The organism is Nitrospira sp. (genome assembly GCA_030653545.1).
Classification (GTDB): Bacteria; Nitrospirota; Nitrospiria; order Nitrospirales; family Nitrospiraceae; genus Nitrospira_D.
This window is the reverse complement of record JAURZE010000012.1, coordinates 1-56082: the sequence shown is the minus strand read 5'-3', so window position 1 is coordinate 56082 and position 56082 is coordinate 1. Positions and strand designations below refer to the sequence as shown.

Here is a 56082-nt window from a genome sequence, read left to right as displayed (position 1 = left end):
CTGTTTGAATACATAGGTGCAGGTGTTGTCGAACTGGTCATCCTCCGCTGATAGCGCGGGAGCCAGTGTTTAAGGAGTAGCCTTCATGAGAAGCACCCGATACGGTCGATATGTATTAGCCGCCGCACTGGCGTTCGCCTTCGCAGGAGCGACGGGGCTGCCGGAATCCTGGAGCATGGGGTCGCGGGTTCCGACGGTCGGCACGCCGGCCGATGAATTCCGTCTGACAGATCTCGACGGCAAGACGCATAGCCTCAGTCAGTACCGTGGCAAGGTTGTGTTGGTGAATTTCTGGGCGACCTGGTGCAAGCCATGCACGACGGAAATGCCGGCCATGCAAGCCAGCTTCGACAAGTTGCGGGACAAGGGGTTTGTCGTGCTCGCGATCAATGAACTCGAAGACGAAGGGAAAGTTCGCGAGCACATCAAGCAGTATGGCCATACCTTTCCTGTCTTGATGGATCGCGACAATAAAGTGGCGAACCAGTTCGGTGTGTTCGGTTTACCCGTGAGTGTGTTTATCGATCAGCAGGGCCGCGTGCAGGAATATATCAAGGGTGGCTTGCTGACCGAGCAGATGATCAACGACCTGGTCGCGAAGATTCAACAGCAAGAACCGGTTAAAGCGGCCTCGCTTCGATAGTTTCTTATGATGGTGAGATTGAAACAATCCTGGTTGGTCTGGTCGCTGCTGCTCTGTCTCGTGCTCGTGAACGGGCTCCTGGCAGTGCCGGCGGTCGCCCATGCCGATCACCATGCGAAGCATCAGGCCGGCACGCATTCCACCGGTCTGTGCGCCTGGGAATGTGCTGCCGGTCAGAGCATCGACACGGCGGCGGTGGTCTTTAGCTCATCTCTGCAGTTCGTCGAGCTGGCCGATACACAGCACAGTGATCGCGTAGCCACTACTTCATCCGTCTCCCGCTTCTTCCGCGGACCTCCCGCGCTCCTCAGCTAATTTCTTCGATTCACGACAATTGAAATACCCAGAGAGGCGGTGGAAGCCCGCGGCCTCTCCGGTGCCATCACCTCAACCATTGTGAGACCCATGATGTTCCTTTCCCGATCCTGTCGGCTCGTTCTTCTCTCTCTTGGCGCCCTCTTTCTGAGCGTGGGGGCTGTGCGTCCTGGCTCGGTTCAGGCCTCGTGCGGCTCCGTGAGTTGCTTCGTCGTGATCGGATCGCAACAGCAGGTCCCGATGGCCGGCTTACTGACTGTCAACGCGATTTATAACTACACGCCGATGGAGGCACCGTCGGGGCAGGGCGGGAGCATCCCGTTTTCCAATCAAGGCAACAAGACGCTGACACTGGCCAACTTGAATGCCAACCAGATCCGCACCCTCATGCGCACCGCCACCCTGGATATGAACTACGGGTTGACCGAGCGATTCGGCCTCCAAGTGACCGTGCCCTACAAACAAGTGAATTCCGATGCCCAGATCGGCGGCCTGACGCCGGTGCCCTATAGTGACAAAGGCATCGGCGATGTGCGCGTCAGCCTCAAATACAACGTCTTGCCGACACTCCGCAGCATGATTGTCGTGGGCATGGGCGTCGATTTGCCGACGGGCGACTACGGGCAGCGGGTGCAGGGCGGTTCATTGGCCGAGTCGACCTTGCAGATCGGCAAGGGGAATTTTGGATTTGTCCCGTCGATCTATCAGAGCTACGAACTCATCCCGCACCGGCTGAATCAGTTCGCGTTGGCGAGCTACCGGCACACACTCAAAAACAGCGACGGCTATAAATTCGGCGATGAGGTCAATCTCAGCGCCGGGTTCAACATCATTCCGGTCGAGCAGGCGCCCTGGTTCGTGCTGACGCAGCAGGTGAACTACCGCTGGATGCAAAACGATGCGATGGACGCTTCCTTGTTTCAGTTCAATCCGGGCGGTGCGGCGATTCTGCTCGATCCGACGGTGCGGTTCCGTGCTATTCCGACGACCGGCTCCACCTACATGGCCTATTCGCCCGGCATCATGCTGAACCTCTGGAACTATGCGTCGATGTATTTCATCGCGCAAATTCCGGTCATGCGGGATTTCAACGGCAACTTGGAGCAACAAGTCAGTTACGTGTTCGGGCTCACGAAATCATTTCAACTGTTGAGCGGCTCATAGGCGACGCAGGTCAATGGTGGCACGAGCGATAGAATATCGAAGAGTTGTCATGCCGGGAGCGATCGCGCGCACGTTGGCAGGGCTTTGCGCCCTCCTGTGGATTGCGGGCTCGGTGTCGGCGGCCTATGGCAGTCTGACACCCCAATGGACGACACCCCATTGTCCGCAAGGGACGTCACATCACGCACAGCATAGTCAGAGCCATTGTGTCTGGCACTGCGACGGCGTTGATGCGCAGGCCACCGGCGGCAGAGGGCCCGGTTCTCTGGCCGACCCCTCAAGCTATCTTCCATTCGCAGCCGGCCGGTCCCTCCAGACAGTGGTCCATCGATTGGGAGCCATCCCCCGCGGCCCGCCGGCCGTATGAATGATACGGCGGCTTTCTGAAATAACAGAAGACAACATGGGCATCAAGACAGGAATTGAGGAAGGAACAGATTATGAGATTCATCAGTGCGAGAAAGCAGTATTCAACCTATGCCAAGACCGGCCTACTCGGTCTGGCGTTAATCGGCCTTGCCAGTTGCAGCTCGGGCGATTCCTCTGCCCCGGTTGCGACCTCCGGCGGCAGCGCAGCGCTCCAGGGGCCGATTGCGTTCGTCAATAACCGTGACGACAAGACGCTCTCCGTGGTCGGCACTGACGCGCAGGGCAACTTGAAAATCGTCTCGACGATGGGGAGTGCGAACGAATTCGAGGGAAACGCGCTGGGAGACATGCAAGTTTCAAGTGGGGAATGGGTCTTCGTGAACCTCGGCGCCGGGAATAAGGTTGCGACTATCGATCCGCTTAGCGGCGCCACGCCGATCCATGAAGCCAATCTGGCTACCGGCACACGTCCCGTCCACATCTACCGGGACCCGACCGACGGAGAAGTCCTGTGGTCGATGAACGACGGCGATGCGACGAATGGCAGCGACCCTATCAACTGCGCGGCAGGTACATCGGTCACAGTTTTGCACAATTCCCACATCGGGCCAGGCGGAAATCCTCCAACCGTTGTGGGTACTACGTGCACCCTTGCTTCCGGTCATCAAGTTGCGGCGTTTTCCCAACCTACGACGACTGACGCGACCATTCCCAAGTACGCCGCCGTCACCCAGGAGAAGGGCGGGCAAATCGCGTTTCTCGATAACAATCAAGCATCACTTACGTACCGTTCTTTGGTTGCCCGTCTTGATCTCTGCACGGATGCGGGCCAGGCAGGTCTGACTCCGGCGGGAGCGGCCTGCGATAACGAGAATGCCACAGCTATCACCGTTCCGTTTACGGCGAACGGCTCAAACCCGCACGGCATCCGCTGGTCGAAGGCCGTCGGCAAGATTTATAGTATGCAGACTGCGTACAAAGAGATCATCGAGGTCGATCCGAAGCTCATTGTGAAGGGTGTTGGCGATAACAAGGCGGCGATTACCAGAAGGCTGAGTTTGACCGGCACGCCCTATACGTCATACGGGATCACGCCAGACGGGCGGTTCCTCTTCCTCCGTGGGAGAGATATTGCGACCAATACCACTAACATCATCGGGAAGCTCGCGGTGGTGGATCTTGCCGCTGCCGGCGCCCTGACGATAACTCCGTTGCCGGATCTTGCGGATGTTGTTCCTTCTACCTTCAAGTTCACACCGGACGGTCAGCGAATGTACCTGCTGGCGTCTGATACTGCGACGGGAAATCCAGCACAACAGGCGGCTCAGAAGAAGAATCGCTTGTTTGTGTACAACCCTTCGACCTTCCCGGCTGCGCCGCAATTGCTGGCGGAGATTGGTCTGGTGGCGGCAGCTGGACACAATTTCGATGTGCTGGTCCAAGGCGCCGGTCAGGCGAGCGCAGTCTTGGTCTCGAACGGAACGGCAGGATCGACGGGGTCCGTATCTCTTATCAACAGCAGTCATCAGCTAACCGGCAGCTTACTCATTGGGGGAAATCCCGGTGCAGTAATGTTCTATGCGGCCGGCACGGCGGCGGCCGGCAATCAGGCGATGTCCTCTTTAACCGGCGGATCGGCGGCTGCGCCAGCAGTGTTGGCGGAGCGGCTCGATGATCACGGAATGCCGGAGTAAGGCGAGAACGTCGGCTCTATCACCATGGATGTGGAAGGAAGCGGGACATCCCGCTTCCTTCCCGCAACCGGAAAGTGAGAGGATCATGAACAAATCACTGTTGCGTGTTGAAGAGGCGGCGGCGGCACTTGCCGTCAGCCGATGGACGATCTATCGCTGGGTGGAGCAGGGCCGGTTGGAAGGCACCAAGATCGGCCGCGGCAGTCTGCGGGTGTTTAGCCGGTCGATCGAGAACCTTGTTGAACAGAACCGGACGGATGACGTGTCTTCCGGCTTGTTCGTTCATAGCCGAGAACTGTCTCCTGTGGGCTCCGCTGTTCAATAAGCTCCGCAGTATGTGCGATGTTCGATACCGACGGATGCTTGTAGCATCCGTCGGTATTCAGCAGTAGACGAGCCAGGGATTCCGCCCGTACAAAGAGGGGCCGTGGTCGCTGGTTGAGTAGTCATGCAGGGGGCCTTCATAAGGTGATGCCGTGATGATCGCACAAGAGCAAGACCGGTTTCCTTTTTCAGCCTGGGGCGTGTCGTTCGCCGTACACGGACTGGCGCTCTGCGTCGCGTTTGTGTTGGCGACGCAGGTGCAGCCCATCATCAAGGAAGAACTCTTCCAGTGGGAGGTCGCGCTCGTACCGCCCTCACCGGACGTTCCTCACACCGAGACGCCGCAATCCACACCGACGGTTCAGGCGGCGAAGCCGACCCCGGTTCGGACCGTTCAGACCCCGCAGCCTGTTCAGCCGGTAGAACCGACGCCTGATATGGCCATGGACCGCGTGGCGACCCAGTCCAGTCCGGAGATCGTTCACCCGACGATTGCCCCGCCTAAGCCGGAGCCTGTGCCGGAAATCGTTCAGGCAAAGGTCCAGCCGGTTGCGCCGCAAGAAACGAAGAAAGAAGACAGCAAGAAGGAAGAAGTGAAGCCGGAGCCGGTCCTGCACGAGCCGCATCCGGCCCCTGTCGTCAAGGAAGTCGCGCCGCCGGTCGAAACGACTGTAGCAGCGCAGGCGTATGATCCTCCCGCGCCATCCCGCGCTCATCATGCGGAGTCTGCCCCTGTGATTCATCAAGAGAGCCCGTCTCCTGAAGAGATGGCGCCGGAATGGCGACCGCTCGTGGCGGTGAGGGACGGATCTGCAAAGAGGGCAACAGAGCCGGTGGCCGCCGCATCTGCTCCGGCTGTGGCTGAATCGGCCCCGGCCGCCGCTCCGGCCCAGGCACCGCCTCACCATGCCAATGCGCCTGTCGTTGCCAACGCGGCTTCCGTTCGCCCGGCGACGAAAGCCGACAATGCCTGGCTGGCGGAGTCGCTCGGCCGGCGCATCAAGGAGCTGACGCGCTATCCCAGCTCCGCTCGTCTGAACGGATCGGAAGGGAAAGTCGTGTTGCGCGTGGTCCTCCGCGCCGACGGTCATTTGGTCGATGTGGTAGTGCATCGGAGTTCGGGCCACGACGTGCTCGATCGCGCGGCGATGGAGACCGTTCGATTGGCTTGTCCCATCCATATGAAACAAGCCTTGAGCGCTCCGGAAGTCGCGGTGTATGTACCGATTGTCTATAGCCTTGCGGGGTAGGAACCATCCATGAGACGCATGACGCGAATATTAAAAGTGCTTCAGGACATCGAGTGGGTCAAGTATCCCTTGCGCCAGAGTTTCCCAGCGTCTTGTGGTCAAGCCGCTCTCCGCCCTCCCCTTTGTAAGGGGAGGCAAGGAGGGGTAGAGCCTCATGGGCGACGGTGCGGCTTACGAATCACCGCGCTGATGACGGCAGCCGGCGGACTCGACCTCCCCTTGCCCCTCCTTACGAAGGAGGGGAAGGCAAGAGAGGCTAGCATCATTCCGAATGGGTCTCTGCGTTCATCGGCTCACTCAGAATCCAGACGCGCCATATTAAAGAGCGCAATGTATGGGTGCATAGGAGTCGGCAGCAGCCTGATGCTCTGTGCCACGATCGCGTTGGCGGAGTCCCAGCCTGCGGTGATCTTCGGCCCCAAAGTGACGGCAGACCGCAAAGTACGGAGCGTCGTGGGGCCCTCCGTCCGGATCGATGACCAGGGGCACATCTCTCTTGCCTGGGTCGAGGAAGAGAAGGAGACTCGTACGGTGCTGTACTCACGCATCGAGAAGGCCGGGGCTTCCATCGGCGAACTTGTGCGTGTGAACGGCCCGGGTGAGGTGCCCTATAGCCGTCAGGAGGCGCCGGCGCTGGCCGTATCCGGGGATGAAGTGCTGATGACCTGGGCCGTGACCCATCCGAAGATGACGCCGGACAAGCCCTTCTCCAACGATCTCCGTCTCAGCCGATCGACCGATGGCGGGAAAACCTTCCAGCCGTCGGTGTTGGTGAACGACGATCAGCAAGTCATCGGCCATAGTTTCGATTCGATCCATGTGGCGCCCGACGGCGTCGTCCACATGGCCTGGATCGACGGGCGAGAGGGCAAGAAAGAATCCGGCACGTTTACCGCGCGTTCTACCGATCGTGGGCGCACAGCCGAAAAGAATCTCAAGGTCGATGAAAATACCTGTGTGTGTTGCCGGACATCCATGACCAGCAGTCCTGACGGGACGCTGTATGTCGCCTGGCGCAAAATTCTCCCGGGGGATCTCCGCGAGACCGTCGTGGCGCGCTCGACCGACGGAGGCCGGACATTTGCGGCTCCGGTGATCGTCGGCCATGATCGATGGGTATTCCCCGGTTGTCCGCATCGACCGGCGTCTGTGGGAACGGATCGTCAGGGACGTCTCTATGTGGTCTGGTACACGGAAGGGTCGGACGAAACACCGTCGATCTATCTGGCCTACTCAGATGACAAGGGCGAAACATTTTCGCCGAAACAGAAATTGAATCTCTCCAAGGGCACCTTCCCGGACCATCCCCAGATGGCGGTCGATCCCGCAGGCCGTCTGGTCATTGTCTGGGAAGAACAGTCGCCGGTCCGGCGTGAAGTCGTGATGAGTGTGTCGCTGGATCGCGGGGAGACCTTCAGTGCGCCGCAGAAATTGAACGAGAAGAAGGGGCAGACGCCCACACTGTCAATCAATGCGCAGGGGCTTGTCGCGCTGGCCTGGATGGAGCACGCGATGCCGGCGCATCGTATCGTGGTGCAAACGATCCAGATGCCGGCGACTCCGACCATTGCGAGGCAGGAGCCGTAGCGTGGACGTTGTGCGGAAAGGATTAGGAATTGCCGGACTGCTGGCTGCGCTCAGCCTGGCCGGGGTTTCAACTGTCTGCGCGCACGATCCCTTTATTGCGCTCAAGATGAGTCGGCTGCCGGCTGGAAGCATGGCCGTGCCCTTCGAGCTCACGTCGCTGGACGGCACGCGGGTGAAGTTGAGCGATCTGGCAGGCAAAGTCGTGCTGGTGAATTTTTGGGCCACCTGGTGCGGCCCCTGTAAAGAGGAAATGCCGTCGCTCGCGAGACTGCAGAAGCAGTTCGATCCCGCGCAATTTGTCCTGTTGACCGTGACGACCGACCTGCAGCGTCAAGGCATTGCCCAGTTTCTCTCGCATCTGGGCGTCACGCTGCCGGTGCTGTTCGATGAAGATCAGGAAGTCTCGCGATCCTTTATGGTGCGCGGATTGCCGACCACGATCGTGATTGGCCGCGACGGGACCTTGTCCGGTCGGGCGGTCGGGCCGCGTGTGTGGGACAGCCCTGAGGCGGTGGCGATGATTCGGCAGGCGATGGAACAGGCGAAATGAAGAAGTGGACCCTGCCACTGGCGCTCGCCACCGTCGTCGTCTATCTGACGCTGTCGGTCAGTGCCGCGGCCTGTCTGTTCACGCATCAGGCGCAGCCGCGCTCAACCCATCACCAGAGCAGCGGGGTGACCCATTCGCCCCTCTGTGCCTGGGCCTGCCAGGCCAATCAACCGGTTGACGGTCCATCCGCAGCGCCGGATTCGCAGCCGCTGGCTTTTGCGGCGCTATTCCTGTTACTCGGGGCCATCCGGCCCTCTCTGTGTTTTACGGCTCTTGCGCAGCCGCGCGCGCCGCCTCACTTCAAATAGGATGCTGAAAAAGGCCGCCAGCGGCGTTCTCGCATCGCATAGAGGCTCAACGTACCGCTGTGTACGCCTCGCCTCCATGCTCGCTGCGGCCTTGCTGGACAGCCTTTTTGAGCATCCTGCCCACTAAACACATCGTTTAATCGTCGTTCTCTGGTGCGGATGGTGCCGCCTCTGTGCGGTCTTCATCCGCGCCGGAGGACTGTGTTTCATCATCATTCATTGTCGGGAGAGGAGTACGGGCCATGGTGTCGTTGAAGTGCGTTAGTCAGATTGGAATCGTCATGACAGTCGTCGGAACGCTGGCGGCGGGGCAATCCCTTGCCCCCGCACAGGCGCAGGAGCCGAATCTAGCGGAGGCAACCGCGTCGCCGCGCGAACAGGAGTTGCGCGAACAGCTCAAGGGCATTCTTCAAGAATTGGAAGATCTCCAGAAAGGCCGTGAGGCCACGGTGCCTCCGGCGGAGCGGCCGAAGACGGTGACAGAAAAGGCGAAACCGGAACAGACCGAGGCGGTCGAGGCAGCCGGAGCCATGCCGGAATATGAATTGGCCGACACGAGCATCGTCAGCAAGCGATTCCAAAAGCGGCCGGAAGGGGTGTCGCTGTCGGCGACGATTCAGGCCGAGACAGATTCGCAGCCGACACGCACGATGAAGGAATCGATGGAGTCGCTGCCGGGTGTGATTCTTCGTCAGGCGAACGGACCTCGAGATTTCAGCATTGCGATTCGAGGATCCGGCGTAAAGACGTCCTTTGCCGTACGAGACATCAAGATGTACGAAGACGGGTTTATCCAAACCCAATCCGACGGATTGTCGCGCTTGGATATCCACGACCCCTGGTTCATGCGCAGCGTCGAAGTTCTGCGCGGCGCCTCGTCATCTATGTACGACAACTACGCGCTCGGCGGCATGGTGCACTTCCGCACCAGGCGGGGCAGCGACATCAATGGATTTGAAACGTTCTTGTCCGGCGGTTCCTACGGCTATCACAAGGAAGCCTTCGCCGTCGGCCAGGAAACCGAGCATCTCGATATCTCCATGTTTGCCAGCAACGTTCAGGAGGACGGGTATATTCGGAACAGCGGATACAAAACGCAAACGCTCAATTTCAATATGCGATTCAAGATCGACGACAAGCAGAATTTCTATTTCAAGGCCATTTCGAACTGGCTGGACTCCCGTGTGCCGACCAGACTCACGCAGGCGCAGTTTATCGCCGACGACCGGCAGGTCGGCGGCACCGGCGCGACGACCGCGGACCGGCTTCATCAACAGCGGGTCGACCGCCGGACGATCGTCGGCGGCATGTACGAGCGCCAGCTCAATGCCAACACCGTGCTCACCGTGGAAGCTGACTATGATGTGAAGGATATCAATCAGACCTTCAATCAGATCAGCGACAACATCAACCCCAACTACAAGCATTACACCGATTTGCGGCATGATGGCCGCCTCGGCGACATGCCGTTGAAGAGCTACATCGGATTCTTTGCGAACAGCATGGAGCAGGAAGGGCAGACGTTTGAAAATCTTGCCGATGGCCAGGGGACGCGAGGGTTGCTGTTACAAAACAACCGGGGGAACATTCGCAATATCGGAGCCCGGTTTCGCGAGGAACTGGAATTTGTCCCGAAGTGGACGTTGGCTGCCGGGTTGGGATTTGAACAGTCGCATATGAGCATCGAAACGATCAACTACACAGGTGGAGCCGTCTCGTCGAGGCCCAATGCCCACCGGGACTTCACCAATCTGGCGCCGGAAGCCTCGCTGACCTGGAAGCCGGCGGAGGGCTATCGTCATTGGGTGCGCGCATCCACGGGCTATGGTTTGCCGACGTTCGGTCAGCTCACGAGAGATCCGGTGACCGGACTGCCCGGATCGAACTTTGACTTGAAACCGCAGAAAAATCTCAATACGGAAATCGGGACGGAGTCGAGTCTCACGAAGGATCTCAAGATCCAACTCGTCGGCTTCTGGGTCTTCTTCAAGGATGAAATCATCACGCAGACGATCAGCGGGAGCAACACGACGGCCATCAATGCCTCCTCCTCTGAGTATCGCGGCATTGAAGCCGCGTACGATTGGCGGCCGGTATCGGGGTTGCGCCTGTCCGGCGCCTATACCCACACCGATGCGCGTTACGTGAACTTTTCCGACCGGACGGCCGCCGGATTTCTGGTGCGTGATGGGAAGAAAGTGGCCAACGTGCCCACAGACGTGCTGAACTCCAAAGTGGAATACGAGCATGCCGCCAGCGGCTGGGGAGGCTGGGTCGAGGGGAGCTATTACAACAGCTACTTCTTGAACAACAATAATACGTTCGGCATTCCTGCCTACATGATCGGCAATGTGAATATACACAAGAACGTCGAGCTCAAGAATTCCTGGTTCCGGTTCGCCAAGTTCTATCTGGAGCTGGACAACATCGGCGACAAGAAGTACGCGGCATCCGGCCAGGTTATTTCAGGTGAGACGCATGGGCAAGCCGCCGCATCGCAGGCCTTCTTTGCTGGTTACGGCCGAGCGATCTACGGCGGTGTGACGCTGGGATTGTTCTAGGAATAAGGTTGGGCGCTGTGTCGCGGATATGGGAGGGGAGCGCCGAGTATCGCGCTCCCTTCCACTCAATCGGGAGGGACCGGACGTGACGCGATTCGCGATGGTCTTATGCGTTGCGGTGGCGATGGTGTGGGAATGCCCGCCATACGCATTGGCGGCTGATCCCACTCCGGTGGAAGCGTTTGCCCGACTCCCGCGCGTCGGGTCCGTGAAGTTTTCTCCCTCGGGAAAATATCTGGCCGTGCTTAGAAATGAGGACGGCCAGACTCACCTCGTGACTCAATCCACCTCGGGCGCCGATCCCCATGCGGTCGTGACGTCTGACAACGATGACTATTTCATCCAGTGGTTTGAATGGGTCAATGACGGGCGTTTGCTCGTCAGCATTCGCTTTGCCCACACCCGAATGAGAGTGGGGATGGTCGAAACGCGGTTGATCGGCGTCAATCGCGATGGAACCGGAGCCAATCAGGAACTCATCAAGCCGAAGGGCCCGGATGCGATCTTTGGTTCCGAGCATTATTCCCAGATTCAGGATCAAGTGGTCGCATTTCTTCCTGACGATCCTAAGCATATTTTGATTGCGCTCGACGCCACGATTCCGAACTCCCCCAATGTCTACCGGCTCAACGTCGAAACCGGGGCTCGCAGTCTTGTGCAGGCGAATCCCGGCAACGCGGAGGGGTTTCGTCGTATTCATGCCTGGATGGCCGATCGAGCAGGGCGTGTTCGGTTGGGGATCGGCGGGCGAAATACGATGCAACGCATCATCGTGCGCGCGTCAGGATCGGATGAGTGGCGAGAGTTGGTTGAGTTTGATTTCACGAAAGAGGCCGGCATAACCCCGTTGGGATTCGACAGGGATCCCGATGTGCTCTATGTGCGGGCGCTCCATGACGGGCGGCAGGCAGTGTTCAAGCTGAGGATCGATCAGCCGGACGCGCCACGGGAATTGGTGGCGTCGGACCCCGAGTATGATATCGGTGGCCCGTTGATCTATTCCCACTGGCTACGCGCAGTCGTCGGAGTGTCGTATGCGGCGGAGGGGATTCGGACGGTGTATTGGGACAAGCGGGCTCAGGCGGTTCAAGCCAGGATCGATAGCGCGCTGCCGAACCGCCGGAATGTCATTGTGAGCAGCAGCCATGACGGGCGACGTCACGTGGTGGCGTCGGGAAATGCGGTCCAGCCGGCGCAATATTTTATTTTCGACCGGGAGCACGATCGGGTCGTGAGGTTTGCCGACTCCCGCCCCGATGTGGATGCCGGAAAGATGGCCGCTCCCAAGTCTGTCACGATTCAGGCGCGGGACGGACTCGCGTTGCACGGCTATCTCACCGCACCAGTGGGCCGTGATGAGCGCGCAATGCCGTTGGTGGTTTTCCCCCATGGCGGACCGTGGGCGCGCGACATGGCCCACTGGGACTCCTGGGCACAGTTGTTCGCCAGCCGTGGGTGGGCGGTGCTCCAGGTAAATTTTCGGGGATCGTCCGGGTATGGGGAGGAGTTCTTGCGGGCCGGATTCCAGCGCTGGGGGCTGGAGATGCAGGATGACCTCACGGATGCCGTGCAGTGGGCCATTCAGCAGGGCATCGCGAATGCCAATCGTATCTGCATTGTTGGGGCGAGCTACGGTGGCTATGCGGCACTCATGGGCGCGGTCAAAACGCCGGATCTCTACCGGTGTGCGATCAGCGTTGCCGGGCTCACAGACCTTCGACGCTATGTGGATGAGCGGCGGTTTTTCGTCAGGGGCGAAATCGCGGCCGATGCGCTAATCGGCCGGTGGTGGTCGGATCGGGATCGCTTGAAGGACACGTCTCCCGTCACTCATGCCAGGGAGATCCGTACGCCGCTGTTACTCATGCATGGCGTGTCGGACGTCGTCGTGCCTGTCGAGCATTCACGCGAGATGGCAGAGGCAATGAAGGCTGCCGGTGTTCAGAACTATCGCTATGTCGAACTGCCGCGAGGGGATCATTGGTTGAGCCGTGAACCGGACCGTCTGCAGGTCTTTCAGGAGATGGAAACGTTCTTGAAGGCACATTTGGATTGACCAAGGGGAGCGCGCTTAGAAAAGCGAGGGAGGGGGATGCCCGCTGCTGCCGTTGCCGTAAGCCGCCAATAAGGCGCGCAGGATTCTGTAGCACAAGTGAGCAGCCATCGGTAGACAGTCTCGGGGTATCGGCGTACATGAGTAGGCTGAAAGGGTAGAGAGCGTATGAGCGGTCGTTCGATCAGATCAGTCGGGACTGTCGTCGCCGGACTCACGGCGGTGATGTACGTCGCCCTGGTCTGTTTGGCCGCCACGTGCTCGCTGGCCCTGCCGGGGTCCGCCCCTGCCGGCGGGCATGAACAACACCACGACAGTCACGAGACGACACACTCCTCTCTCTGTGCCTGGGCCTGCCAGGCCACTCCGGAGAGTGGGTTAGTGGCATCGGCTCCTGCCGACGTTGTTGAGTCGGTCGTGCTGGTTCCGGTGGTTTCTCCCGTTCAACTGGTTTCAGTCTCTTCGGTGTCACTCCTCCGCTCTCGTGCTCCTCCAGTGCTCCCGCTCGGATAATTCAGGCGGGACGCGTTCGTTCCAATTCAATGTTTTCATGCTGCGGCCATAAGTCTCCCGAGGGAGTCTGGCCGGAGCTTCACTGAACGCCTTCCACCTGAGCGATCCGGGGTGCCCCGGTCTGTCTCGAAACATCTGTGTGGTCCGGGTATGGCGGCCTCCTTGCCCGGACCCACTGGGGCGCAGACTCTCTCCACTGAGTCTCCGCTCCGGCCATTGGGTAAATATCTGTGGATCAACCAAGAGGAGAGGGAGCTATGAAGCTTGGTCTCGTGGGGGTGGGATTGGCTGTGGGCCTGAGTGTGTGCCTGCCGGTTCAGGCGGAGGATTCGTCGCGGGCGGCGACCCCGCCGGAGCAGAAAGATGCCGCTGCCAGTCAGGTCATCGTCCAAATCGGGGGGCGGTTCTGTGAGTACCATCGCGAAGAGGTCGAAGGGGCGCTGCGGCGTTTCCCGGCGGTACAAGCCGTCGAGTTCTTGAACGATCACGGTACGGTGCTGGTGCGCTCTCAGCCGGACGGAGTGCCGCCGGTGCAATTGGCGGCGTCGGTTGAGCAGGCGCTGGCCTCAGGAATCGGCTGCAAGGCCTGGGTGGATCGTGGCGGTTCACGGGAAGCGAAATCATAAATCATTGAAACGGAGGCTGGAGATGAAACACGGAATCGCAATCATGATGGTGCTGCTCCTGTGGGGATGCAGTGAAATGGGGACGACTCCGACGGCGAAGGCGCCGGCGAAGCCGAAGGACGGCGAATTGGCGTATCCGTCGGACTATAAGACTTGGCCGAAGTTTCTCTCTGAGGTCCAGCGGCCGGATGCGAAACAGATACGCGAGCTCTTTGTGAATCAGGTCGGGGCGCGAACGAACCAGAGCCAGCAGTTTCCCAACGGGACTGTCATGGTCATGGAGTTACACAAGGCCAAGATGAACGGGGACGCACCGGAAACCGGCGCGGACGGCAAGCTCATCAAGGGCGATCTCGGGAAAGTGTTCGTGATGGCCAAGGGCGACGGGTGGGGGCAGGACGTGCCGGACAATCTGAAAAACGGGAACTGGGTCTTTTCCGCCTTCGGTCCGGACGGGAAGCCGTTGGCCGAAGATTTCACGAAGTGCCGCGCGTGCCATGCTCCGCTGGCAGCGAAAGATTTCGTGCATCGCTATGACGAGTATTTCGACAAGCGTATGGCGCGCTAGTCGAGGGATGAGGTGAGACGTTGGGATCTGCGGATGGGTTGACCTCCTGACGCAGGTCTCACCAGGGGGAGCGCGGGTTGGGCGCTCCCCCGCCATACGCGCCGTTCGAGAGGACAGGATGGAGCCACCGTTATTGCGAGTCCAAGAGGCGGCCGCGCTGCTCAGGGTCAGTAAGTGGACGATCTATCGGTGGATCGAGGAGGGCCGCTTGCGCGCGACGAAGATCGGCCGCGGGAGCCTGCGCATCTTTCGCGCATCGCTGAACGGACTCATCGAAGGCCAGTGTACCGATCAGGCGATCCGGGAATCGAATGGGCGCAGCAAGGTAGTGCGCGTGCGATCGAGTCTGCGCGCGAGCAAGCGGCGAACATGATGCGGAAACGGGTCTGGTAGTTGTGCACCCTTCTTCCAGGCCTGCCCGGGGAGTCGGAGGTGGCCTCCCTCCGAGTCCCCGGCCCTTCGGGGCTACACAAGAGATGGTGTGCTTGTAAGGTGTTCAGGGCGTCGGAGATGCCTTCCTCCCAAATTCCCGGCTCTTCGGGGAAAGGATAAGGTGATTCATGCTCGGTAGTCTCGAAATGACACGTGCGGCGTTCGTCAGCGCCGTGAAGAGGAAAGATCCTGGCGACTACACGCTCAACGTGGTGGTTGTCCGGCTTCTGGCGATCGCGCTGACGGTCTCCCGCTGGCGGACGAATCCAGCGCAGGTGCCGGGTGTGCCGGTGCCGAAGCACTATCGGACCTGGCCGCTGATCGAGTCCGATGTAGATGTGTCCGGAGCTGCTCGATATCTGAGATTTGCCGTTTGTCCGAAGGCGGCATCGGTGACCGACGAGGACACGTTTCCCGTCGGGACGGCGCTGGTTGTGGAAACCTTCTCGTCCGCCCCTGGGACCGGGGGACAATTGCGATCGGTCTTTGTGATGGAAAAGGTGTCGAGCCTGGATCGCCAGGGCTTGGGGCGCCGTTCGCGTGAGGGCTGGGCCTATGCGACTTACGATGCGATCGGCCGTGTGGTGGCGAGCGATGCCTTGGATTGCGGCGTCTGCCGATTGCCCGTGATGTGAAGAGACCCGAGGCGGATACGTGGTCGTGACGATGGACGGGATTCACAGGGGTTGGACTGCGCTGACCACGCAGAGAGTCCCGTATAGAGGGAGGCGCATGCCCATGCGCTTCCCTCTCCCTGCTTCCTGCCGTACCGTATCCCATTCAGCTTAGGGAGTGGTTGAGATGGCCAGCGAGCCCAGGCCTCCGGCGTGAGGTGGTGCGTTGCTACGGAGATCCGTGATGGATGAGTTGAAAGCGATCGTTGACTACGGGGTGATCGGACTGTTGGTGATGTTGGGCTTGGTGGCCTTTGCCGTCGCGATCGAGCGGTGGAGGTATTTTCAACGCATCAATCCCGCCGAGTTTCAGCATCGCGACACGTTGGAGATGGCGCTCACAAAGCATTTAGTCGTGATCGGGACCATTGCGGCGAACGCGCCCTATATCGGCCTGCTCGGCACGGTGCTCGGCATCATGCTTACTTTCCATACTATGGGCACGTCCGGAGCGCTGGCGGTTGCCACGATCATGATCGGGCTGAGCCTGGCGCTGAAGGCCACGGCGGTCGGACTCCTCGTCGCCATTCCTTGCGTGGTCATGAACAACGTGCTCCGCCGCCGCGTGAGTGAACTGCTCACCCTGCATCAGGCGCAACATGGATCGTGAACTCAACAACATCAACGTGATTCCATTGGTCGACGTGATGCTGGTGCTGCTCGTGATCGTATTGACCACGGCGACCTTTGTGACGACCGGGCAGGTGCCAGTCGAGTTAGCCAAAGCGGCGACGGCCGGCAACCGGCCGGACCAACCGCTTATCGTGACGGTGACGGCGGAGGGGGAGTTGTTCGTGGCGGATCGCCCGGTGGCCGAGGCGCTACTCGACGCCACGCTCCTCGCCTATCCGCGCGAGTCGCCGGTTCTGGTCCGGGCCGACAAAGTGACGCGGTTGGAGCGGTTTGTCTCGGTCGTCGATCGCATCCGCGCGCTGGGCTTCCGGCAGGTGAGCTTGGGAGTGACCCGCGCGTGAGTTGTAGGGTTCTACTTGGGGGCTCCTCACAGACTCCAGGGGAGAAGCCGGCCCCCCTCGGCGATGCTCGCCCGGTGGCGCAGGCGCGATAGGTTGACATGAGTCTCCAGTCCGGCATAACGTAGGCTCATCACTACATGAAGGGGGGCCGTATGCAAATGGGATTGCGCGAGGCGAATCAGAAATTTTCCCAATTGATGAAGGCCGTCAAGCAAGGCAAGGAAGTGTTGTTGACGGAACGCGGCAAACCTCTGGCTGTCGTGAAGTTGATCGGGCCCTCCGATGAAGCGGGTTCTGCCATTCGGAGACTGGAGTCTGCCGGGGTTTTGCGCGCGGCATCGAAACGGGGGGCGCTTCCAGCGTGGAGCCCTCGATCGGTGCATGGGGCGCCGTTGTCTCGCACGATTGTCATGGACCGAGAGGAAGCGTGACCTCGCGGCACTGGGCCTACTTCGATACCAGCGTGCTGGCGAAGCGGTATGTCAAGGAGGCAGGTTCGAGCGCGACGCGCCGGCTGCTTCAACGGTTTCGGTTTCTGTCCTCCGCCGTCACGCCGGTTGAGGTCATGTCGGCGCTCAGCCGGAGGCGAGCCGCCGGCGACCTCACGCCAAAAGATTTTCTTGCCATCCGCGCGAGGGTGCTCAAAGACCGAGCCTATTGGGAACTGGTGGAGGTAGGCGAGCACGTTCTCCGGCAAGCCGAGGAACTGGTCCAGAAAACGGATGTCAGAACGCTCGACGCCCTGCACATCGCGTCGGCCATGATGTTTCAAGCCGCCTCAGGATTGACGATTCCCTTCATCACGAGCGATGCCAAGCAGCGCGATGCGGCCCAAGCCATGGCCTTGACCGTCATCTGGGTGGAATAGAGAGCTGGATTCGCCGCCCGCATCTCCTGTCGATCCCCGTGACCTCGCCGATCGAGATCTAATAAATTTCTGTAGCATCCGTGAGCAGAGGCCGGTAGACGGACGGCCTGGCGGTTTTGTAGAGTTGCAGTCTTTTCGTGAGAAAGGTGGGGGCTGTGCCGAACGTGTTCCGCTTGATGCATGACAGTCGCCGGTCCGGGCAGATCTCTCGTCTGTTCGCCTTGCTGGCTTGTCTGCTCATCGGCATTCGTGTCGCGGCGGCGATGGTCTGCTCCACGTGCTTCACCGACTGGGAGAAGGAACAATCACGGGCGTTTTATCTCCATGCCGGGATAGATCGCGACCGGTGTCACCATGGCCTGGCCCCCGCCAGCCCCTGGATCGTCTGGGCCTGCTCTGTCAATGAAGACGAATCGGCCTTCGTGCTGCCCGAGATTCCCAGCCTGCCGGTCGTGGTATCCGTCTTCGTGCCCTTGGTTCTCGTCTGTGTGTCCTGGCACAGCCTTCCTCTGATTACGGCCCACGGCCGCGGTCCTCCTGCCCAAGTCTCCTGATTTCCATCGCTTAACGTCACTGAATATTCACAAGCCGGGCGCCTGCTGCGTCTGATGCGGCCTGCGTGATGTACGTCTCGCCTGAGACCGAAGGGGCCGGCCTTGAACGAGGCCGTGCGCTCTTCTGCTGCGCAGGGCATCGGCAAGGCATCGGATTGAGCTGCGGGTCCGGCTTTCAGACACGTTCGTGTACGCCATGAGGCCGGTGTGCGCAGGAGAGGGAGTTATGTCGTTATCATCATTGCAATTATATCGGTCAGTTCGGAACATCATACAGACAGAGGCAGGGTCCGCACGCATGGCAGCTGTCGGGCAAATGCTCGCGGTGCTTGGGTGCCTGACGGTTTTCACGGCTTGTATCGGGCCGATCAAGCCGGTGCCGTCGCAGCAGAGTCAGGAGGCGCCGCCTCTCTCAGCGGAAACCGCTGAAGCCAAGCAGCCCGCCGAGCCGGCTCCATCCGAGGCGCAGCCGCCTGTGGTGCCCCCCGTCCCGCTGCCTTTGCCGTCGTCGTCGCAGGCCGACATGCCAATTCCCACCGAGGGCGATGTGCCGGTGTTGGAAGCGAAGCCGGTCCACGTCATGGCTCAGCGGGAATCGTACAAGGTGGATCAGGCCACCACGGCCACGAAGACCGATACGCCGATCATGGAAACGCCTTTTTCCATTCAGGTGGTGCCGCAGCAGGTCTTGAAGGATCAACAGGCGGTGCGATTAGGAACGGCCTTACAAAATGTCAGCGGCGTCTCGCCATTCCCTTCCGCGATTGAAGGAGGGGATGGGTACATGATTCGCGGATTCGAGTCGACGGCGCACTATCGGAACGGGGTGTTGAGGCCGACGAATAATCTGGTCGAAGCGGCGAACATCGAGCAAGTCGAGGTGTTGAAGGGGCCTGCCTCGATTCTCTATGGCCGGGCAGACCCGGGGGGAATCATCAATGTGGTGACGAAGCAGCCGCAGGAGACTCCCGCGTATTCGCTGCAGCAACAATTCGGCTCGTATAACTTCTTCCGCACGACCGGCGATGCCACTGGTCCGTTGAACCAAGATAAAAGTGTGCTCTATCGTTTTAATTTCGCCTATGAAAACTCGGAGTCCTTCCGTGATTTCGTCGATCGCAAAACCATGTTCTTTGCCCCGGTGGTGCAGTGGAAGATCAGCCCGCGTACGCAAATCACCGCTGAGCTGGAGTATCAGAATATCAACACGAAATCGGATGGTCTCCTTCCGGCTCTTGGAAACCGGCCGGCTCCGGTTCCGGTCAGCCGCTATTTGGATGAGCCGAGTTTCAGCAAGAGCAAGAACGAGCGGTTCTTTACCGGCATTAACTGGTCGCATGAACTGAATTCGGATTGGAAGATTACCCACCGGATCTCCGGTGAGTTCATTCATGGCCTGGGCAGCAGAATGATCGTGCCGTTTAGTGCCGTACAGCCGGATGGCACCGTCGATCGCTTCATGGTTGATACCCCGCGCGGGAACCAGGAAAACCGCTATCAGAGTTCGCTGAATCTGACCGGCCATGTCGACACGGGAATACTCAAGCATACGCTGCTGTTCGGGTACGACTATCTGTATCAGACCGATAAGTATGTCGTAGCGAAATGTTGCGATATCGGGGGGCCGCCCTTTTTCCCTATCAATGTGTTCAATCCCGTGTATGGAGTGGGGATCCCAACCCCTGATCAGCTTGCGGATAACGGCCCGTTCGGCTCGTCGCGGTCCTGGCATGGTTTCTATCTGCAGGATCAGGTCAAGCTGCCGCTCAATCTGCATCTGCTGGCAGGGTTGCGGTATGACGACGCTGTGTCGAACGATACGGTGCTGAATGAACGAACAGGGAAAGACCATCGTCTCTCCCCGCGCGTCGGTCTGGTATGGCAGCCGATGCCATGGCTCTCGCTGTACGGCAGTTACACGGAGAACTTCGGCCTCCAGAACGCGTTCGATATCAGACGTCAGCCGCTGCCTCCGCAGACGGCGCAGCAATTTGAAGCGGGCGTCAAGACGGAGTTCTTCGACGGACGTCTGAGGACAACCGTGGCCTATTTCGATCTCACGAAACAGAACATAGCCGTTCCGGACCCTGAGCTGCCGATATTTTCCAAGGCGCTCGGAGAGGCGCAGACGCGCGGGATCGAGCTGGATGTGAGCGGCGAGATTCTGCCGGGTTGGAGCGTGATCGCATCCTATACCTACATGCCTTTTGCGAAGGTCACCAAGGACTTTGCCGACGATGGCGGGGGAGGGGTCACTCCCGGAAACACGGGCAACCGCTTGTTCAACGCCGCGAAGGACATGGGCAGCCTCTGGAGCACCTATGCGTTTCAGGATGAAGCCCTCCAGGGCATGAAGCTGCGCGGCCTGAAGGTCGGTGCAGGGCTCCAGGCGGCCGGCGAGCGGCAAGGCGATACGGCGAATACCTTCCAGCTTCCGGGGTATGTCATTGCCAACGCGATGGCCAGCTACGAATGGCGGATGGGGATGACCAAGATGACCGCCCAGCTCAATGTGAGCAATTTGTTCGATAGGACCTATTACTCCGGAACCATCGGAGGGCCGTACTTTATCCAGCCCGGCATGCCCCGGTTCTTCATGGGCTCGATCCGGATGGAGTTCTAAGTCCATGGCCCAGGACGCATCCATGCAGACAGCGAGTCCGGGCCTTGCCGATTCGGCAGGCCTGGCGGCGCCGCGTACGACTCGCATGCGAACGTGGCGCAGCCTGTGGGTGCAGGTGCATCTGTATCTGGGTTTGTTTATCGGGGCGCTGCTGGTCGTCTTTGGATTGACCGGCAGCATCCTGGTGTTCTGGCAGGAGATCGATGAGTGGTTGAATCCGCGCCTGCTCACGGTGACGGTTCCGCCAGGAGCTCAGGCAGGAGCCCCGGGATATCGTCCTATCGAGGAGCTGCTGGCGGCTGCCGTGCAGGCGGCGCCGCCGGGCAGTCGTGTGATACAGATCTATGGGCCTGGGAGCACGGAAGGTGTTTTCGCCGTCTATGCCGAGCAGCCGTCGAAAGCCTGGGCGCGGATCTTCGTCGATCCGTATCGCGCCAGGGTAACGGGGGTGCGCGCCTATGGCGCAGCCGAATGGGTGCCCTCCTCGTTCATGGATGTGGTCTTCGCCCTGCACTACACATTGTTCATGGGCGAGACCGGGGTGACGCTGGCCGGGATTGCCGCAGTGTTGTTGACGCTGTCCCTGCTCACCGGAATTCTCGTCTGGTGGCCGCGTGCGGGGCAGTGGCGGCAGGCCTTTGTCATCCGGCGGCCCACCAACCAGACTCGGCTGAATTTCGACCTGCACAAGACGGTCTCGCTCTACACGCTCGTCGTGCTGGGCGCGGTGCTGCTGTCGGGGGTCGATATGAATGTGAACGGGCCGTATGTGTGGATGGTGCAACTGTTTTCTCCCGCGACCCGTGGTCCGGCGCAAGCGCCAACGTCGGCGCCGGGGGCTGGTCTGGCAGCTATCGGCGCGGAACGCGCGGTCGCGATCGCCGCGGGGACGTATCCGGACGGGGTGTTGAGCAGTGTGGCGATGCCGGACGGTGAAACAGGAGTGTATGTCATCGGACGACGCCATGTGCCGGGGCTGAGTGCCTTCTGGTCGGAGCGGCAGGTGACGGTCGATCAATACAGCGGGGCGATCCTCGACGTGCGCGATCCGATGACCAGGCGCAGCGCCGGAGAAACATTTCTGGATTGGCAATGGCCGCTGCATTCAGGGCAGGCGTTCGGATGGACCGGGCGGGTGTTGGTATTTGTGAGTGGAGTAGCCTGTCCGGTTATCTACGCCACCGGCTTTCTCATGTGGTGGCGGAAAAGGAAGGCCAGAGCGGCTGGCAACTGATGACTTTGCGTTGGCGGCGGTGCCTTCGCCGCAGGTGTTTCTGTAGTCGGTATGAACATCTATGGTAAGCTTTGCGTCCCTATGACAACGGAGGCCTTGTGTCTGCTCAATTTACGCCGGAACGTCCGGACCCGCTGAAAGTCGGCATTCATGATGCGGACTTGGATGGCTTGACCATTCCACGCGAGGAGCATTTCGCGAAGCGGTCATCCGCACAGTCGGGATGGTGGGGCTGGCTGCTGCTGGTCCTGTTGCTGGCCGGAGGGGTGGGCGCGTGGAAAACGGGACTGATCGGTCAGGCTCCGTCGGTCGAAGTGGCGGCGGTAGTGCGCATGCCGGGAGGCGGCTCGTCGGGGTTAGCCGCAGCGGGCTATGTGGTGGCGCAGCGACAGGCGTCGATCGCGTCGAAAGGCACAGGCCGGATGGAATATCTCGGTGTCAAGGTCGGGGATCGGGTCAAAGAAGGCGACGTGATCGCGCGGCTGGAGCATACGGATATGGATGCGCTGCTCCAGCAGGCCCGGGCGAAGCTGGAGGTGGCCCGCGCGCAGCTGGTCACGGCCAGGCCGGAGCTGCAAGAGGCGACGCTTCATTTCGACCGGATGAAAACGCTCATCGAACAATCGTTCGCGACGCAGTCCGAATTCGACATGGCCGGCGCGCGGCTCCGGCGCGCCGCCGGGGCGGTGAAGTCAGCCGAGGCGGCGGTAGCGGCGGCGGAAGCGGAGCGCCAATCCGCCGAGGTGCAGGTTGAGAGCACCAACGTGCGCGCACCGTTCGATGGCACCGTGGTGAAGAAGTTTGCCGAGGTCGGCGAAGTGGTGGCGCCGATGGCCGCGTCGAATTTGTCGCGCGGGTCGGTCGTGGCCATCGCGGATATGAATTCCGTAATGGTGGATGCGGAGGTGTCGGAGTCGATGATTCATCGCGTGCAGGCCGGGCAGCCGGCCGAGATCCAATTGGACTCCGTGCCCGACCATCGCTATCGCGGCGAAGTCTCGCAAGTCATGCCGATTGCCGACCGGGCCAAAGCGACGATCCTCACCCGCGTGCGGTTTCTTGATCTCGATGAGCGGGTGCGGCCGGAACTCAGCGCGAAAGTGACGTTCGGTGTTCGTCCCGGCTCTGCCGACAGTACGGTGGAGGAATGGGGTGTGCCCTCTACGGCCGTCGTGATGCGTGCCGGTCGGCCGGTGGTGTTTCTGGTGAGGAATGGCGCGATCGTCGAAAAGGACGTTCAGCCAGGTTCCCCTGTGGGGGGCCTCACGCCGGTGCGCGGCGCGCTCTCGCAAACCGACGAGGTTGCGGCAGTGCCCTCCGACAGTCTCCGCCCCGGCATGTCCGTTACCGTGCTCCGGCGCCCGTCGTAAGGCCTGCTCACGTGTACGATCCGGTTGTCACGCTGCAGCGTATCTCGAAAGTCTATTCCCGGGCGGGCACGGAGGTGTCTGTGCTGCGGGACCTCTCCTTTTCAATTCCTGCCGGTACGTTCCTCGCGATTATGGGGCCCTCCGGGTCGGGCAAGAGCACCCTGCTCAACCTGATGGCCGGGATCGATCGTCCGACCAGCGGGGCGGTGGTCGTGGCCGGCACGCGACTCGACGGTCTTTCGGAAGGCGACATGGCGCGCTGGCGGGCGCGACACATCGGGTATGTGTTCCAATCGTACAATCTCATTCCGGTCCTGACCGCGGCTGAAAATGTGGAGTTGCCCCTTTTGCTCACGCATCTCTCGCGGACGGAGCGGACGGAGCATGTGAAGACCGCGCTGCGGCTAGTCGGTCTCGGCGACCGCATGGACCATTATCCGCGCCAGCTTTCGGGCGGACAGGAGCAACGCGTCGGGCTGGCCCGCGCCATCGTCAGCGACCCGACCATGATTCTTGCGGACGAGCCGACCGGCAATCTGGATCGTGAATCGGCCGAAGACATTCTGACGCTGTTCGGCCGGCTGAATCGCGAATTGGGGAAGACCATCGTGATGGTCACGCACGATCCTCGCGCCGCCGAGCGGGCGCAGCTGATCCGTCATCTGGAAAAAGGCGTCTTGGAGTCCCCGCCATGACGCTCGGGCGGCTCGTCCTTCGCAATACGCTGCGCCGTCCGGTCCGGCTGGCGTTGACGGTATGGGGGCTGGCCATGGTCGTGCTGGCGTTCGGTCTCATCCGTCTGACGCTGGATGAATGGCAGGGGGCGGCGAAAGTGGCCAGCAAGAACCGGCTGGTGATGGTCCATGCGATGTCGGGGGCCTTGCCGCTGCCGCTGGCTTACCGGGATCGTATCGCGGTGCTGCCGGGGGTGCAGTCCGTTCACTATGGCGTCGAGTTCGGCGGGATTTATCAGGATCCGAAGCAGCCACTGGCGTCCTTTGCCGAGCCAGCGGCGACGTTGCTCACGACTTATCCTGAAATTCTGCTCTCGGAGGGGGAGCGGCTGGCCTTCGCGCAGGATCGCCGTGGATGCCTCGTGGGCCTGTCCCTGGCGGAGCGGTACGGCTGGAAACTCGGCGATGTCATTCCGCTGACCGGCACCATCTATCCGGGGCAATGGGAAGTGACGGTGCGCGGGATCTATCGCAGCAGCAACGTCATGATTTGGTCGGATCAAGAGTTGTTTCTACATTGGGACTATCTCAATGAGCAGGTGAAGACGACGCAGCCCGACCGCGCCGATCAGGTCTCGTGGTACACCATCACTACGGACCAGACCAGCGATCCACGGGCGGTGGCTCTGGCGATCGATGCCCTGTTTGCGAACTCGTTCGCCGAGACACGCACGGAACTGGAACAGGCGTTCATTGCCGGGTGGATCGAGCGGTCGCGCGCGCTGCTCTACGCCCTGGAAGCCGTGTCGGCGGTCATCAACGGAATCGCATTGCTGGTGCTGGTGAATGCGCTGGCGATGGCGGTCCGGGAACGGACCAGGGAGTATGCCGTGATCAAGACGCTGGGATTTCAGCCGCGGCATTTCTGCCTCCTGGTGCTGGGCGAGTCGTTGCTGCTGGCGCTCTCCGGCGGGGCGCTGGGACTGGCACTGCTCGTCCCCGCGTCGCGGCTGTATGCGCAGATGACGCAATCGAACGGGTACGTGGCCACTTACGCGGTGTCGATGGAGACGGCGGGATTGTGCCTGGGCATGATGGTGCTGGTGGCGTTGGCGGCGGCGCTCTGGCCGGCGATCCGCCTGATCCGGATGACGACGTTGGAGGGATTGCGGCATGCCGGATAGCAGGCTGTTGATTCGGCGGGAGTAATCGGATGTTGCTGTGGGGCGCCTACAGTTTGAGGAATCTCTGGGCCCGCCGTGTGACGACGGCGTTCACGGTGGCGGGGATGGGCCTGGTGGTGTTTGTGTTCCTGGCCGTGTTGATGCTGGCGCACGGATTGGAGCGGACGCTGGGGAAGACGGGCGATCCGGCGAACGCGATCCTGCTGCGCAAGGGCGCCCTCTCGGAAATCGACAGCAGTATTTCGCGCGACCGCGCCAAGATTATTGCGTTGCAGCCGGGGATCGAGCAGGGGGGCGAGGGCCGGCCGGTGGCGGTCAGTGAGATCGGGCTGCAACTCACACTCCGGAAGGCGAAGGAACGGAGTCTTGCAAGCCTCAGCCTGCGCGGGACTTCCCACGATGCCTTTGCCGTTCGGCCGAAGGTCCGGCTGGTGCAGGGCCGCTTGTGGGAGCCCGGCACGACAGAGATCATGGTGGGGGCGCAAGTGGCCAAACAGTTTCCTGAAGCCGGGCTTCACCGCGTGCTGCACTTCGGCAATCGGGAATGGACGGTGGTGGGTGTGTTCGACGCGGACGGCAGCGGATTCGATTCCGAGGTCTGGGGCGATGCGGAACAATTTATGGCGACGTTTCATCGTACAGCCTTTTCTTCGATGACTGTTGGGTTGACGCGGCCCGATGCCTTGGTTCAGGTGAAGGAGCAACTGGAGCGGGATCCCCGGTTCAATCTTTCGGTGAAACGCGAGCCGGATTATTACGAAGGCAAAGCCGAAAGCCTGGCGAAAATGATTCGTGTGACGGGGCTCTTTCTCACGGCGGTCTTCAGCATCGGGGCGATTCTGGGTGCGACCATGACGATGTCCGCGTCCGTGGCACAGCGTACGACGGAAATCGGCACGCTCCGGACCCTCGGTTTCACCAGAATCGCGATTCTTCAGACCTTCCTGTTCGAGTCGATGGCCCTGGGAGCGAGCGCGGGGCTGCTCGGCATAGCCGGGGCGTCCTTCCTCCAGTCGGTGACGATCTCGACTGTGAACTGGGACACGGGGTCCGAGATCGCGTTCGGGTTCCAGCTTTCCCCCGGCATGACCGGGTTGGCGCTGCTCTTTGCCGTGTGTATGAGCCTGGCGGGCGGGCTGATCCCGGCGACGCGCGCGGCCCGACTCGAAGTGGTTCAGGCGCTCGGCGAACGGACGGTGTGACGATGCCGGCGGACGCTTTCTAATTTCTCACGATCTCGATACAATTCGATCCGTCGCTTTAGCCTATCCACATTTCCAAGGAGGATTCTTTATGTTGAAAGCTCGCGTGCTGTTGGCGGTTGTGGCGTGTGGTGCATTGATGGTGGCCGGGCCGGTCGGGACAGTGTTGGCCGGGAATGCGCATGTGAAGGAAACGATCGCGCATGCCAAGGAAGCGGTCGCGCATGAGAAGGAAGCGATTACGCATTTGGAAGAAGCCGTGAAGAGCAGCACCGATGCCCACGCCAAGGAAGCGCTGGAGCATGCGAAGGAAGCCGTGAAGCATGCGGAAGAAGCCTTGGCGCACGCCGAGCAGGCGGAGAAGCCGGCGAAGGGCAAAAAGACCAAGTAGTCGATGCGCAGGTCCGTTTACTGATCGATTTCTCAGGCACGGCTCTTCTTATAGGGCCGTGCCAATTTTCCCCCTCCCCTTTCGCTGTCCGTTCCCTGATTCTTCCCCCGAGGCTTCAAGGCGGTTCCACTCCGGGTCGTTTCGATCTTCTGTTGCATCGGTGTGCATCAGTTAGCAGGCATCGGTGGACAGCGTTTGAGGGGGTGGCTACAGTAGCCCCTCCTCGGAGACTGTCTTGTGCGTCTTTGGCTTGCCACGATGCTCACCTGCCTGTTCCTGTCCCCCGGGCTGTCCGCTGCCGCTCCGGACCAGTCGCTGGAGCAACTGCTTCGCGAGCACACGTTCAATCATGCTTTCGAGGGCTTCGACTACTATTCAGTGACCATTGAAGAGGACCGATCGCAGGTTGACGGGTCGCGGGAAGTGACCGCGTTCGCGAGCGGGCGGTTCCTTGAGAATACCAAACGATTGAAGATTCTGTTTCTGCTGGTCGGCAATCATGTCATCGGGAGGCAAGTGCTGGAAGAGGCGGGGTTGCCTCCCTGTCACGGGTTCGAAGAGCCTCGTACGTCCTAATCGTTTTTAACTCAGGAGGAGGTTGCGTATGGTACGGAAGTTAGGTGTGGGCCTTGTCAGTTGTGCCGCGGTGTTGATGATGGTTTCCGGGGCCTGGGCGTTGCAGTCCGGTGGTGTGGAAGTCGGCGATCTGGAGACCGGGTCGGTGGTCGGCCAGTCGTTCAAGGAGTTGCCGGTCGATCTGGATATCTATGCGACCGAGGTCGGGGCGCTGAAGATTCTGTATCCGCCGACGTCGGTGCTGGACTTGAAGAACCGGCCGGGGACTCCGGTCTTGGTGCGGGTGACCAACAAGTCCGCCGTCGAGCGCGGGTTTCATATGACGGCGGCGGAGAATCAATCGGCGCCGACCGTGTTGAATGTGAAGATCGTGCTCAAGCCGGGAGAGACGAAGTATATCGGTATTCCGACGAGCGATCTGTTGTACGCGGCCGGCAGCACGTTTGTGTATCGGGATCAGCTCAATCCCAAAGATGCCGGCGGGAAGCTGATGTTGTTGAAGTAGTCTAATCTTCGATGCGGGAGCGACGCTGATTCGGCGTCGCTCCCCATGCCTTGCTGGTTGTGCCGCAGCACGTTGATTTCCCTCCTTCGCCCCGTTTATAGTCCGCCGAGAGTTGTTTGTGTTGAAGGGGGGGACGCCTTGATTTCAGACCGCCGAACTCAGGTTGCGACCGTCCTTGGTTTCTGTTGTGGTTTCCTTCTTCTCTTCCTCTTCCCTTCTGTCTCTGCCGCTGGTCTTCAGGAATCGCTTCAGCATGAGCTGGATCTGACGCGCGCCGCGCTGGCTCGCGGCGATCTGAAAGCCGCCGATGAGGCGGTGCAGAAAGCGCTGCATCTCAATCCCGGGTCGCCTCAGGCGCTGCATCTCCACGGACTCGTCTTACTGAAAGGCCGGAAGCCGGCCGAAGCGGCGGAGGAGTTTGTGCGCGCGCTCAAAGCGAAGCCGGCCTTCGCCGAGGCGCTCAATGATCTCGCCGAAGTCTACGCCGCGCAGGGCAAGTCGGCCGAGGCGCAACAGGCGCTCATGAAAGCGATCGAAGCCGATCCGAAGCATGCGGAGTCGTATCTGGATCTGGGCAAGCTCTATGAGTCGCAGCGTGATGTACCTGCTGCGATCAAGACCTATCAGGGGCTGTTGTCGATTCAGCCAAACCATCCGGAAGCATTGTTCTCTCTGGCGACACTTCAGGATCACGCCGGCGAGACGAAGGTGGCTGCAGAAACGCTGGCCCGCTTGACGAAGGCCCATCCCAAACATGCCGATGCCTGGTATCTGACCGGTCGGATGGCGGAGAAACGCAACGATCTGGTGGAAGCGGCGTATGCCTATAAGCAGGCGGTCGCAGCAAAACCGGACCTGGTCGATGCACACTACAATTTGGGATTCATCTATCGCAGCCAGGGCAAGTCTGCCGAGGCCGAACGGGAATTCCTTGAAGTGCTCCGGTATCAGCCGGGCTATGCGGAAGCCCATTTGAATTTGGGTGTGGTCTACACGAGCATGGGCATGCTTGACGAGGCGGAACGCGAGTATACCTCGGCGGTGGCGCTGAAGCCGGAGTATGCCGAAGCGCACTACAATCTCGGCGTCTTCTATGAGTTGCACCGGAAAGACATGCCCCGCGCGCTCGCGCAGTATCGCAAGTATCGGGAGCTCGGAGGTCGGGATGATCGAGTGGAGCGGATTGTCGGGTCGACGTTCCGGTAATCAGTGCGACGGGCGAGAAATGCGGGACAGGTTATGCGGTTTGTCTCGTCTGTTTAGTCTCTCTGGTCTATTTGGTCCGAGACCAGAGAGACCAGAGAGACTTCCTCAACCAGAAAGACCGCCCTTCCAGCCCGTCTTGCTCACCAATAGGGCCAGGGCCTCCAGTAGGGAGACCAATAGGGGCCCCAGTAAGGCCCCGGTCCGATGTGCGGACGGATGCGGATTGGTTGATCTTCCACCCTTACCCAGACTTTCATCGTCTTGAGTTCGACAATCGGATAGGCATATTCCGTCTCGTCCAAGGGCAGGGTGATTGAACCAGCCACTTCTCCAGAGACCGTGACAAACGTTCCGGCTGGAATGGTCGCCGGATCGAGGAATTCCCGTTGCAGCGCGACAAAGCGACCTTGCGACGTATTCAGCTCCAGGGTTGGTTGGAGCGAGGAGTTGAGCGGGAGCTGCAGTACCTCGATGCGGGTTCCCTCCTTCAGGCGCCGGGCACTCAAGATTTGGCCCCCCCAGGTGACGGTCTGTCCTTTATAGGAATCGGGCGCCGCTTTGACCTGTGCAAAAGCGATCTGTGGAGGCTGGGTGCCGTCGAAGGATTCTTGGCTCGTGGCACAGCCGGCGGTGGCGAGGAGGATTGCGCTGAGTAAGAAGATCTGACGTCTCTGCATAGGCGCAGTATAACAGAGGGCAGGTTCGGCAGGTATTCGTTATAATAGGACGCATGGTTGGACAATCTCGAAAGGAGCAGGACATGACGCACAGCAGCAAGTGGGGATGGCGTGGCGCTCTCGTGGCCGTGGGTGCCATTCTGGCGCTGGGAACTTCAGTGGGAGTTTCCGCCGCGACGCCTGAGTTGAAGGGGAAGTTCGAAGTCCTCAAGGACGAAAAGTCCACGCATCAACCGGGGAAGGTCAAGCTGATCGAGTTTGCCGATTTCTATTGTCCCCACTGCCATCGGTTTGACGGCGAGGGGGTGGCGATTCTCAAGAAAGAGTTCGGCGATAAGATCGAAGTCACGATGGTGGGTTTCCCCGTCTTCCAGGGCAAATTGCCGACGCCGTTCGATATGTATGAGCAGGCCAGGACCATGGGCAAAGGGGACGAGATGAAGAAGGTTCTTTTCCGGACGATTCATACGGAAAAAGTGACCGGCGTGCTGGATCGTTCGTTGCGCGAAGTCCTGATCAAGGAAGTCGGACTCGACCCCAAGGCATTTGAGGAGGGCATGGCCAGCGGCAAGCCGGCCAAGGCGTTGGAAGAGAGCAAGAAATGGGGCGAGCGTATCAAGGTGCAGCAGACGCCGACGGTGCTGATCGACGGCAATATCAAAGTCGAGCAGATCGATCCGGACAATCTGAAACTGGTGATCCACAGCATCCTGGATGCAGACAAAAAGAAGTGATCTTGCCAGGCTTGAGTTCTGAGTGTTGCGGTCGGGAGAGCCTGAAAACCTAGCGCTCAGCACTTCGGGCTCAGCACTTTTCGAGGGAAGATGGCGATTGATCCAATCTGCGGGATGACGGTCGATCCCGCCACGGCGGCCGGGCGATTTGAGTACGAGGGCCAGATCTACTACTTTTGCGCGACCTCCTGTCTCGACCGGTTCAGAGCCGATCCAGAGAAGGCCCTGAAGAAGGCGCAAGCCCCTCCTGTCACGATTGCCATTTCTCCCACTGCACGCAAGCCTCTCCCGATGATGATGCCGGCGGCGCCTGCCGCCGCCGGTGTCCTCGATCCGGTCTGCGGCATGACGGTGCAGCCAGCGACGGCGGCCGGTTCGTACGGGTACGCCGGGAAGACCTATTATTTCTGTGCGACGAGTTGCCTGACCAAATTCAAGAACGATCCCGATTATTACCTGTTGCCGCCGGATCAGCGTCCGGCCCGCGAGGTTGCCGTTCCAGCCGGAGCGGCGGTCGAGTACATCTGTCCGATGGATCCCGAGATCCTTGAGACGAAGCCCGGCGCCTGCCGTATTTGCGGGATGGCGCTGGAGCCGAAGATCGTGACGATGGAAGAGGGGCCGAATCCGGAACTCGACGACATGAGCCGGCGATTCTGGTGGAGTCTCGGGCCCGCCGTTGTGGTGATGATCCTGGCGATGTCGGACATGATTCCGGGGCAACCGCTGCATCAGTGGCTGGGCGGCGCACGATTGAATTGGGTGCAGTGGCTGCTGGCGACGCCGGTCGTGCTCTGGGGCGGGTTTCCGTTTTTCCAACGAGGGTGGGCCTCGATCGTCAATCGGGCTCCGAACATGTTTACTTTGATCGCCATCGGCACCGGCGCCGCCTATGGATTCAGCACCGTCGGTACGGTCATCCCCGAGTGGCTGCCGGCCTCCTTCCATCAGCATGGCGGCGGCGTGGCGGTGTATTTTGAAGCGGCCGCAATGATCACGGTGCTGGTCCTGCTCGGTCAGATCCTGGAGCTTCGTGCGCGAAGCCAGACCTCGTCCGCCATCAAGGGGCTGTTGCGATTGGCTCCGACAACAGCGCGGGTTGTACGGGACGGCCGGGAGCTGGATGTGCCGCTCGACCAGGTGCAGGTCGGCAGCCGGCTGCGGGTGCGGCCGGGTGAGCGCATCCCGGTCGACGGTATCGTGGTCGATGGAGGTTCGGCCGTCGATGAGTCGATGATTACCGGTGAATCGATGCCGGTGGAGAAGACGGTCGGCACGATGGTGACCGGGGGCACGATGAACGGTACCGGCAGTCTCCTGATGCAGGCGCAGAAGGTTGGCCGAGACACGCTGCTTGCCCGTATTGTCCAGATGGTCAGCGACGCGCAACGGAGCAGGGCGCCGATACAACGGGTGGCCGATACGGCGGCAGGCTACTTTGTTCCGCTGGTTGTGGCAGCCGCGGTCATCACGGCGGGTGCCTGGATCTGGTTTGGCCCGGAACCGAAGCTGGCCTACGCGCTGGTCAATGCGGTGGCGGTGCTCATCATCGCGTGTCCCTGCGCATTGGGCCTGGCGACACCGATGTCTATTATGGTGGGGACGGGCCGCGGGGCGACGGCCGGTGTGCTGGTGCGGAAAGCCGAAGCGCTGGAAGTGCTCGGCAAGGTGGACACGATCGTCTTCGACAAGACCGGCACACTGACCGAAGGAAAGCCGGTGCTGGCCTCCGTCCGGTTTGTGCCGCCCTATAGCGATCAGGATGTGTTGCGGTTTGCGGCCAGTCTCGAACAGGGCAGCGAACATCCGCTGGCCGAGGCCATTGTATCCGGTGCGCGGGCACGCGGCCTCACGTTGGCTCCGGTGAAAGAGTTCTTGGCCGTGACCGGAAAAGGCGTGACCGGTACCATTGACGGCCAGTCGGTGGCAATCGGAACGGCGGTCTTCTTGAGCGACAGCGGCGGTGTGGTGGGGCGTACTTTGGAGGTGCTGGAGGAGGAGGCGGCCGCGTTTCGTGAGCGGGGGCAGACGGTCATGTTTGTGGCAGTGAACGGGAAGGTGGCCGGTTTGTTAGGAGTGGCCGATCCGATTAAGGCTTCCTCGGCGGGCGCCGTCAGGCAATTGAAAGCCGATGGCCTTCGCCTGGTTATGGTGACCGGGGACCATCAGCGCACGGCGGATGCCGTCGCCAAGGAACTTGGGATCGATGAGGTCAGGGCCGGGGTGTTGCCGGAACAGAAAGGGCGCATCGTCCGTGAACTCAAAGCCGGCGGTCGGATCGTGGCGATGGCGGGAGACGGAGTGAACGACGCGCCGGCCTTGGCGCTGGCCGATGTCGGCATTGCCATGGGTACGGGTGCCGACATTGCGGTGGAAAATGCCGGCATGACCTTGCTGAAAGGCGATTTGCAGGCGCTCGTGCGGGCGCGCCATTTAAGTGTGGCGACGATGCGAAACATCCGGCAGAATCTCTTTTTTGCCTTTGCCTACAATCTGCTGGGGGTGCCGATTGCCGCCGGTGTGCTGTATCCGTTCACCGGGTTGTTGCTGAGTCCGATGATCGCCAGCGCCGCAATGACGTTCAGTTCGGTGTCAGTCATTTCGAACGCGCTCCGGCTGCGGCATATCGAATTATAAGTGCGCTCGTTATCCCTGCATGGTACGCTGGCCACGGCATTTCACTGATTCCAAGACAACTGGTATTCTCGCAACACGGCTATGAATCGAACGACTCTTATCGCGACATGGGCTCTGAGTTTCTGCCTGGGAAACCTTATGGTAGCCGGACCCAGCCCAGCTGCGACGCATCTGGTGCCTGTCGCCAACGGGCACGACCTGCAAAATCAGGTGAAGGCAACAGCCATCAAAGTCATTCCTGCCGTCGTGAGTATCGCCTCCACGGTGATGGTGCGCGATCAGGCGTTCAGCGACGAGACGCTTCCGTTCGGTCTATTTAAGGAGCCGCCGGCGCGGCGCCAGTACGGGCAGGGGTCCGGCGTGATCGTTTCGCCGGACGGGTACATCATTACGAACAACCATGTCGTCGCTGACGCAGTAGATGTAGAAGTGATTCTGGCCGACCGGCGGCAGTACAAAGGGAAAGTGGTGGCGACCGATCCGAAGACAGATGTGGCTGTGGTGAAGATCAATGCGACGAATCTTCCGACCGTGCCCTGGGCGGATTCCAGCACGCTGGCCGTGGGAGAGTTTGTGTTGGCCATCGGGAATCCGCTCGGGCTGAGCCGGACGGTGACATTCGGGATCGTCAGTGCGGTGGGACGAGCGGATGTGGGCGTGGCTGATTTCGAGGATTTCATTCAGACCGATGCACCGATCAATCCAGGAAATTCCGGCGGCGCTCTCGTGAACGTCAACGGCGAGCTTGTCGGAATCAATACGGCGATTGCGAGCCCGACGGGCGGCAGCGTCGGTGTCGGCTTTGCGATTCCGAGCAACATGGCGCGGGCCGCCATGCAGAGTTTGATCAAGACCGGCCGGGTCGTCCGGGGATTTCTCGGCGCCTCGACTCAGGATGTGAGCCCGTCTCTGGGGAAAATCTTTCGTCTGCCGGACGTCAAAGGCGCGATCGTAACCGATCTGCAAGCCAAGGGATCGGCAGAGCGAGCCGGGCTCAAGCGCGGGGATGTGGTGGTGCGGTTCGACGGCCGTGACGTGATGGATAGCGGGCAGCTGCGCAACCTCGTGGCGCAATCGCCGATCGGCAGCAAGCATCGCCTGGACCTCATTCGCGACGGCAAGGCCTATCAGGCGGAGTTGACGGTCCAGGAAGCTCCGCGTGAACGGGCAAAGAAAGCTCAGAACCCATCCGCCGCTGCTTCAACGGCGCACCCGCTGACGGGCGTGGTCTTCGACGACGTGACCCCGCCACTGGCTCGTCAGATGGATCTGGCCGTCAACAGCGGTGTGGTGGTGACGGATATCGAAGAAGGCAGTCTCGCGGAGTCCTCAGGCCTGCAACCGGGCGACGTGGTGCTCGAACTCAACCGGCAGGCCATCCACAACTTTGCGACCTTCCAGCGCCTTGCCGACCCTCTCAAGCCCAGCGATCTCGCGCTCCTGCTCGTCAACCGGCAGGGCAATGCGTTGTACATCCCCATCCAGGGCGAGTAGTTCTCCCGCCATTGCCGAGCAGGCCGATCACGGGCCCTTCCCTGTCTTGACGCGTGCGTTCCGTCAGTGCTACGTTCTTCGAAATCGTAGCACTGGAGAAGCATGAAAAAACTGGTTCGGTTCGGCGTCTCTCTCGATCATCATCTGCTCGATGCCTTCGATCAACATATCGAGCGGCGGAAGTATACCAACCGCTCGGAAGCCTTGCGCGACTTGATCCGTGATAATCTCGTCGGGCAGGAATGGGATCAGAATAAGGAAACGGTCGGCACGATCACCTTCGTGTACGATCATCATGTGCGCGATCTGACGAGCAAGCTCACCGATATTCAGCACGACTATCACGGAAAGATTCTGTCCGGCATGCACGTTCATTTGGACCACGACCATTGCCTGGAAGTGCTGGTCGTGAAGGGGAAAGGATCGGAGATCAGAAAGATCGCCGATGCGCTGGTGAGCGTGAAAGGCGTGAAGCATGGCAAGTTGACGATGACTACTACCGGAAAAGGCCTGGATTAATCGGTGCGGGTCTGTGTGATCGATGGGCGTGGCGGGGGGCTGGGTTGCCGATTGGTAATAGGCCTGCGGGCGACGTTGGGGCCGGATTGCCAGATTGTTGCGTTGGGGACGAACGTGGCAGCTGCCGACGCGATGAGGCGCGCCGGGGCCGACCAGATGGCCGCCGGACCTCAGGCTATTACGAACACGGTTCCGACGGTTGATGTCATTGTGGCATCGTTGAACTTGGTCTTGCCCGGTGCCATGTTGGGTGAAGTCACTCCCGAGATTGTGAAGGCCATTCTTGCGGCAAAGGCCAAGAAGGTGTTGTTGCCGCTGAATCGAGCCCATGTGGAGATCGTGGGAAGTGAAGATCGAACCTTGGATATGCTGATTGCCCGATCTCTTGCGCGCGTCCGCGCCTTAGTGCCGCCGACCTGCCAGGCGTAACAACGTGCTTCAATCGGTTTAGTGTTGCGAGGCCACGAGGGTCTACGCCAGTCGATGAGTCGGCTGTCGCTCGATCACCGTGGGCGTCTCATCCGTCCACACATGAGCAACGGGGAGTGGCGGATATGAGGCGTATTGTAGTCGCAGTCATGGTCATGTGTGTTTCGGTGAGTAGCATCGAACGAGCCACGGCTCACGATCCGGATGTGCCGGAATTGGAAGTGCCCGAAGTCTCGGTGATCGGTGAGCGGCCGGTGGCAGCCTCCTCCCAGCAATTTATTCCCGACAAAGAATATCTCCTTCAGCCGCAGGGCCGCCCAGCCCAGGTGTTGAGGTTGATTCCCGGTTTCCTCGCGGTCGAACATTCCGGCGGAGCGGGGAAAGCGGATCAATACTTTCTGCGCGGCTTCGATGCCGATCATGGGACTGACGTCGCCTTCTTCGCCGATGGCATGCCGATCAATCTGCGTTCCCATGGGCATGGGCAGGGCTACACGGATCTCAATTTCATCATTCCTGAAACCATCGAAGGCCTGGACGTGAACAAGGGGGCTTATCTGCCGGAGTACGGCGATTTTGCGACAGCCGGGGCAGTGAACTTCCGCACGCGCGATGTGGTCAAGGAGGGTGTGGTCCAGTCGGCGGGCGGACAGTTCAGTACCACTCGAAATCTTCTGATGTTCTCGCCGACGACAGAGAAGATCCGCACGCTCATTGCGGCGGAGGGTTATTACACCAACGGTCCGTTCCAGAGCGACAACCGATATTTCCGCGCCAATCTCTTCGGGAAACTGACCACGAACCTCACCGGGCGCGATGAGCTGAGCATCACCGGTACCTATCATAAAGCGCAGTGGAATGCCTCCGGCGAAATCCCATTGCGCGCCGTTCATGACGGAACGCTCGATCGTTTCGGGGCGATCGATCCGTCGGAAGGCGGAAAAACCATGCGCAGCACGGCCAAGTTAAATTATCACTACGACACGCTGTCCGGCGGCCAGTTTTTTGCCAATGCTTACGCCCAACACTATCAACTTGATCTCTATACGAACTTTACGTTCTTCCAAAACGATCCGGTGAATGGCGATGGAATTGTCCAATCTGACCGCCGTGTCATGTATGGGGGCGACTTCGGGTACAAGCAGCGAGGTGAAGTGTTCGGCCTCCCCAGCATCGGAACGATCGGCTTTCAAGCCCGGGTAGACGACATCCATGCCAAGCTCGGCACGCAGACGACGCGCGTGATGACCGGTACGACGACCGATACCGACATTCTGGAAGCCTCCTACGCGCCTTTTGTCAAAGCTGAGGTGCAGCCGACGGATTGGCTGCGCCTGGCCGGCGGTCTTCGCGGTGAAACGTTTGCCTTCGATGTCCGTAACCGTTGCGCGACTTGTGCGGAGCAACCGGCCGGTCGGAAGAGTTCCGGCGTCGTCCTGCCCAAGATGAACGTCATTCTGGGTCCCTGGGCGAGCACCGAGCTTTTCGCCAATTACGGGGAGGGGTATCATAGCAACGATGCGCGGTCGGCCGTAGCGCCGGGCTCCTCGCCGCTTGCGCGGGCCAGGAGTTATGAAGTAGGCGTGCGATCAAAGCCATTCGGCGACGACGGCGTGGAATTGATTGCGACGCTCTGGCGGCTGGATCTGAAATCGGAACTCGTCTTTGTCGGCGACGAAGGCACGACGGAGATTCGCGGGGCGACCAGACGGGAAGGCGTGGAAGTCGCTGCCCGAGGGCAGGTGTGGGGGCCGCTGTACTTCAACGGGAGTGTGACCTGGACCAAGGCGGAATTCCGCAACGGCGATGCCATTCCCCTGGCTCCTGAAGTAACTGCCTACGGAGCGCTCCTCTTGAAATGGCCGGACGGCCTGACCTCACAACTACAGGCAACCTATCTCGGGGTGCGGCCCTTGATAGAAGATCGTAGCGTCAAGTCGCCGGCCTGGATCGATTTCGATCTGTCGGAGCGTTATCAATTGCCGATCAAGCTGCCTCATGGACGAATGGAGGCGTTTCTATTCATCCAGAATCTGTTTAATACTAAATGGGAACAGGCGACCTTTGCGTTTTCCTCTCAGTTGCGCAACGAAGGGGCGGCCGTCAACGATATTCACTTTGTGCCAGGGAATCCGCGGACTTTTATGGGCGGCCTAGCCTGGTACTTCTGACAGGTTGCTGAAAACGCTCTCCAACGGCGTTCTCGGCTTGCACAAATCCTCAACGTACCCCAGAAGGTACGCTTCCGGTTCGTGCGTCGCCTGCGGCCTTGTTGGAAGAGCGTTTTGAGCAACTGTATAGCTAGACCACATGACTACAAGACATAAGCTTCTCCCGCGAGACTATTTCAATCGTTCGACTCTTGCCGTGGCGCGGTCTCTCCTTGGCAAGTATCTCGTCCGGCTCATTGACGGGCGTGAGATCGCGGGAAAGATTATCGAAGTCGAGGCCTATGTCGGTCCACGGGATAAGGCTTGTCATGCGGCGAAAGGGAGAACGCAAAGAACCGAAGTGATGTTCGGTCCAAGCGGCATGGCCTACGTCTATCTGATCTACGGGATGTATCATTGTTTGAATGTCGTCACGGAACGGGAGGAGTTTCCTGCGGCAGTGCTGATTCGGGCGATCGAAGTTGATGGAGTGCTGATCGATGGTCCCGGGCGGCTCTGTCGGGCTTTGCGGATTGACCGGAGCTTGAATCGGATCGATCTGACGATTCAGGAATCTCTATGGTTTGAGGATCGGGGAAGCCGGATCTTGCGGCGGCAGGTGGCAGCGCTTCCGAGAATCGGCGTCGACTATGCGGGTGTGTGGGCCACGAAGCTCTGGCGGTTTCGGTTGCAAGCGGCTTTGAAGGCGGGGACGAGGCGAAACAGAGAGTAGCGTGGAAGGGGCGAAGAGCGCATGCACAAATGATGATAGGTGGAAAAGAAACGGGGCCGCCGTATTGCTACGACGACCCCGTTCCGTGACACACTAAAAGCTGGCTACTCGATTTTGCGATCGGCGCCGATCTTGGTGGCGGAGGTCACCGGAGGCGCAATCTTAATCTGTGGCCCTTGCACGTTCGGGAGACGGCCTGCGCCCTGTCCCTCGGTGATCCGGGCATTGTCGGTCTTGGTCAGATTCTGCTGGCTGTGCTTGATGGAGTCGGCAGATTTCAACAATGTGGCTTCGCCACGGGCATCGGACTGGCCTGGATCATTGGCCGTTGGTTGGCCAGTGACGGGGCTGCCGCTGTTCTTCATCGGATAGCCCTCATGCTTGGGGAGCAACGCGGGGTTGGCCGAGGCCAGCGACAACGTGAAAAGCACACCGGACAAGGTCGCAATAGTGCCGAGTACGAGCTTCATACCCTACTCCTTTGAAAATGGTGACTGGGAAAAATACGTTTAAAAACAGTAAATTTCTTAGGCCGAATCAAGTGGGGGCGATCATAGCGATGGGGGGGTATCTCTGTCAAGCGAGAAAGCGAGGCCAAGAATTATGGCGCGGGGGAACTATCCTACTGAAAAGTGTCGCCAGGTCTGAGCAACGGCCATCTGCCGACGAGGAGATGGCTGTTGCGGCCAGGAGAGGAGGCTAGGCCGTAGGTCTCCGAGCCGGTCTCCGGCCCCGCCCGCGATGGCGGAAAGCCGGTCCTCGGCTCACGCCGGGGAGGCGAATCGTCAGCGTGGTGCCTTCGCCGGGGGCGCTGGCAATGGCAATCGATCCGCCATGCTCTTCGATGATTTTCTTGACGGTTGCGAGGCCCAAGCCGGTTCCGGACCGCTTCGTCGTAAAGAACGGTTCGAAGACCTTGTCGAGAATTTCAGCCGGAATAGGGGCGCCGTCGTTCTTGATCAGGATCTGCACTTCAATACCGCGGCCGGCGCGATGCTGGGTGACTTGAATATGTAAGTGACCGCCGGGCGTCATGGCCTCGCCGGCATTCTTGAAGATACTCAGGAAGACCTGCTGGAGTTTCGCTTCATCGCCGCGCACCGGAGCGATTTGCGTCGCGTAGTCTTTCGTGACCTGAATGCGGGTGACTTCCAGATCGGTACCCACCACCACTAATGCACTCTCGAGCACTTCGGGAATGCGGCAGAGGCGCCGGTTCAGCTCAAGCGGCTTCGCGAAATCGAGAATTTCGTTCAGAATGGCTTCGACCCGGATCAAATCACGCATGGCGTTTTCGACGCGGGTTTGCGGATCAAAATCAAGAATGCCTTCGGCGGTCACTTCTTCCAGCTGGGAACGGATGGCTCCGATCGGCTCCCGGATTTCCGTGGCAAGGAAGGCGCTGAACTCTCCGATGGCTGCCTGCCGCTCCTGCTTGCGGATCACCGGCTCCAAAATCGTCGGCGCCGCATCGGGGACGACGGCGTTGTCGGATCCGGCCTCCGGCTGGGCCACCGGGGCTACGACCGGGGCTGGTGGCGCTTGGAGGAGGTCGGCGAGCTTCAGGATGATCGGTTCCAATGTGCGGGCGTCAGTGGCTTGGTAGCGCCCTGCCTCTTTTGACCCGAGCGTCAGCGTTCCGCCGACTTGCCCGCGGACAAAGAATGGAACCACGAGAGAGGAGACGAACCGTTCTTTATACAGATGCTTATGATCGAGGAAGCGCCCTTGGGTCGAGGCCAGGTCATGGTCGACACGAGGCTTCCGGTGCCTGACGGCCCAGCCGGAGGCCGAGCTATCGAGTGTGAGCCGGTGCCCGGCGCGCATGTCCTTCTTGCTGTCCTTCTCGCTCTTCTGATCGCCGGCCACGCCGAGCACTTCCATGCTGCCCGCGAGGGGATCGTAATAACAGGCCCAGGCCCGGTCATACGTCGTGTACTGGCTCGCTTCTTCCAGCACCTTGATGATTTTTTCTTCCAACTCAGGCGTGAATTGCGCGGTCGGTGCGGCAAACATTTCCGCGACCGCCGGAGCGGCCGGTGCCGGCTCGCGAGACACATAGGGGCGGCTAAGCACCACATTCATGTCGAACAGGCCTTCGCGCTCCAATGCCTTCGTGATGTCGTCGCCGGCCTGTTCAATCAGGCCTTTTTCCTTCTTGGCGAAGGTGGCATTTTCTTTTCGGGCGATAACAAGAAAACCGTAGGTGCGCTGGCGATGGCGGAGCGGCATGCCGAGGAGCGACTTGGCGCCAGGCGTAATGAGCCGCAATCGGATGGTGCGCCCGGCTTCCTGATCGTTCGGTATGGATTGGATCGCAGCCTGGGTTGAGAGCGTCCGTAAAATGGCTTGCACGTCGCGCGGGGTAAAGCCGCGGGCGGCATGGCTGACGAGCGGCCCTTGATCCTGGTGGAAGATGGCGGCGAGCGCCGAATCCGTCCCGAGTTCATTCAGGGCGGTATTCAACGTCCGTTGCAGATGGGTTTCAGCGTTCTGTTTCGATTGTGTCGCAGGCATGGTCATGGGTAGCGTTCTCGATTAAGGGATCGCATTCTAGCAACGATGGAGGGGTGATGCAATGACACGGGTATAGATAGTTCAGTCTGGATTGATAATCTTCGGAGCCCGGCGTTCGACGATGACTTGCTCAACCGGCGGCGGTTCGAGTCGGCGCATGTTCAAGAGGCTGGTGACGATGCTGATGACCAGCGCACCGCCGACGGCCGGCCAGAATCCCGACACGGTAAAATCTTTCACGAGGTAGGCGGTGAATTCCAGAAGCAGGGCATTCACCACCACGAGGAACAGTCCTAGAGACAGGACGATCAGCGGGAGCGTGAGGATCAAGAGAATCGGGCGCAGGATGAGATTCAAAAACGTCAGCACCAGGACGGCGGCCACGCCCGCGGTCAACGTCGCGGCTTCGATGCCGGGCACGATGGCTACGGCCAGAAAGACCGCAATGCCGGTCGTGATCACGCGGGTGAGCGCGGCCCGCAGCCCGCCGTGGAAGGGGGAGGCCTGCGCGAATCGGGATATCTGAATCCTCTCCATGCCGGGCGGAGCCTCTATTGCGCCGCAGGCGCCTGCGGCGGTGCCACTTTTTTCGCCGCAGAGTAATGCACTTCCGTTGCCGTCAACGTTTTTTTGTCCTTGGTCGCTTCGATCACCACACGGTCGCCGATCGCAGGGAGTTCCGTCGACGACGGATTGCCCTTGGCCTTGAAGTGGGTTTGTTTGGTCAGCGTCACCGAGACCACTTTCCCCTTGGGAGTTTTGACTTCGATGTGGGTACCGTCGATCGCCGTGACGGTGCCCAGCACATGCTGGCCCGACCCGTGGGCCCAGGCCGCGGAGGACGTGAACACGAGCGCGAAGGCCAATAGAAGGTGTCGTACCATGGTCGGTGCCAGCTCCTTATGAAAAGTATTAATGATGATGACCGGACCCTGCTGTCGTGGCAGCCGAGTCATCGCCTTGAAGAAATTTATCGAAGGCCGCTTCCTCGTCCGCCGCATGCTGGGACTTCGGATTCAGCGACTTCATCGTGTCCAGTTCATGAGGTGTGAGTTTGGGCAAATGGCGAATGAAATGTACCAGCTTCCAGCTATCTAAATCCTGCTCCGGGTCGCCTTCGCCCCAGGCCGGCATAGCGGTAAAACGAATCCCGTTATGAATCACCCAGAAGAGTTCGCCGTCCGACATGGTCTGGGTCGGTGATTCGCGCAGATCCGGCGCTTTCGGATAGACATTCTTGCCGATCGGCGTTTGGCCGCTGCCGTCGTTCGCATGGCAGGTGGCGCAGTGATCGGCAAAGTGGGCCAATCCATCCTGCACCACGTCCGGGGTGACCGGCACAGGATTCGGCTTGTTGCGGTGCTCAAGCGGAATGGCCAGGTAGCGGACTTGCCGCGCCAGTAAGACTTCAAGCGGATTGGGTTCGGCTTTGGCGCTGAATCCGGTCGTAAAAGATTGATAGCCGAACCAGCCCAACAACGCCAGTCCGCCGACAACCAGGATCAAGATCGTACCGATGAGTTTGGCTTTCATACGAGCAAGTCACTATACAAAGTCTGCCGGAGAATTGCCAACGACTACGAGGCGACAGGGCGCTGCGATGTCTCGACCAGGCGAGATGCGAGCAGGATGAGCACCGGCACATGCATGAGCAAGCCGCTCAACCCCATGAAGGACTCGCCGATCCAGAAGGTCATCGCGAGGTTGAAGACCAAGACTCCGTAGTAGAGACCGACTCCAAGCAGGAGCTTGAGCGTGGTGGCGGCCGAGGGGAAGGAATTCAGCGCGGGCAACCGGCGGTCGAGGGGAAAGTAGATGGCGAGCGAAATCAGTCCGACGACGGCCCAGCCGACGTAGTTGGCGAAGGGCACACCGAAGTGCCAGCCGGGATCAGGGTAGTAGTAGATCTTGCCGAGGAACCAGCGATCACCGCGGAGCGCGACCGGGTCGATGACCATATCGATGAAGGCGAATAGCAGCGCTGTCAGAATCCAGAGACGCCAGCTTGTGCGTGTGTTGATGTCCAGGCGCAGGGATCTCAGAGGCAGCGCGGAGGCGGCGGTGCGATCGATCGGCAGCAAGAGACAGAGCGCCACGCAATAGGCGGCGTAGAGCAGAAAACTGAACGAGATCGAATCCATGAACGGGATGTTGGAAAAATACAGTTCCTGTCCAAGCGTCGAACCGTTGTAGTGGTACCAGCCGAAGGGAATGCCGTTGCGCGTCGAGGAGTACTCGCAGATGAAGGCTGTCGCCCAGCTGATCAGCCAGAAGCGCCAGGTTCGCGGCCAGCCGATCAGTTGGATCGCGGCAAAGAGAAAGGCCGCCAGGAAGGCGAAGACGTAGGGACGAAAGAGGATAGTTTTGAAGAAGAGGGTGACGTACTCCACAGTGGCGGAGCCTCAGGCGTAATGGTGATCGCGGAACCATCGCACCGCTTTTTCGAGCGCGACTTCCGGCGGTGTTTGCGGGATCCCGAGTTCGCGGATCGCTTTGCTGCAATCGTAGTGCATCTTGTACTTGGCCATCTTCACCCCTTCCAGCGGAATGCGCGGGGGAATGCCGGTCACCCAGGAGAAGGCCAGATTCAGGTAGGCCAACGGGAGAATGAGCTCCCGCGGGAGCTTCACGGTTGGCATGTTGACGCCGGTCAAGCAACTCAAGATCTCGAAGACTTCCCGCAACATCAGATTCTTCGTGCCGAGAATATAGCGTTCGCCGATTCGACCTTTCTGCATGGCGAGGAGATGGCCGGCGGCGACATCATCCACATCGACGATGTTCATGCCCGTCTCAATATAGGCCGGCATGCGGCCTTTCATGAACTCGACAATCATCTGCCCGGTGGGGGTGGGTTTCACGTCGCCTTCGCCGACGGGCGCGCTGGGATTCACGATCACCACCGGCAGCCCCTGTTGGGCCAGCTTCAGGACTTCCTGCTCGGCCAGATACTTTGAGCGCTTGTAGTGGCCGGCCATTTGTTCGAGCGACACCGGCGTGTCTTCGGTGCCCAACCCGCCTCCCGGCGGCAGCCCGATTGCGCCGATGGTGCTGCAGTAGACGATGCGTTCCGTACCGACGTCCCGCGCGGCTTCCAGCAGATTTTTCGTGCCGGTCACATTCACATCGTAGAAGATGGCCGGATTGCGAGCCCAGAGCGCGTAGTGCGCGGCGACATGGTACAGCTGCTGGCAGCCGATGAGGGCCTTGCGCAGCGATTCCTTGTCGCGCAGGTCGCCGTAGGCGCCGTCGATCTTAAATTGCTGCAGATTGGAGAAGTCGCTGTCACGGCGGGCCAACACACGGACCTCGACTCCGGCTTTGATCAAAGCGCGGACGACTGCCGCGCCGACGAATCCGGTTGCGCCTGTGACAAGAGCTTTCATAAGAAGTGCTGAGGGCCGAGTGCTGAGTGCTGAGTGATGGCGAACAGAGTGTTCGGGTATGACCGTGGGATGAGTAGCGGGAATCTTGGTTTTACCTCAGCACTCATCGCTCAGCACTCAGGACTAGTTTTTTCGCGAGGTGATATACCGCGCAATCTCGCGGAGCGGATCGGCCGAAGGGCCGAAGGATGACAGCCGATTGATCGCGCGTGAGACGCAGTCGTCGGCCAGTTTCTTGGCGCCATCCACCCCGTAGAACGTCGGATAGGTTTTCTTGCCCCGCTCGGCATCCGTGTTGGGGTTCTTGCCGAGCTCTTCGCGGGTGCCGGTCACGTTCAGGACATCGTCGGCGATCTGGAAGGCCAGGCCGATATCCTCGGCGTAGCCCGTCATGTCATCCAGCTGCCGATCGGTCGCCCCGGCGGCGATGGCACCCATCCGCACGGCTGCGCGCATCAACATGCCGGTCTTGTGTTTGTGAATATTCTGCAGCGTCGGCAGGTCGATATCCTTGTTCTCGGCTTGAATGTCGAAGACCTGGCCGCCGACCATGCCAACGTTGCCGGAGCCGTGGGCCAGTTCCTGAATCAAGCGGACCTGCCGCATCGGATCGCAGCCCTTCATCAGATCAGGCCGGCTGCAGAGATCGAAGGCCATGGTCAGCAGGGCGTCGCCGGCGAGGATCGCCATCGCTTCGCCGTAGACTTTGTGATTGGTCGGTTTCCCGCGGCGGAAGTCGTCGTTGTCCATCGAGGGCAGATCATCGTGAATCAGCGAATAGGTATGGATGAACTCCAGCGAGCAGGCGACGGCCATCAGTCCCGGCGGCGTCGTGCCCAGCGCCTCCGCCGTGGCAATCGTCAGAATCGGCCGCACTCGCTTGCCGCCCGCCATGAGGCTATAGCGCATGCTCTCGTGCAACGTCGTCGGCGGCGTCGTGGCCGGGGGGCTCACGTCATCCAGAAAGCGATCCACCGCGATCCGCTTCTGCTCAAGATAATCTTTGATATTCATGGGGATAAAAAGGGGTTGGTCCAGACCGGTTCTGAGTTTTTTCGGAGAGTAACAAAAGGCCTGGGGGGTGTCAAACGGGGGGGAAGGGTCGGTGCTCGTGATTGTTTCCTCGCTCCCTGAGCGCGCACGCGGGATAATCGAATACTGAAATCAAGGGCGGTGCTCGCTCAATGGGCGCGGTGGAAACAATCACGAACGCCGATCCAGGAGAGCAGGAAAGAAGGGAGAAGCGGCAGAAGCCACGCGTCTTGGGTATTGAGGTCTTCCGAGCGACCGTGTTGCAGGTGAGTCATCGCTTGTTTTTCGTCTGAGCGCTTCGCTATACTCCCCCTACTATGAGTATCAGAAAAGGCGGCGGAGATTGGGAGCCGATGTTGCTGGGGATTGAACCCCGGAACTGTAAGGTGTGCAACGAAGGGCTCTATCGGAACAAAACCTTCTTCACCGGCGGCTGGTCCCGTTGCGCTGTTTGCGATGAGTTTGTCCACTACAGCTGTCTCGCCAGCGGCAAGGTCTCGTTTCTGAAAGCCCGTCCGCGTGTCTGCAAGGCCTGCCGCGCGGCTCAAGAGGGCACCCCCTCTCCTTCGGCGAAGAAGGACGAGACTCCGGTTGCCGTCGGGTCGTGACCTCCAATTCTCCGTCGAATCAAGCTCCATCCCGCACCGACTGGCACGCCTATTTTTCTGAAGCGATCCGGCTGGCGCTGGCCCCGCTGGTCCTGCTCTTCGCGGGATTTTTTACGTCCAATTTCATCATCAGTGGTCAGTACACCTGGCCGCGGACGAGCCGCACGCTGGCGCTGACGCTGACGATCGTTATTCTCTCCTACGAGTTTGTCTACAAAGAACAGCTCGCGCGCCAGGCCTCACCGGAGCGGGCGAAATCCGTGCTGTTTTATTCCTGCGTGATCCCCTATCTGGTCGGTATTCTTGTGATGTTCGCCTTGTGGAAGCTGTAGCAGGCGTGCCTGTGAAAGGGTAGACAATGGCCCAGGTCATTCGAAGCGGCGCCTTTCTGCAACAATGTTGGTCGGTCCATCCGTTATGCCTGACGGTAAAACGGATTGCCGACGATCGCACAGTGGTGCTGCTGTGTAGTTCCTGCCGGTCCGCGCATCATTTGCAGTGTAACTCTGTCGTGGCTCAGGCGTCGGCCGAGCAGAGCCAGAGCGATGCTTCGGTTTCCCCTGTGGTCGGTGAGTCTGAGGGGCTGACGCAGTTGGCGAGCTGTATTGCCGGCCATCGCCCCGCGTTGTCGCTGCGTGAGATGGATGTCTTTGAAGACCGGGTGCTGATCCGTTGTGCCGATTGCCGATGCCACTACGATCTAGCGGTCGCGCAGTTTGAAATGCGGCAGAAATAACCCATCACCATTCACCTGCTCCGCCGTGATCGCTACGCATGACGCTCCCGCTCGCTTTGACCGATGAAGAGGCCGCTCTGGTGGCGGATGCGCAATTCTTTCGCAAGAAAGAGCGGATCTCGGCCAAGGTGCGGGCTCAGCTCGATGCGACCTTCGCGGGACTGACGGAAGAGTTCGGCCATGCCAGCTTGGTGGTGCCGTCAGGGTTCAAGCCTCATGCGCATCAGTTTGTCAAAGGCGAACAGCTCGAATTCTTTCCCTACCAGTATCTCGACTATCCCAAACATTTCGATGGGGGCAACAAGTTTACCTATCGGACGCTGTTCTGGTGGGGCCATCATCTGGCCTGCGCGTTGATTCTCGAAGGGGACGGCATCAAACAGTACAAGAAACACATCGTTGATCGGTTTCATCAGCTGGCCGGGCAGGAATTGGAACTGTCGCTGGCCCCGACCTTGTGGGAGTGGAAGCGGGGGGAAGGCTATACCCTGCCGATCACGCACGATCGCAAGGCGCAGATCGCGTCGGTGCTGGCCGAGCGTCGATTCATCAAGATTGTGCGGTTTGTGCCGATGACCGATTCCCGGCTGCAAGCGGGTTTGCTCCCTGACCTGAGTCGGGAAACCTTTCGGTCGATGTTGCCGATTCTCACGGCCTGACGGTCGGTGTCCTGGGAATTGTCTCTGAATGCCAACTTGGGTAGACTGGGCCAGTGTCGGCGCACTATTTGTTTAGCGTGAGGAGGCGTCTGTGAAATCAATGATGCTGCGGCAGGTGATGGGAGTGGGTCTGGTCGGAGTCATGGCGGTGATGGCCGGATGTGTGGGGAAGGGAGAGACGCGCTATCTCGACGTCAGGACGCCGACGGCCGCGGCTCCATCTCCTGAACAAGAGCCGGTCAGAATTGTGATTGAGCCGTTTGAAGATCGCCGTGATGACAAGACGCGGGTGGGACAGCGGACACATCTCTGGGGCGGCACAACGGTATTCAATGTGGCGGGAGAACGTCCGGGAGAAGTGATCGCCCAGGCCCTGGCGGATCGTCTGAAGAATCGCGGCTGGCGGGGCCGCCCCTGGAAAGTGCAAGTCGGCCGGAGTACGGATGCCCCGGATGCCGACATTATTATCAGTGGCCAGGTCTCTGAATTCTCGGCCACGGCCAAGAGCCGGGTGTTTTCGACGGTGATTAACGCCAGCAACAAGTTCAGTATTCAGGCGCGCAATGTCGGGGATAGCAGCACGACGATTCGAAGCGTCGAGGGCGCACAACGGACCACGGTCTTCTGGTTTGCCGAGGAAGATGTGCAGGAACTGCTGGCGGCGACTCTGAAGGACGGCATCGACCGGTTTATTGCAGATACGATGGTCTCAGAGCGGGCATTGCGACCAGCCCACTAGCGGGATGCTGAAAACGTCCGCCAGCGGCGTTCTCGCATCGTTCAGACCCTCAACGTACCAAGCCGACTGGAGGAAAGGTACCTCTCCGCTCGCATGTGATCGAAGCGAGCGGTTCAAGCGAAGCGTGGTATGTACCTCCTCGGGCCTTCACTCGCTGCGGCCTTGTTCGCGGAATGGCGCGTCTCGGCGCGCCGGGGTTGGGTGGGTGAGAACCGGGGACATTTTGAGCATCCCGCGTATTCGCGGGATGACAGGAGGGATTCGGAAGAGTGCGTGAGCGGCGCTGGGAAACAACGACACCGCTGACGTTCAACCAGATCCTGGCGGTCGGGGAACGGCTGGCCGCATTGGGTCTCAAACCGGCGGTGCCCGCGCAGGATGTGATCTGCTACGTCGAGGAATGGACCGTGTCCGCACCCGACGAATTCGATCAGCTCGATCCCTGGGCTACGGAAGACGTGACGCTCGTGCATGTGCGCGAGGGGTGGCGGGGGGACTTCTTCCTGCTGGCCGGCGCCTACCATACGGCTTTTCAACGCTATCAGGACGTCGGCACCTATTGTTCGGTGAGCCATCCCTGGCGCATTCGCGAGTCGTTGCGGCGACACGAGCCACGCAGCATGTTCTGGCTCGGGTTCCGGCATGCCCATTCCTTCCTGCGCATCCGCCTGCAGACGACGGAGGTGATTACGCCGGGGGAAACGCGCGCGGACAGCGAACGCGCGGAATGGCTGGATGAACGGCGGGCCGCTTTTCTCGATGCCATCACCATTCTGGAACTGCCCATCGAAACGCTGATCGAGAAGGAGCAAGTCATCTTGCGTCCGGCCGATCCGACGACACCCTTCTTCTGTTCCTGGCCTGACGCCTTCGGGCCCTGCCAGTTTGAGTACAACACGACCGACTCTTTTGAGTTCCTGGTGCCGGCCAGCAAGCTGGCGGCGACGTTTGCGCAGGAACCGGCTGGCGTGCGGGCCTATCTGACGGGATTCTCTGAAGAGGCGCTGGCCGATTTCGCGGCTATTGAGCCGGGCGCCCGTTTTGCCTATCGCTGTTCAGTCCACTGTCCCTTGGATGAGTTGCCGGAAGTGTTGGAAGCGATCCAGCCAGCCGGTCGTTTGTATGCCACGCTCTGTGAGTTTCAAACGCAGGCGGTGTTGCCAGAAGGAGACGATGCCTCGGCGATCATCGGCATTGTCGGATTAAACGGGCAGTTCCAGATCGAGGCGCGGCTGAATCGGGCTCCGCTCAAAGAAGAGGCCATGGGGCCATGGTTGGAGCGGCTGATCGGGCATCCGGTGAGCTATGCTCCGCTCCCTGCCTTCGTTTAGCGGACGACTGAAAACGACCCCCAACTTCGTTCTCGGATCGAAATAATCCTCAACGTACCCCAGAGGGTACGCCTCCGGTTATTTCTCTCCTGCGGCCTCGTTGGATGATCGTTTTGAGTCGTCCGTTTTCTCGCAAAGTTTGACAATCCTATGTAGATGCGAAACGGTAGGCGGCATGTCTGCGACGCAGAGCATTATGACGATTCTCACCAAGCCCTTTATGCCGGCGGTTTTTTTTCTGTCCGGTGTGACGTACGACACCCTGACGCTCACGCGCATCGACCGGCTGCAAGACAATCTCTTGTTGCTGATCTATCTATTGCTCTTGGGCGTCCTCGTTGTGCTGACCGGCCGGTTAGGGATTGAGCCGCCGCCGGAGCGGGAGCAATTGGCCGCGCTCTCGCCCTTTACACGGTGGGTGCTGCGCGCCAGGCCCTATTACCCGATAGCGGTGCAGTTTCTGTTGGGCGGGTTGTTCAGCGCTTACGCGATCTTCTATTCCCGTAGCGCCACGCTGACGAGCAGCGCGATCTTCTTCGCCCTGTTGATCCTGCTGCTGGTCGGAAACGAGTTTCTGCGCGACCGGCTCTCCAGCCTGCGGCTTTTAGTCAGCCTCTATGCGTTAGTCTGCTTCGCGTTTTTCACCTTCTTTCTTCCGGTCATGACCGGTCTGATGAACGCGGCCATATTTCTCGCGGGTGCCGGATTGACGGCGGTGGTCACCTTTCGGGTCGTGCATTTGATTTATCGCAACAATCCGGATCGCTCCAAACGTGAAGCGGTCGGTGTGACGGCTCCGGCCTTCGGGCTTATTGCGCTGCTGGTGGGGTTTTATTTCCTGAACTGGATTCCGCCGGTGCCGCTCTCGATGAAGTTCGGCGGCATTTATCGCGAAGTGCAGCGGCAGGGGGATCATTTTCTCCTGACCTACGATCGGAAATGGTACGAAGTCTGGAAACGCTCCGAGAATCCCTTCCCCGCCGATGAGCCGATCTACTGCTTCACGGCCGTCTTTGCCCCGGTGGCGCTGGATACGACGGTCTACCACCATTGGTACTTCCGTCCGAACAGCAGCAAGCCCTTCACCCATGCCGACAAGATTCCCATCAAGATCTCCGGCGGCCGCGAAGGCGGCTATCGGGCTTACACCTTTAAACAGCGACTCGATCCCGGCGACTGGCGCGTGGACGTCGAAACAGAAGACGGCCGCATCGTCGGACGGGTGTCGGTCCGGGTCGAGCAGCGGAGTGATCAACCGACTGCGTTGAGGACTCTTTCGTACTGATGAAGTGCCTGAGCGGAATCGAGTTACTGGAAGAACGGGGCGGAGAAGGCCGACAGGCTCAGAAGGGCGATCGAGTCGTCTTTAACGCGCGGATCTTTCTGAACCAGGGCGATGAAGTCCCGCTCAACGATAGTCAGGCCAAGCAGCTTCCCAAAGAAATGAGCCGAGTCGTCGACGGCGTCACGCTCATCGACCACACGATCGTACTCGGCCAGCGCCAGGCCATCGCCGGGATCGAACACGCCCTAGTAGATATGAAAGCCGGCGGCTATCGTAAAGTCCGCATCAGCCCCCACCTGGCCTATCGGGACAAAGGAATTCCGGATCTGGTTCCCGCCGATGCGGTATTGGTGGTGGAGATCTGGCTGCGAGAGATTGTCTTAAGATGAACCTCCCCCTCGGTGCGAGTACTCGGCGCTTCATGTGCTTCCTGTTTCTCCGCCTCGACTTTTTTCTCCATTCTGTTTAGGCTCTGCCTGCTGTATTTCTTCTTGCGTAATCGAGGCAGTACTGCGGCACGATCGCCTACGATCGTGTTGCAGATACCGTGTTTATCATGAGGGGACTCTGATGCCTTTCTATCGCGCGATAGACAATCGAACTCCCGTGGGTCGCCGAACAGCGGACGGCCTGCTCCGTCTCAAGAAGGCGTTGGATTCAACTGTGCCGGCGAAGACGCTCGATCAGACGTTGCTCTTGGCAAGTTGGAATATCCGGGAGTTCGGCGGCAACAAGTCCGATGGACGGGATAAAGAGGCGCTCTTTTATCTGGCGGAGATCATCTCGCGGTTTGATTTGATTGCGATTCAGGAAGTGCGCGACGATCTCGACGCATTGGACGGCTTGATGGGGATTCTCGGAGGCTGGTGGAAATTCCTGGTGTCCGACGTGACACTCGGCGTGCAGGGAAATAGCGAGCGGCATGCCTATATTTACGATACGCGGAAGCTGGCGTTCGGCGGATTGGCCGGCGAGTTGGTCCCGCCCATGAAGAAAGACGGGGACACGTTGGTGTCGGATTTTGCCTTCTCACGGACGCCCTATCTGGCCGGGTTTCGTGCGGGCTGGTTCAAATTTACGATTTGCACGCAGCATTTGTATTACGGGGATGCGAAACCGGACGATCCGCAGCGTCAGAAAGAATCCGAGGTCGTGGTGAAGCTGCTGAAGGCTCGTATGAAGTCAAAGGATCGATGGGCCAACAACGCCGTCCTGCTGGGAGACTTCAACGTTTTCAGCACCAACGATGCCACATTCAAAGCGATCGAGAAGGCGGACTTCGAGATCCCCGCAGGGTTGAAAGGAAAGTACACGAACGCCAATCTGGATAAACCGTTCGATCAGATGGCTTTTCTGGCTCCGGACATCAAAAGCCAGGTGAGCGTCGCCAAGGCCGGCGTGTTTCCATTTTTCGACCAGGTGTATCGCAACGACGATCAGGCCACGTACCTGCCGGACAAGGATGCCAAGACCTATCGCGAGTGGCGGACCTATAAGATGTCCGATCATCTGCCGATCTGGGTCGAGTTGGGGGTAGATTTCGGCGCGGACTATCTGAAACGAAAAGCTAAGCCGCCAGTGCCGTGATTGCATCAATGGCTCAAGCGGGGTGCTCTCTGTCGGATATGAGATATGATCGCCGAAGGGAAATCAGCTGATATGGCAACCAGAAGCCTGACCTGTCCCTCCAGCCCTAACTGCGTGTCTACCCAAGCCCAGGACGAAGGCCATGCCATCGCGCCGTTTCGTTACCGCAAGTCGAAGGCTGAGGCCAAGGAGTCGCTCAAGGCCATGGTTCAGGCCATGCCACGCACCAGGCTCGTCGAGGAAGACGAGTCCTACCTGCACTACGAATTCACCAGCCTGCTGCTCAGGTTTGTCGATGATGTGGAGTTTCTCTTCGACGACGAGACCAAGACCGTCCACTTCCGCTCTGCCTCACGCACCGGCTACGGCGATCTCGGCGTGAACCGGAAGCGGATGGAAGAGATCCGGTCTCTCCTCGGCGACAAGCTCTAGCACTATTCGGTAATTTCCTTGGGCGTTGTCCGGCCTCTTGCTATGCTTTCACGGCAGGAGGGCGAATGCTATGGGATTCAAACGAAAAGGGTCACGTGTCGAGGTGAGCCGTGCCGGCCGCTTGCAGCGAGGGTCGCTCTCGGTGCCGTGTAAGGTGGTAGATGTCAGCGAGACCGGCGTCAAAATTGAGAGCCGTCTCTTTGTGAAGAGCGGCGATACGCTCCAGTTGGTGCTCGATCTTGAGCAGGGCCGAACGCTGACCTGTGGATTACAGGTCGTCCATGTGCGGTCCCCGAAATTTGGCGCGACGATCACCGCGATCAGCTTGGAGGATCGTGAGCGACTGGCCCATATCCTCGACGATCATGTGCAGAATAGTTTTTCCCGCCGCTAGAGCATGACCCCTATAACGTGCGGCAGCTCGTTGTGGGGGTGAGTTCCGTTTCGGATAATTCCAGCTTCGAGAGATAGGCCCAGCCCATCAGGTAGCCCAGGTGCCGGTAGGCCTCGAATTCTTCCAGCTCATACCACTGAAACACCGTGCTCGTCTGGGGAAACTCCTTGCCTTCAGGCGCCTCGACGATCTTTGTCACCTTCTTGATGGCCAGTTGCGCCCGTTCGCGGGCCTGGGCGTCGCTGATCATTGAGAGCAGCCGGTTCCCGTCCAGATGGGTCGGATTCGTCGGGGGGCTCGCGAGCGGCGCTTCGGCCAACGGACGGCCGCTCTCCGGATCGGCGCTGACGAAGATCTTCCCAGGCGCGGCCAATGACGGGTTCTTTTTGAAGAGGGTCGAGTTGTACGCATAGGGCTTCAGGTAGTGGATGACGGTCGGGGTACCGTCAGGCCGCAGGACCCAGAAGCGCCGGTACCAGACGATCTCATGTTGTTCCGGGATTTCTCCGCACCACTGTGCCCCCTCGCCGAAATAGCTTTTGATTCTGGCCTGGAGATGGTGGAGGTAGTCGTATTGCCAGGTGGTGTCGAGCGTGGCGTCGCCGACGATGATGTGACTGACCTGGCGGCGGAGTAAGGTCTGTGTGCCGAGATTGTCGTAAAACGAGCCGTCGGTGATCTCGATCCACCGGCTTTTCGTATCGGGCCAGATCCGCTGGATGGTCATCATCAGGAAATAGTCCCAGACAGTGGTGACGGGGGTATTGAACCGGCGGGCGTAGTTCCAGGTCTGAAATTCGTTATTGATGTTAAATGGCGCGGTGCCGAACCGGAAGAGCAGGCGCGCGACATCGTTCCGGTACCATTCTTCGACCAGGCTATCCAGATCCAGCCCCGCGCCGGAGGCGGTCATGGCCTGGGACAAGCGCACGCAGGCGTCCGCCCTGATCCGTTCCGGTCTCGGCTTGTGGCAGGTGCCTTCGGTCAGATCCTCCACCACGACTTTTCGCGGATTGAACCAGGCCGGTTTGCCATCCTCGGTCTGGGCTTCGACTACGGGCAGGCCGAACCCGGCGCTCTGGATATAGCCGAGGCCGTCGGAGCCGGTGTAGTCGCGCGTAAACTCGAAATTGTAATTGTCGCGGTAGGGACGGTTCGACTCGCCTTCATAGGCGCGTGGCCGGCCGCGGTTGACCAGATTGCCGTTGATGATCAGATACGGCGCGTCGGCGTCTTTGCGATTGAGCCGGACGAGCGGAGTCTCGTGCTTCCCGCGCAGGTAGGTGAGCTGAATTCGGTCTTCGTAGGGGGTGAAGAGGTGGAGTTCGTTGCCGATCTCCGGCGGGGTTTTAATGTGGAGAATCAAATCCCACATGTAATAGGGGATCAGTCGCCACATATAGCCCCACATGAGCTTTGGCCCTTCCCAGAAGCCGCCTTCCTTGATAAAGCCGGAATGATGCCGCAAATGGGCGACGAAATCGTTGTGTGGGTCGAGGAGCTTGCCCTGGTCCATCGTCTGGACGAGATTGCCGTAGACATCGTCCTGTTCCTGGCCCAGATGAGCCAGCATCCAGCCTGCCACATAGGATCCGCCTGACACGGTGCTCAGGTAGTCGATCTTGGGCAATCGCTGCATGTCGTGGAGCGATTGCAACAGGCCCAGATGGAAGGTGGCCGAGCGAATGCCGCCGCCGGAGAAAGCCAGGCCGGTCAGGTGCGGGGGCACCTGCAGGACCATCGGGACATGATCGGCGACGCCGTTGGACTCGCCGCTGGCCACGGTGTTCCGCCGTTGTTCGATATAGGCGTACTCCTCCTGGTAATCCTGGACGAGGGTTCCGGGTTGATAGGTGAAGGCCCGCTGGCGGATGTCATAGGTCTTGGTCGGAACGGTTTGGCAGGCGGAGAGTGCGGCCAGCAGAAGCAGGCCCGCGCTCGACAGGCAGAGATCGCGCGATGATCGCCTGAGGTCCATCACAGGCGGCACTCTAGCGGAATCCCGGAAGTGAAGAAAGAGGGCGCGAGTGATTCCACTTAAGCTTTGGAGCGGAGCAACCGAGAGGGGGTTAGTGTTTGACCGGAGGGAGCTTCGGGCCCAGTCGGGTCGTGTGTTGGAAGACGCACTTTGGGCAGGTGTAGTGGACGAATTGCGCGCCGCCGACCAGGCGTTTCTTCATCGACACCTTGCACCAGGTGCAGAGTCGGTCCGGGAGCGTCGCTGCGGATACGGTCGGAGTCGATGGGTTGCTCATAGTGGGGCGCATTGTCACCGAGGGGTGTGAACCTTGTCAACCGACTTGGAGCGCACCGGGTGGCCCGAGCTAAAAAAAAGTTTTCGCGTTGCGTCTCACTGAAAAAACTTCATGGTATAGTGCAAAAAAATGTGCTGCGCGCGTGCCTCTTTACTCTTTAACAGAAAGGTCTCGACCCATGAGCATCTCGGCTGGATCCGAGTCGTCAATCTTACCAACGAACACCCCTGTCGCCGCTTCGCTACCTGTCCAGGACATGGTAGGACCCGGCAAGGCATGGGGCCTTTGCACCGCCGTCGATCTCCAAGATTGCAATCCCGACCTCATCCGTGATGCTGACCACATCAAGCGCTACGTCGTTGAGCTGTGCGAGCTCATCGGGATGAAGCGTTTTGGCGAGTGCCAGGTCGTGAATTTCGGCGAAGGTCGTGTGGCCGGCTACTCCATGGTGCAGCTGATCTCGACGTCGTTGATCGGCGGCCATTTTGCCAACGACACCAACAACGCCTATCTCGATATTTTCAGCTGCAAGGGGTATGACCCGGCCGTCGTCGAATCCTTTTCGAAGGAATTCTTCGGCGCGCGCCGAAGTATGGCGACGGTCACGCTTCGTTACTAGTGTGGTGTCTCAATCATGGCTTTACAATGCTTGATCTTCTTCAGAATGTCGTCGACGGTTTTGGTCCACACGAACGGCTTGGGGTTCTTGTTATTGAGCCGAATGAACTCGTCGATCGCCGCAACCAACTCCGGCAC

At 59.9% G+C, this 56082-nt stretch carries 63 protein-coding genes; 51 read left to right on the top strand and 12 right to left on the bottom strand.

Annotation, left to right across the window (positions count from 1 at the left end):
- Positions 1-85: 85 nt before the first annotated feature.
- The 31 genes from Q7U39_04015 (at position 86) to Q7U39_03865 (ending at position 27786) form a co-directional block, all read left to right on the top strand.
- Positions 86-643 (top strand): TlpA disulfide reductase family protein, encoded by a 558-nt coding sequence (locus Q7U39_04015; GenBank protein MDO9117098.1) that lies wholly within the window; start codon positions 86-88, stop codon positions 641-643.
- A gap of 6 nt (positions 644-649) precedes the next feature.
- On the top strand, positions 650-958 hold the full coding sequence (locus Q7U39_04010) for a hypothetical protein (GenBank protein ID MDO9117097.1): 309 nt from the start codon (positions 650-652) through the stop codon (positions 956-958).
- Between the two features lie 90 nt (positions 959-1048).
- Entirely contained in the window at positions 1049-2122 is a 1074-nt protein-coding gene (locus tag Q7U39_04005) for a transporter (GenBank protein MDO9117096.1), read from the top strand.
- 49 nt (positions 2123-2171) lie between these two features.
- Complete coding sequence (locus Q7U39_04000; GenBank protein ID MDO9117095.1) at positions 2172-2489, top strand: hypothetical protein; 318 nt, start codon at positions 2172-2174, stop codon at positions 2487-2489.
- 73 nt (positions 2490-2562) lie between these two features.
- A complete protein-coding gene (locus Q7U39_03995) occupies positions 2563-4185 on the top strand; it encodes a hypothetical protein (GenBank protein ID MDO9117094.1) in 1623 nt (540 codons plus the stop codon).
- A gap of 85 nt (positions 4186-4270) precedes the next feature.
- Positions 4271-4510 (top strand): helix-turn-helix domain-containing protein, encoded by a 240-nt coding sequence (locus Q7U39_03990; GenBank protein MDO9117093.1) that lies wholly within the window; start codon positions 4271-4273, stop codon positions 4508-4510.
- A 154-nt stretch (positions 4511-4664) separates the two neighbouring features.
- Positions 4665-5759 carry a TonB family protein gene (locus Q7U39_03985; GenBank protein ID MDO9117092.1) on the top strand — a complete coding sequence of 365 codons (1095 nt, stop codon included), beginning with the start codon at positions 4665-4667 and terminating at the stop codon, positions 5757-5759.
- Between the two features lie 330 nt (positions 5760-6089).
- Entirely contained in the window at positions 6090-7346 is a 1257-nt protein-coding gene (locus Q7U39_03980) for a sialidase family protein (GenBank protein ID MDO9117091.1), read from the top strand.
- A gap of 1 nt (position 7347) precedes the next feature.
- Entirely contained in the window at positions 7348-7896 is a 549-nt protein-coding gene (locus tag Q7U39_03975) for a TlpA disulfide reductase family protein (GenBank protein ID MDO9117090.1), read from the top strand.
- Positions 7893-8204: a hypothetical protein gene (locus Q7U39_03970; protein MDO9117089.1), complete on the top strand. Its 312-nt coding sequence runs from the start codon at positions 7893-7895 to the stop codon at positions 8202-8204. The genes Q7U39_03975 and Q7U39_03970 overlap by 4 nt, the downstream gene beginning before the upstream one ends.
- Before the next feature lie 242 nt (positions 8205-8446).
- The gene (locus Q7U39_03965; GenBank protein MDO9117088.1) at positions 8447-10765 is read left to right on the top strand and encodes a TonB-dependent receptor; all 2319 of its coding nucleotides are present in this window, start codon (positions 8447-8449) and stop codon (positions 10763-10765) included.
- An 85-nt stretch (positions 10766-10850) separates the two neighbouring features.
- Positions 10851-12821, top strand: coding sequence for a S9 family peptidase (locus Q7U39_03960; GenBank protein MDO9117087.1), 1971 nt, complete (start codon positions 10851-10853; stop codon positions 12819-12821).
- A 165-nt stretch (positions 12822-12986) separates the two neighbouring features.
- Positions 12987-13331, top strand: a complete 345-nt coding sequence (locus tag Q7U39_03955; protein MDO9117086.1) for a hypothetical protein — start codon at positions 12987-12989, stop codon at positions 13329-13331.
- 257 nt (positions 13332-13588) lie between these two features.
- Positions 13589-13957: a hypothetical protein gene (locus Q7U39_03950; protein MDO9117085.1), complete on the top strand. Its 369-nt coding sequence runs from the start codon at positions 13589-13591 to the stop codon at positions 13955-13957.
- A gap of 22 nt (positions 13958-13979) precedes the next feature.
- Positions 13980-14525 carry a cytochrome P460 family protein gene (locus tag Q7U39_03945; GenBank protein MDO9117084.1) on the top strand — a complete coding sequence of 182 codons (546 nt, stop codon included), beginning with the start codon at positions 13980-13982 and terminating at the stop codon, positions 14523-14525.
- A gap of 118 nt (positions 14526-14643) precedes the next feature.
- On the top strand, positions 14644-14898 hold the full coding sequence (locus tag Q7U39_03940; GenBank protein MDO9117083.1) for a helix-turn-helix domain-containing protein: 255 nt from the start codon (positions 14644-14646) through the stop codon (positions 14896-14898).
- A 187-nt stretch (positions 14899-15085) separates the two neighbouring features.
- Positions 15086-15592, top strand: a complete 507-nt coding sequence (locus Q7U39_03935; protein MDO9117082.1) for a cytochrome P460 family protein — start codon at positions 15086-15088, stop codon at positions 15590-15592.
- 223 nt (positions 15593-15815) lie between these two features.
- Entirely contained in the window at positions 15816-16241 is a 426-nt protein-coding gene (gene exbB, locus Q7U39_03930) for a TonB-system energizer ExbB (GenBank protein MDO9117081.1), read from the top strand.
- Positions 16231-16605 carry a biopolymer transporter ExbD gene (locus Q7U39_03925; protein ID MDO9117080.1) on the top strand — a complete coding sequence of 125 codons (375 nt, stop codon included), beginning with the start codon at positions 16231-16233 and terminating at the stop codon, positions 16603-16605. Before exbB ends, Q7U39_03925 begins: the two co-directional genes overlap by 11 nt.
- A gap of 152 nt (positions 16606-16757) precedes the next feature.
- Complete coding sequence (locus tag Q7U39_03920) at positions 16758-17036, top strand: type II toxin-antitoxin system prevent-host-death family antitoxin (GenBank protein ID MDO9117079.1); 279 nt, start codon at positions 16758-16760, stop codon at positions 17034-17036.
- Positions 17033-17473, top strand: a complete 441-nt coding sequence (locus Q7U39_03915; GenBank protein MDO9117078.1) for a type II toxin-antitoxin system VapC family toxin — start codon at positions 17033-17035, stop codon at positions 17471-17473. The genes Q7U39_03920 and Q7U39_03915 overlap by 4 nt, the downstream gene beginning before the upstream one ends.
- 155 nt (positions 17474-17628) lie before the next feature.
- A complete protein-coding gene (locus Q7U39_03910; GenBank protein ID MDO9117077.1) occupies positions 17629-18027 on the top strand; it encodes a hypothetical protein in 399 nt (132 codons plus the stop codon).
- Positions 18028-18325: 298 nt separating this feature from the next.
- Positions 18326-20650 carry a TonB-dependent siderophore receptor gene (locus Q7U39_03905; protein ID MDO9117076.1) on the top strand — a complete coding sequence of 775 codons (2325 nt, stop codon included), beginning with the start codon at positions 18326-18328 and terminating at the stop codon, positions 20648-20650.
- Positions 20651-20672: 22 nt separating this feature from the next.
- Positions 20673-21884 (top strand): PepSY-associated TM helix domain-containing protein, encoded by a 1212-nt coding sequence (locus Q7U39_03900; protein ID MDO9117075.1) that lies wholly within the window; start codon positions 20673-20675, stop codon positions 21882-21884.
- A 98-nt stretch (positions 21885-21982) separates the two neighbouring features.
- Complete coding sequence (locus Q7U39_03895; GenBank protein ID MDO9117074.1) at positions 21983-23254, top strand: efflux RND transporter periplasmic adaptor subunit; 1272 nt, start codon at positions 21983-21985, stop codon at positions 23252-23254.
- An 11-nt stretch (positions 23255-23265) separates the two neighbouring features.
- On the top strand, positions 23266-23949 hold the full coding sequence (locus Q7U39_03890) for an ABC transporter ATP-binding protein (protein ID MDO9117073.1): 684 nt from the start codon (positions 23266-23268) through the stop codon (positions 23947-23949).
- Positions 23946-25112, top strand: a complete 1167-nt coding sequence (locus Q7U39_03885; protein ID MDO9117072.1) for an ABC transporter permease — start codon at positions 23946-23948, stop codon at positions 25110-25112. The genes Q7U39_03890 and Q7U39_03885 overlap by 4 nt, the downstream gene beginning before the upstream one ends.
- A gap of 29 nt (positions 25113-25141) precedes the next feature.
- Positions 25142-26314 (top strand): ABC transporter permease, encoded by a 1173-nt coding sequence (locus Q7U39_03880; GenBank protein MDO9117071.1) that lies wholly within the window; start codon positions 25142-25144, stop codon positions 26312-26314.
- Between the two features lie 91 nt (positions 26315-26405).
- On the top strand, positions 26406-26705 hold the full coding sequence (locus Q7U39_03875; GenBank protein MDO9117070.1) for a hypothetical protein: 300 nt from the start codon (positions 26406-26408) through the stop codon (positions 26703-26705).
- A gap of 237 nt (positions 26706-26942) precedes the next feature.
- On the top strand, positions 26943-27281 hold the full coding sequence (locus tag Q7U39_03870; protein MDO9117069.1) for a hypothetical protein: 339 nt from the start codon (positions 26943-26945) through the stop codon (positions 27279-27281).
- A 28-nt stretch (positions 27282-27309) separates the two neighbouring features.
- Entirely contained in the window at positions 27310-27786 is a 477-nt protein-coding gene (locus tag Q7U39_03865) for a hypothetical protein (GenBank protein MDO9117068.1), read from the top strand.
- Between the two features lie 144 nt (positions 27787-27930).
- Here Q7U39_03865 and Q7U39_03860 read toward each other — a convergent pair whose 3' ends face one another.
- A complete protein-coding gene (locus tag Q7U39_03860) occupies positions 27931-28119 on the bottom strand; it encodes a hypothetical protein (GenBank protein ID MDO9117067.1) in 189 nt (62 codons plus the stop codon).
- Here Q7U39_03860 and Q7U39_03855 point away from each other — a divergent pair.
- Positions 28102-28992: a tetratricopeptide repeat protein gene (locus tag Q7U39_03855; GenBank protein MDO9117066.1), complete on the top strand. Its 891-nt coding sequence runs from the start codon at positions 28102-28104 to the stop codon at positions 28990-28992. The genes Q7U39_03860 and Q7U39_03855 overlap by 18 nt on opposite strands.
- Before the next feature lie 140 nt (positions 28993-29132).
- Here the strand turns inward: Q7U39_03855 and Q7U39_03850 are convergent, their stop codons facing one another.
- The gene (locus Q7U39_03850; protein ID MDO9117065.1) at positions 29133-29669 is read right to left on the bottom strand and encodes a Slp family lipoprotein; all 537 of its coding nucleotides are present in this window, start codon (positions 29667-29669) and stop codon (positions 29133-29135) included.
- 83 nt (positions 29670-29752) lie between these two features.
- Between Q7U39_03850 and Q7U39_03845 the strand changes: the two genes are divergently transcribed.
- The 7 genes from Q7U39_03845 to Q7U39_03815 all read left to right on the top strand — a co-directional run bounded on the left by Q7U39_03845 (position 29753) and on the right by Q7U39_03815 (position 38365).
- Positions 29753-30403 carry a thioredoxin domain-containing protein gene (locus tag Q7U39_03845; GenBank protein MDO9117064.1) on the top strand — a complete coding sequence of 217 codons (651 nt, stop codon included), beginning with the start codon at positions 29753-29755 and terminating at the stop codon, positions 30401-30403.
- A 90-nt stretch (positions 30404-30493) separates the two neighbouring features.
- Positions 30494-33040: a heavy metal translocating P-type ATPase gene (locus Q7U39_03840; GenBank protein MDO9117063.1), complete on the top strand. Its 2547-nt coding sequence runs from the start codon at positions 30494-30496 to the stop codon at positions 33038-33040.
- A gap of 138 nt (positions 33041-33178) precedes the next feature.
- On the top strand, positions 33179-34534 hold the full coding sequence (locus Q7U39_03835; GenBank protein ID MDO9117062.1) for a Do family serine endopeptidase: 1356 nt from the start codon (positions 33179-33181) through the stop codon (positions 34532-34534).
- 102 nt (positions 34535-34636) lie between these two features.
- Complete coding sequence (gene nikR, locus Q7U39_03830) at positions 34637-35053, top strand: nickel-responsive transcriptional regulator NikR (protein ID MDO9117061.1); 417 nt, start codon at positions 34637-34639, stop codon at positions 35051-35053.
- A gap of 3 nt (positions 35054-35056) precedes the next feature.
- A complete protein-coding gene (locus Q7U39_03825) occupies positions 35057-35482 on the top strand; it encodes a DUF3842 family protein (protein ID MDO9117060.1) in 426 nt (141 codons plus the stop codon).
- Positions 35483-35607: 125 nt separating this feature from the next.
- Complete coding sequence (locus Q7U39_03820) at positions 35608-37653, top strand: TonB-dependent receptor plug domain-containing protein (GenBank protein ID MDO9117059.1); 2046 nt, start codon at positions 35608-35610, stop codon at positions 37651-37653.
- A 139-nt stretch (positions 37654-37792) separates the two neighbouring features.
- Positions 37793-38365: a DNA-3-methyladenine glycosylase gene (locus Q7U39_03815; GenBank protein ID MDO9117058.1), complete on the top strand. Its 573-nt coding sequence runs from the start codon at positions 37793-37795 to the stop codon at positions 38363-38365.
- Between the two features lie 104 nt (positions 38366-38469).
- On the opposite strand, the gene Q7U39_03810 is transcribed toward Q7U39_03815, so the two are convergent.
- The 8 genes from Q7U39_03810 to Q7U39_03775 form a co-directional block, all read right to left on the bottom strand.
- Positions 38470-38835 (bottom strand): hypothetical protein, encoded by a 366-nt coding sequence (locus Q7U39_03810; protein MDO9117057.1) that lies wholly within the window; start codon positions 38833-38835, stop codon positions 38470-38472.
- Positions 38836-39064: 229 nt separating this feature from the next.
- Positions 39065-40888 carry an ATP-binding protein gene (locus Q7U39_03805; protein ID MDO9117056.1) on the bottom strand — a complete coding sequence of 608 codons (1824 nt, stop codon included), beginning with the start codon at positions 40886-40888 and terminating at the stop codon, positions 39065-39067.
- Between the two features lie 75 nt (positions 40889-40963).
- Positions 40964-41419, bottom strand: a complete 456-nt coding sequence (locus tag Q7U39_03800) for a phage holin family protein (GenBank protein ID MDO9117055.1) — start codon at positions 41417-41419, stop codon at positions 40964-40966.
- Between the two features lie 14 nt (positions 41420-41433).
- Complete coding sequence (locus Q7U39_03795) at positions 41434-41766, bottom strand: DUF5666 domain-containing protein (GenBank protein MDO9117054.1); 333 nt, start codon at positions 41764-41766, stop codon at positions 41434-41436.
- A gap of 28 nt (positions 41767-41794) precedes the next feature.
- Entirely contained in the window at positions 41795-42415 is a 621-nt protein-coding gene (locus Q7U39_03790) for a cytochrome c (protein MDO9117053.1), read from the bottom strand.
- Positions 42416-42459: 44 nt separating this feature from the next.
- The gene (locus Q7U39_03785; GenBank protein ID MDO9117052.1) at positions 42460-43272 is read right to left on the bottom strand and encodes a carotenoid biosynthesis protein; all 813 of its coding nucleotides are present in this window, start codon (positions 43270-43272) and stop codon (positions 42460-42462) included.
- Between the two features lie 12 nt (positions 43273-43284).
- Complete coding sequence (locus Q7U39_03780) at positions 43285-44268, bottom strand: NAD-dependent epimerase/dehydratase family protein (GenBank protein MDO9117051.1); 984 nt, start codon at positions 44266-44268, stop codon at positions 43285-43287.
- A 123-nt stretch (positions 44269-44391) separates the two neighbouring features.
- A complete protein-coding gene (locus Q7U39_03775; GenBank protein ID MDO9117050.1) occupies positions 44392-45282 on the bottom strand; it encodes a polyprenyl synthetase family protein in 891 nt (296 codons plus the stop codon).
- Positions 45283-45617: 335 nt separating this feature from the next.
- On the opposite strand from Q7U39_03775, the gene Q7U39_03770 reads away from it, so the two are divergent.
- The 11 genes from Q7U39_03770 to Q7U39_03720 all read left to right on the top strand — a co-directional run bounded on the left by Q7U39_03770 (position 45618) and on the right by Q7U39_03720 (position 53071).
- Complete coding sequence (locus Q7U39_03770) at positions 45618-45908, top strand: hypothetical protein (GenBank protein MDO9117049.1); 291 nt, start codon at positions 45618-45620, stop codon at positions 45906-45908.
- Positions 45905-46240, top strand: a complete 336-nt coding sequence (locus Q7U39_03765; protein ID MDO9117048.1) for a hypothetical protein — start codon at positions 45905-45907, stop codon at positions 46238-46240. The genes Q7U39_03770 and Q7U39_03765 overlap by 4 nt, the downstream gene beginning before the upstream one ends.
- A gap of 26 nt (positions 46241-46266) precedes the next feature.
- On the top strand, positions 46267-46644 hold the full coding sequence (locus Q7U39_03760; GenBank protein ID MDO9117047.1) for a hypothetical protein: 378 nt from the start codon (positions 46267-46269) through the stop codon (positions 46642-46644).
- Between the two features lie 38 nt (positions 46645-46682).
- Positions 46683-47303, top strand: coding sequence for a hypothetical protein (locus Q7U39_03755; GenBank protein MDO9117046.1), 621 nt, complete (start codon positions 46683-46685; stop codon positions 47301-47303).
- A 91-nt stretch (positions 47304-47394) separates the two neighbouring features.
- Positions 47395-48042 (top strand): hypothetical protein, encoded by a 648-nt coding sequence (locus Q7U39_03750; GenBank protein ID MDO9117045.1) that lies wholly within the window; start codon positions 47395-47397, stop codon positions 48040-48042.
- 269 nt (positions 48043-48311) lie between these two features.
- Entirely contained in the window at positions 48312-49373 is a 1062-nt protein-coding gene (locus Q7U39_03745) for a hypothetical protein (GenBank protein MDO9117044.1), read from the top strand.
- Positions 49374-49548: 175 nt separating this feature from the next.
- On the top strand, positions 49549-50658 hold the full coding sequence (locus Q7U39_03740) for a DUF2914 domain-containing protein (protein ID MDO9117043.1): 1110 nt from the start codon (positions 49549-49551) through the stop codon (positions 50656-50658).
- Positions 50658-51047 (top strand): FKBP-type peptidyl-prolyl cis-trans isomerase, encoded by a 390-nt coding sequence (locus Q7U39_03735; GenBank protein ID MDO9117042.1) that lies wholly within the window; start codon positions 50658-50660, stop codon positions 51045-51047. Before Q7U39_03740 ends, Q7U39_03735 begins: the two co-directional genes overlap by 1 nt.
- A gap of 181 nt (positions 51048-51228) precedes the next feature.
- The gene (locus tag Q7U39_03730) at positions 51229-52245 is read left to right on the top strand and encodes an endonuclease/exonuclease/phosphatase family protein (GenBank protein ID MDO9117041.1); all 1017 of its coding nucleotides are present in this window, start codon (positions 51229-51231) and stop codon (positions 52243-52245) included.
- A 72-nt stretch (positions 52246-52317) separates the two neighbouring features.
- The gene (locus tag Q7U39_03725; GenBank protein ID MDO9117040.1) at positions 52318-52677 is read left to right on the top strand and encodes a DUF1499 domain-containing protein; all 360 of its coding nucleotides are present in this window, start codon (positions 52318-52320) and stop codon (positions 52675-52677) included.
- Positions 52678-52747: 70 nt separating this feature from the next.
- The gene (locus tag Q7U39_03720) at positions 52748-53071 is read left to right on the top strand and encodes a PilZ domain-containing protein (GenBank protein MDO9117039.1); all 324 of its coding nucleotides are present in this window, start codon (positions 52748-52750) and stop codon (positions 53069-53071) included.
- Positions 53072-53081: 10 nt separating this feature from the next.
- On the opposite strand, the gene Q7U39_03715 is transcribed toward Q7U39_03720, so the two are convergent.
- Together Q7U39_03715 and Q7U39_03710 are read right to left on the bottom strand one after the other, a co-directional pair.
- Positions 53082-55061: a patatin-like phospholipase family protein gene (locus Q7U39_03715; protein ID MDO9117038.1), complete on the bottom strand. Its 1980-nt coding sequence runs from the start codon at positions 55059-55061 to the stop codon at positions 53082-53084.
- Positions 55062-55140: 79 nt separating this feature from the next.
- Positions 55141-55326 carry a hypothetical protein gene (locus tag Q7U39_03710; protein MDO9117037.1) on the bottom strand — a complete coding sequence of 62 codons (186 nt, stop codon included), beginning with the start codon at positions 55324-55326 and terminating at the stop codon, positions 55141-55143.
- A 178-nt stretch (positions 55327-55504) separates the two neighbouring features.
- Here Q7U39_03710 and Q7U39_03705 point away from each other — a divergent pair, with 178 nt between their 5' ends.
- Positions 55505-55945, top strand: a complete 441-nt coding sequence (locus Q7U39_03705) for an S-adenosylmethionine decarboxylase (protein MDO9117036.1) — start codon at positions 55505-55507, stop codon at positions 55943-55945.
- Positions 55946-56082: the final 137 nt, after the last annotated feature.

Coding starts and splice junctions, on each gene's coding strand:
- Q7U39_04000 (MDO9117095.1), top strand. CDS start 2,172: ATGCCGGGAGCGATCGCGCGCACGTTGGCAGGGCTTTGCGCCCTCCTG.
- Q7U39_03940 (MDO9117083.1), top strand. CDS start 14,644: ATGGAGCCACCGTTATTGCGAGTCCAAGAGGCGGCCGCGCTGCTCAGG.
- Q7U39_03735 (MDO9117042.1), top strand. CDS start 50,658: ATGAAGTGCCTGAGCGGAATCGAGTTACTGGAAGAACGGGGCGGAGAA.
- Q7U39_03800 (MDO9117055.1), bottom strand. CDS start 41,419: ATGGAGAGGATTCAGATATCCCGATTCGCGCAGGCCTCCCCCTTCCAC.
- Q7U39_03755 (MDO9117046.1), top strand. CDS start 46,683: ATGACGCTCCCGCTCGCTTTGACCGATGAAGAGGCCGCTCTGGTGGCG.
- Q7U39_03710 (MDO9117037.1), bottom strand. CDS start 55,326: ATGAGCAACCCATCGACTCCGACCGTATCCGCAGCGACGCTCCCGGAC.
- Q7U39_03900 (MDO9117075.1), top strand. CDS start 20,673: ATGCAGACAGCGAGTCCGGGCCTTGCCGATTCGGCAGGCCTGGCGGCG.
- Q7U39_03970 (MDO9117089.1), top strand. CDS start 7,893: ATGAAGAAGTGGACCCTGCCACTGGCGCTCGCCACCGTCGTCGTCTAT.
- Q7U39_03760 (MDO9117047.1), top strand. CDS start 46,267: ATGGCCCAGGTCATTCGAAGCGGCGCCTTTCTGCAACAATGTTGGTCG.
- Q7U39_03725 (MDO9117040.1), top strand. CDS start 52,318: ATGGCAACCAGAAGCCTGACCTGTCCCTCCAGCCCTAACTGCGTGTCT.
- Q7U39_03820 (MDO9117059.1), top strand. CDS start 35,608: ATGAGGCGTATTGTAGTCGCAGTCATGGTCATGTGTGTTTCGGTGAGT.
- Q7U39_03850 (MDO9117065.1), bottom strand. CDS start 29,669: ATGCAGAGACGTCAGATCTTCTTACTCAGCGCAATCCTCCTCGCCACC.
- Q7U39_03795 (MDO9117054.1), bottom strand. CDS start 41,766: ATGGTACGACACCTTCTATTGGCCTTCGCGCTCGTGTTCACGTCCTCC.
- Q7U39_03905 (MDO9117076.1), top strand. CDS start 18,326: ATGGCAGCTGTCGGGCAAATGCTCGCGGTGCTTGGGTGCCTGACGGTT.
- Q7U39_03925 (MDO9117080.1), top strand. CDS start 16,231: ATGGATCGTGAACTCAACAACATCAACGTGATTCCATTGGTCGACGTG.
- Q7U39_03835 (MDO9117062.1), top strand. CDS start 33,179: ATGGTAGCCGGACCCAGCCCAGCTGCGACGCATCTGGTGCCTGTCGCC.
- Q7U39_03885 (MDO9117072.1), top strand. CDS start 23,946: ATGACGCTCGGGCGGCTCGTCCTTCGCAATACGCTGCGCCGTCCGGTC.
- Q7U39_03995 (MDO9117094.1), top strand. CDS start 2,563: ATGAGATTCATCAGTGCGAGAAAGCAGTATTCAACCTATGCCAAGACC.
- Q7U39_03875 (MDO9117070.1), top strand. CDS start 26,406: ATGTTGAAAGCTCGCGTGCTGTTGGCGGTTGTGGCGTGTGGTGCATTG.
- Q7U39_03780 (MDO9117051.1), bottom strand. CDS start 44,268: ATGAAAGCTCTTGTCACAGGCGCAACCGGATTCGTCGGCGCGGCAGTC.
- Q7U39_04015 (MDO9117098.1), top strand. CDS start 86: ATGAGAAGCACCCGATACGGTCGATATGTATTAGCCGCCGCACTGGCG.
- Q7U39_03985 (MDO9117092.1), top strand. CDS start 4,665: ATGATCGCACAAGAGCAAGACCGGTTTCCTTTTTCAGCCTGGGGCGTG.
- Q7U39_03815 (MDO9117058.1), top strand. CDS start 37,793: ATGACTACAAGACATAAGCTTCTCCCGCGAGACTATTTCAATCGTTCG.
- Q7U39_03980 (MDO9117091.1), top strand. CDS start 6,090: ATGTATGGGTGCATAGGAGTCGGCAGCAGCCTGATGCTCTGTGCCACG.
- Q7U39_03935 (MDO9117082.1), top strand. CDS start 15,086: ATGCTCGGTAGTCTCGAAATGACACGTGCGGCGTTCGTCAGCGCCGTG.
- Q7U39_03790 (MDO9117053.1), bottom strand. CDS start 42,415: ATGAAAGCCAAACTCATCGGTACGATCTTGATCCTGGTTGTCGGCGGA.
- Q7U39_03865 (MDO9117068.1), top strand. CDS start 27,310: ATGGTACGGAAGTTAGGTGTGGGCCTTGTCAGTTGTGCCGCGGTGTTG.
- Q7U39_04010 (MDO9117097.1), top strand. CDS start 650: ATGATGGTGAGATTGAAACAATCCTGGTTGGTCTGGTCGCTGCTGCTC.
- Q7U39_04005 (MDO9117096.1), top strand. CDS start 1,049: ATGATGTTCCTTTCCCGATCCTGTCGGCTCGTTCTTCTCTCTCTTGGC.
- Q7U39_03805 (MDO9117056.1), bottom strand. CDS start 40,888: ATGACCATGCCTGCGACACAATCGAAACAGAACGCTGAAACCCATCTG.
- Q7U39_03965 (MDO9117088.1), top strand. CDS start 8,447: ATGGTGTCGTTGAAGTGCGTTAGTCAGATTGGAATCGTCATGACAGTC.
- Q7U39_03770 (MDO9117049.1), top strand. CDS start 45,618: ATGAGTATCAGAAAAGGCGGCGGAGATTGGGAGCCGATGTTGCTGGGG.
- Q7U39_03990 (MDO9117093.1), top strand. CDS start 4,271: ATGAACAAATCACTGTTGCGTGTTGAAGAGGCGGCGGCGGCACTTGCC.
- Q7U39_03775 (MDO9117050.1), bottom strand. CDS start 45,282: ATGAATATCAAAGATTATCTTGAGCAGAAGCGGATCGCGGTGGATCGC.
- Q7U39_03880 (MDO9117071.1), top strand. CDS start 25,142: ATGTTGCTGTGGGGCGCCTACAGTTTGAGGAATCTCTGGGCCCGCCGT.
- Q7U39_03720 (MDO9117039.1), top strand. CDS start 52,748: ATGGGATTCAAACGAAAAGGGTCACGTGTCGAGGTGAGCCGTGCCGGC.
- Q7U39_03740 (MDO9117043.1), top strand. CDS start 49,549: ATGTCTGCGACGCAGAGCATTATGACGATTCTCACCAAGCCCTTTATG.
- Q7U39_03920 (MDO9117079.1), top strand. CDS start 16,758: ATGCAAATGGGATTGCGCGAGGCGAATCAGAAATTTTCCCAATTGATG.
- Q7U39_03860 (MDO9117067.1), bottom strand. CDS start 28,119: ATGCAGCGCTTTCTGCACCGCCTCATCGGCGGCTTTCAGATCGCCGCG.
- Q7U39_03840 (MDO9117063.1), top strand. CDS start 30,494: ATGGCGATTGATCCAATCTGCGGGATGACGGTCGATCCCGCCACGGCG.
- Q7U39_03845 (MDO9117064.1), top strand. CDS start 29,753: ATGACGCACAGCAGCAAGTGGGGATGGCGTGGCGCTCTCGTGGCCGTG.
- Q7U39_03705 (MDO9117036.1), top strand. CDS start 55,505: ATGAGCATCTCGGCTGGATCCGAGTCGTCAATCTTACCAACGAACACC.
- Q7U39_03955 (MDO9117086.1), top strand. CDS start 12,987: ATGAGCGGTCGTTCGATCAGATCAGTCGGGACTGTCGTCGCCGGACTC.
- Q7U39_03730 (MDO9117041.1), top strand. CDS start 51,229: ATGCCTTTCTATCGCGCGATAGACAATCGAACTCCCGTGGGTCGCCGA.
- Q7U39_03950 (MDO9117085.1), top strand. CDS start 13,589: ATGAAGCTTGGTCTCGTGGGGGTGGGATTGGCTGTGGGCCTGAGTGTG.
- nikR (MDO9117061.1), top strand. CDS start 34,637: ATGAAAAAACTGGTTCGGTTCGGCGTCTCTCTCGATCATCATCTGCTC.
- Q7U39_03810 (MDO9117057.1), bottom strand. CDS start 38,835: ATGAAGCTCGTACTCGGCACTATTGCGACCTTGTCCGGTGTGCTTTTC.
- Q7U39_03945 (MDO9117084.1), top strand. CDS start 13,980: ATGAAACACGGAATCGCAATCATGATGGTGCTGCTCCTGTGGGGATGC.
- exbB (MDO9117081.1), top strand. CDS start 15,816: ATGGATGAGTTGAAAGCGATCGTTGACTACGGGGTGATCGGACTGTTG.